We start from the raw sequence: 57,671 nt of genomic DNA, 5'->3' as shown, positions 1-57,671 counted from the left end.
TTTATACCGGCCATGACATTCTGGATGACCACGCGGTGGTTATCGCTGACGGCCTGATTGAGCGCGTTTGTCCGCGCGCCGAACTCCCGGCCGGGATCGAAACCCGCGATATGGGCGGTGCGATCATCGCCCCCGGTTTTATTGATGTGCAGCTAAACGGCTGCGGCGGCGTGCAGTTTAACGACACCGTCGACGCCGTCACGGTTGAAACGCTGGAGATTATGCAGCAAGCCAACGAGCGTTCCGGCTGCACCAGCTATCTGCCAACGCTTATCACCGCCAGCGACGAACTGATGATGCAGGGCGTTAAAGTGATGCGTGAGTACCTGGCTAAATACAGCAACCAGGCGCTCGGTCTTCACCTGGAAGGCCCGTGGCTGAACATGGTGAAAAAAGGCACGCACAACCCGAGCTTTGTCCGTAAACCGGATGCCGGCCTGGTTGATTTCCTCTGCGAGAACGCGGACGTCATCACCAAAGTCACCCTGGCGCCGGAAATGGTGGAGCCGGAAGTTATCAAAAAACTGGTCGCCGCGGGCATTATCGTTTCCGCAGGGCCACTCCAACGCGACGGCGAAAGAAGCCAGAGTAGGTTTCCGCGCGGGCATCACCTTCGCAACGCATCTCTTCAACGCCATGCCTTATATTACGGGCCGCGAACCGGGCCTTGCGGGCGCAATCTTTGATGAGCCGGATATTTATTGCGGCATCATTGCCGATGGCCTGCACGTGGACTATGCGAATATTCGCACCGCGAAGCGGCTGAAAGGCGATAAACTCTGTCTGGTCACCGACGCGACCGCACCGGCGGGCGCTAATATTGAACAGTTCATTTTTGCTGGTAAAACAATATACTACCGCGACGGTTTATGTGTAGATGAGAACGGTACGCTGAGCGGTTCCGCCCTGACGATGATCGAAGGGGTGCGTAATCTGGTCGAGCACGCCGGCATTGCGCTGGATGAAGTCCTGCGTATGGCCACTCTCTACCCTGCCCGAGCGATGGGTGTGGAAAAGCAGTTGGGCACCATTGAGGCTGGCAAAGTCGCCAACCTGACTGCCTTTACCCGCGATTACAAAATCATCAAGACTCTCGTTAATGGTAATGAGGTCGTAACTGAGTAAAAAAGGCATGACGACTGGCGGACAGGCTCAAATAGGTAATGTCGATCTGGTAAAACAGCTCAACGGCGCGGCGGTATACCGCCTGATTGACCAGCTTGGCCCAATCTCAAGGATTCAGATTGCCGAACACAGCCAGCTTGCGCCCGCCAGCGTCACCAAAATTACTCGCCAGCTTATCGAGCGCGGCCTGATTAAAGAAGTCGATCAGCAGGCCTCCACCGGGGGCCGCCGCGCTATCTCCATCGTGACCGAAACCCGCAATTTTCACGCGATAGGCGTGCGCCTCGGGCGCCATGACGCCACCATTACGCTATTCGATCTCAGCGCCAGACCGCTGGCGGAAGAGCACTATCCCCTGCCGGAGCGCACTCAGGAAACCCTTGAGCACGCGCTGCTCCATGCCATCGCCCGGTTTATCGAACAGACGCAGCGTAAAATCCGCGAGCTTATCGCTATCTCCGTCATTCTGCCGGGCCTGGTCGATCCGGAAAGCGGCGTGATTCGCTATATGCCGCACATCCCGGTGGATAACTGGGCGCTGGTGGAGAGTTTGGAAAAACGCTTCAAAGTAACCTGCTTTGTCGGACACGATATTCGCAGCCTCGCGCTGGCAGAGCACTATTTCGGTGCAACCCACGACTGCGAAGACTCCATTCTGGTGCGCGTTCACCGCGGTACAGGCGCCGGTATTTTGTCTAACGGCAGAATTTTTATCGGCCGCAACGGTAACGTGGGCGAAATTGGCCATATCCAGGTCGACCCGTTAGGCGAGCGCTGCCACTGCGGTAACTTTGGCTGTCTGGAAACCATCGCGGCGAACGCCGCTATTGAAGGCCGGGTACGCCATCTGCTTGAGCAAGGCTACAACAGCCGCTTAACGCCTGACGACTGTGACATTGTCGCGATTTGCAAAGCGGCCAATAAGGGCGATGCGCTGGCGTGCGAGGTCATCGAGTACGTCGGTCGCCATCTGGGTAAAGCCATCGCCATCGCTATAAACCTGTTCAACCCGCAAAAAGTGGTGATCGCAGGCGAAATCATCGAAGCGGAAAAAGTGCTGCTGCCGGCCATCGAAGGCTGCATTAACACCCAGGTCTTAAAAGCGTTCCGCAAAAACCTGCCCGTTGTGCGTTCGCGCCTTGACGACCGCTCGGCGATCGGCGCTTTTGCGCTGGTAAAACGCTCTATGCTAAACGGCCTGCTGCTGCAGCGGCTGCTGGAAAGTTAACGCAGCCGGCTGCCGATTTACGCTATAGTTACGCCTTCTGAGAATATGAGCCTGAGTAGTCAATGACCATCCAGAATGTAATTTGTGATATTGACGGCGTGCTGATGCATGACAACGTCGCCGTGCCGGGCGCCAACGAGTTCCTGGCCCGCATCCTTGAAAAAGGTTTACCGCTGGTTCTGCTGACTAACTACCCTTCGCAAACCGGCCAGGATCTGGCGAACCGCTTTGCGTCAGCCGGCATCAATGTGCCGGACAGCGTGTTTTATACCTCGGCGATGGCAACCGCAGATTTCCTGCGGCGGCAGGAAGGCAAAAAAGCCTATGTGGTGGGCGAAGGCGCGTTGATCCATGAGTTATATAAAGCGGGATTCACCATCACCGATATCAACCCGGATTTTGTCATCGTTGGCGAAACGCGCTCCTATAACTGGGAAATGATGCACAAGGCGGCCTATTTCGTGGCAAACGGCGCGCGTTTTATCGCCACTAACCCGGATACCCACGGGCGCGGCTATTATCCCGCCTGCGGCGCGCTCTGCGCGGGTATTGAGAAAATCTCCGGCCGCAAGCCGTTTTACGTCGGCAAGCCCAGCCCGTGGATCATCCGCGCGGCGCTGAACACCATGCAGGCCCACTCTGAACAGACGGTGATTGTGGGCGACAACCTGCGCACCGACATCCTGGCGGGCTTCCAGGCCGGCCTGGAAACCATTCTGGTGCTCTCCGGCGTTTCCACGCTCAACGACATTGACGCGATGCCTTTTCGCCCTTCATTTATCTACCCTTCGGTGGCCGAAATCGACATCATCTGAAAGATGTCAGTTTTGCCTGCAATGCGCCTGGCCTACGCCGGGCGTTTTTTATGAATCACATACTTTTCTTTTTTTTCTCCCGACGCCAAGCAGTAAAAACGGCAAATAATTGTCGATCCGCTAATTATTCGGCGCTTTCCCTCATCATTTTTCAACAATCGGCAATGACTATTGCGGTATTTACCTCCTGATTGCTAAAGCGCTTGCATTCGCGCTGCTGATTGCGCAAATTCAGATGCATGCAATGCAGCAACGCCGCTAAAACAGCAATAAACGGCCGCGCGGCACCACGATTAAACCGCTCAGGTAAGCGTTACGGAGAAAGTTCTATGTGTTCTATTTTTGGTGTTCTGGATATTAAAACCGACGCGGTTGAACTGCGTAAAAAAGCGCTGGAGCTGTCGCGCCTGATGCGTCACCGCGGCCCGGACTGGTCCGGTGTTTACGCCAGCGACAAAGCAATTCTGGCCCACGAACGCCTCTCCATCGTTGACGTTAACGCCGGCGCGCAGCCGCTGTATAACAAGCAGCAAACCCACGCGCTGGCGGTCAACGGCGAAATTTACAACCACCAGGCGCTGCGCGCTGAATACGGCGATCGCTACGAATTCCAGACCGGTTCCGACTGCGAGGTTATTCTTGCCCTGTATCAGGAAAAAGGCCCGGAATTCCTGGACGACCTGCAGGGAATGTTCGCCTTCGTCCTTTATGACAGTGAAAAAGATGCCTGGCTTATCGGCCGCGATCATATCGGCATCATCCCGCTGTATATGGGCCATGATGAACACGGCAACCTGTACGTCGCCTCTGAAATGAAAGCGCTGGTGCCCGTTTGCCGCACCATTAAAGAGTTTCCGGCTGGCAGCTATATGTGGAGCCAGGACGGCGAAATTCGCAGCTACTACCAGCGCGACTGGTTTGACTACGAGGCGGTAAAAGACAAGGTTACCGACAAAAACGAGCTGCGCCAGGCGCTGGAAGACGCCGTGAAGAGCCATCTGATGTCCGACGTGCCGTACGGCGTGCTGCTTTCCGGCGGTCTGGATTCATCCATTATCTCTGCGATCACCAAAAAATTCGCCGCCCGCCGCGTGGAAGATGAAGAGCGCAGCGAGGCATGGTGGCCACAGCTGCACTCGTTCGCGGTCGGCCTGCCGGGCTCACCGGATCTGAAAGCCGCGCAGGAAGTGGCAAACCATCTGGGCACCGTACACCATGAAATTCATTTCACCGTGCAGGAAGGCCTGGATGCTATCCGCGACGTTATCTACCACATTGAAACCTATGATGTGACCACGATTCGCGCCTCGACGCCTATGTATCTTATGTCCCGTAAAATCAAAGCGATGGGCATCAAGATGGTGCTGTCAGGGGAAGGTTCCGATGAGGTGTTCGGCGGCTATCTTTACTTCCACAAAGCGCCGAACGACAAAGAGCTGCACGAAGAAACCGTTCGTAAACTCCAGGCTTTGCATATGTTCGACTGCGCGCGCGCCAACAAAGCGATGTCGGCCTGGGGCGTTGAGGCCCGCGTGCCGTTCCTCGATAAAAAATTCCTCGACGTGGCGATGCGCATCAACCCGAAAGACAAGATGTGCGGCAACGGCAAAATGGAAAAGCATATCCTGCGTGAATGTTTCGAATCCTATCTGCCGGCAAGCGTGGCGTGGCGCCAGAAAGAGCAGTTCTCAGACGGCGTAGGCTACAGCTGGATCGACACCTTAAAAGAAGTCGCGGCGGGTCAGGTAACGGATCGGCAGATGGAGACCGCAAGCTTCCGCTTCCCTTACAACACGCCGGGTTCGAAAGAGGCCTACCTGTACCGTGAGATCTTCGAAGAACTCTTCCCGCTGCCGAGCGCCGCAGAATGTGTTCCGGGCGGCCCTTCCGTCGCCTGTTCTTCGGCTAAAGCGATTGAATGGGATGAAGCCTTCAAAACCATGAACGATCCGTCGGGCCGTGCGGTTGGCGTCCACCAGTCTGCCTATAAATAAGCGATCTTTGCCAGGCAACGGGCCTGCGGGCCCGTTGCTGTTTGCGCACAAAACTTCCCTTTTTGCCCCCGCTTTCCCGCCGGGAAAAGCCCGAAATAACCGATTGTTGCCCATATTTCCACCAAGCTGTTCGCAAGCTGGTCAAACAGACAATTTCAGCTACTTTTCGGGAAAAAATTTGTTGACGCTGTTCGGCCAACTACGCATAATGCGCCCCGCAACGCCGATAAGGTATCGCAAAAAAAGAAGGCTACTTAGCTCAGCTGGTTAGAGCACATCACTCATAATGATGGGGTCACAGGTTCAAATCCCGTAGTAGCCACCATTCTTTTTAAGCGCGGGAGTGGCGAAATTGGTAGACGCACCAGATTTAGGTTCTGGCGCCGCAAGGTGTGCGAGTTCAAGTCTCGCCTCCCGCACCATTTTAACGCGTTGCACGGATGGGGTATCGCCAAGCGGTAAGGCACCGGTTTTTGATACCGGCATTCCCTGGTTCGAATCCAGGTACCCCAGCCAATTTTTTCGATATGCAGGCGCTTTGCGCTCGGGTTTTGGGGTATCGCCAAGCGGTAAGGCACCGGTTTTTGATACCGGCATTCCCTGGTTCGAATCCAGGTACCCCAGCCATCGAAAAAGGTTGTATCGGCTACGTAGCTCAGCTGGTTAGAGCACATCACTCATAATGATGGGGTCACAGGTTCGAATCCCGTCGTAGCCACCATATTATTGGGGTATCGCCAAGCGGTAAGGCTCTGGTTTCTGATACCAGCATTCCGAGGTTCGAATCCTCGTACCCCAGCCATAAAAAAGACGTTTGCAGTTGCGAACGCACCCCGTTGGGGTATCGCCAAGCGGTAAGGCTCTGGTTTCTGATACCAGCATTCCGAGGTTCGAATCCTCGTACCCCAGCCACTCTAAAAAAAGCTCGCTTCGGCGAGCTTTTTACTTTTCAGCGTTCAGACAGAAAAAAGGCGGTTTCCCGCCTGTTTATTGAATTCCGTCAGCTCATAACCCCAACGCATACTTCAGCGCCCGGCGTTTCAGCGCGCCGCCGCGTTCGGCGGCCATCAGCCCCAGGTTACGCATTACGCGCAGGGGCGCAAGGTCGTTGCTAAAGCCGGCGTAAAACAGATCCATACCGCTTTGCATAAGAAAGTTATCCGCCTGACGGCGCGTCTGATAGCGTTTCAGCACGCGGGCATCAGCCCAGTTCTCACCGTAGCTGCGCGCGTTAATCATCACCTCAAGCAACGCTTCGACGTCGCGATAGCCAAGGTTTACACCCTGTCCCGCCAGCGGATGGATAGTGTGTGCCGCATCGCCGATCAGCGCCAGGCCTTGCTGCGTATACCGCAGCGCATGCCGACGGGTTAGCGCAAAAGCGCCGCTGGCGACCGGCGTCACCGCGCCCAGCCTTGCCGGAAAAGTTGCGGCGATAGCTTTCGCCAGCTGCGGCATCGTCATGGCCTTTAACTGCCGGATGCGCGCCGGCGTGTCGTACCACACCAGCGAAGCCCAGTTATCGAACAGCGGTAAAAAGGCGTGCGGCCCGGCCGGCGTAAAGTGCTGCCAGGTGCTGTCGCCGGGCGCATTTTCGCACTCAACGGTTATCAGCATACAAGCCTGACGATAATCCCAGGCGTGGATGCCGATACCGGCCCACTGGCGGACCTTTGAATTCGCGCCGTCTGCGCCAATCACCATCGGCACCGTTAGTTCCTCGCCGTTTGCAAAACTCAGCGTCCAGCGCCCTGCCCTGGTTTGCATGTGCGCCAGCTGCGCCGGACACATCAGCGTGACGTTTGAATGCGCTGCCAGCGCCTTCCAGAGCGCAAGCTGTAAAACATGATTTTCTACCATGAAGCCCAGCTCGGGCAGGCCAAGCTCGTGCGCATTAAAAGAAACGTGCGCGCTTTCCCACTCCCAGGTTTCCAGCCGGCGATAAGCATGGCTGCGCATAGCAATAATCGCTTCCCACACGCCTAATGATTTAAGCAGCGCCACCGAAGCGCTGCTGATGGCGGAAATGCGCACGTCGGGCCGGCTATCGCTGTCAAACTCTGTCGGCGCCTGGCGTTCGATAACCGCTACCTGAAAACCATTTTGTGCCAGCCCGAGCGCTGCGGGCCGCTCCGACCATGCCTGCGCCGACGACCGCAACGTCGATTGGTTGATTTGCCATGATTATTTTGTCCTTAATTTGTCTAAGCTAATTCTACCGGATTTTTCCCGGGGTTACGCAGGCTGGTCACATCCACGTCAAAGCATTACAATACGCGCCCAAGATTTCGGGCCTAACTGAGCAATGGCAAAGTCGATGACAAAAAAACTCCATATTAAAACCTGGGGCTGTCAGATGAACGAATACGATTCATCGAAGATGGCCGATCTGCTGAACAGCACGCATGGCTATGTCCTTACGGATGAACCAAAAGAAGCGGACGTATTGCTGCTGAACACCTGCTCTATCCGTGAAAAAGCCCAGGAAAAAGTCTTCCACCTGTTAGGCCGCTGGAAGCTCTTAAAACGAAAAAATCCCGACCTGATTATCGGCGTCGGCGGCTGCGTTGCCTCCCAGGAAGGCAAGCTTATTCGTAGCCGCGCTCATTATGTCGATATCGTTTTCGGGCCGCAGACGCTGCACCGCCTGCCGGAGATGATCAATCAGGTTCGCGGCACCCGCAGCCCGATCGTTGACGTCAGCTTTCCGGAAATTGAAAAATTTGACCGCCTTCCGGAGCCGCGCGCGGAGGGCCCGACGGCCTATGTTTCTATTATGGAAGGCTGCAACAAATACTGCACTTATTGCGTGGTGCCCTATACCCGCGGTGAAGAAGTCAGCCGCCCAAGCGATGATATCCTGTTTGAAATCGCCCAGCTCGCGGCGCAGGGCGTGCGCGAAATCCATCTGCTGGGCCAGAACGTCAACGCTTACCGCGGCGCGGCCTACGACGGCGGCATCTGTACTTTTGCCGAGCTCCTGCGCCTGGTCGCGGCTATCGACGGCGTCGACCGCATTCGTTTCACCACCAGCCATCCGATCGAGTTCACGGACGATATCATCGACGTTTATCGCGATACGCCGGAGCTGGTGAGCTTCCTGCACCTGCCAATTCAAAGCGGCGCGGACCGGGTGCTGAACCTGATGGGCCGCACCCACACGGCGCTGGAATACAAAGCGATTATCCGCAAGCTGCGCGCTGCGCGTCCCGATATTCAAATTAGCTCCGACTTTATCGTAGGCTTCCCTGGCGAAACCCAGCAGGACTTTGAGCAGACGATGAAGGTTATAGCCGAGGTGAATTTTGACGTCAGCTACAGCTTTATCTTCTCTGCCCGCCCGGGTACGCCTGCGGCGGATATGGTCGATGACGTGCCGGAAGAAGAGAAAAAGCAGCGTCTGTATATTCTGCAGGATCGCATTAACCAGCAGGCAATGGAGTGGAGCCGTAAGATGGTCGGCACCACGCAACGCGTTCTGGTGGAAGGAACGTCGCGCAGAAGCATTATGGAGCTGACCGGGCGTTCTGAAAACAATCGCGGGGTAAACTTTGAAGGCACTCCGGATATGATCGGTAAATTCGTTGATGTAGAGATTACCGAAGTCGCTACCAACAACTCCCTGCGCGGCAGGGTAGTGCGCACCGAAGATGAAATGGGCCTGCGCGTCATTGAAGCGCCGGAGTCGGTGATCGCGCGTACCCGCAAAGAGAACGACATCGGCGTCGGTCTTTATCAGCCATAGTTCCGCCCCGCTTTGCCCTTCGGCTCGCTAACGCCGTGAACCGAAGGGCATTTTCAGCCTTTGCACTTGCATTGTGAATCCGCCACCCAAATATCAAAGCCAGCGCTTGCGCCATCATCACTCGCCGTAAATAATCTCTTTATGGCCTGACAAGCAGGCATGACTACGACCACTGACAACCGGCCCCGAGCGACCCCAAGGATAAGTTTGAATATCGAAACACGTGAAATTACGCTGGAACCTGCAGACAACGCCCGTTTACTCAGCCTGTGCGGTCCTTTTGATGACAATATTAAACAGCTCGAACGTCGGCTGGGTATCGAAATCAACCGTCGTGACAATCACTTCAAGCTCACTGGCCGCGCGTTGCTGGTGAACGCCGCCGCTGATATCCTGCGCAACCTTTATGTCGATACCGCACCGATGCGCGGCGAAACCCAGGACATCGACCCGGAACAAATCCACCTGGCGATTAAAGAAATTCGCGTGCTGGAACAATCGGCGGAGCACGTGCCGGACTACGGCAAAGCGGTCAATATCAAGACCAAGCGTGGGGTGATCAAACCCCGCACGCCGAACCAGGCGCAGTACATCGCCAACGTGCTCGACCACGACATCACCTTTGGTATCGGCCCGGCGGGTACGGGTAAAACCTACCTTGCGGTCGCCGCGGCTGTGGATGCGCTGGAACGCCAGGACGTGCGCCGCATTCTGCTGACCCGCCCGGCGGTTGAAGCCGGTGAAAAGCTCGGCTTCCTGCCGGGCGATTTAAGCCAGAAAGTGGATCCGTATCTGCGCCCGCTTTACGACGCCCTGTTCGAAATGCTCGGCTTTGAGCGCGTTGAAAAGCTGATGGAGCGCAACGTTATCGAAGTAGCGCCGCTGGCCTATATGCGCGGACGCACCCTGAACGATGCCTTTATCATCCTTGATGAAAGCCAGAACACCACTATCGAACAGATGAAGATGTTCCTGACGCGTATCGGCTTTAACTCCAAAGCGGTCATTACCGGCGACGTCACGCAGATTGACCTGCCCCGCAATATGAAATCAGGCCTGCGCCACGCCATCGACGTGCTGGCGGAAGTCGATGAAATCAGCTTCAACTTTCTTAACAGCGAAGACGTGGTGCGTCACCCGGTGGTCGCCCGCATCGTCAACGCTTATGAAGCATGGGAAAACGCCGAGCAAATCCGTAAAGACGAGCTGGCCCGCGGAACGCAAACGCGAAGCTATGGCGCAAAATGCCGCCGCGCAGGAGAGCAAATGAGTCAGGTTATTCTGGATTTACAGCTCGCCTGTGAAGATACTGCCGGCCTGCCCAGCGAAGCGCAGTTCCAGACATGGCTTGATGCGGTCATTCCTCAGTTTCAGGAAGAAGCAGAGGTAACCGTTCGCCTGGTCGACGACGCGGAAAGCCATGAGCTGAATCTGACCTACCGCGGCAAGGACAAATCGACCAACGTGCTCTCTTTCCCGTTCGAAGCCCCGCCGGGCATCGAGCTGCCGCTGCTTGGCGATCTGATTATCTGCCGTCAGGTGGTCGAAAAAGAGGCGCAGGAGCAGGATAAGCCGCTGGAAGCCCACTGGGCGCACATGGTGATTCACGGCAGCCTGCACCTGCTTGGGTACGATCATATTGAAGATGAAGAAGCCGAAGAGATGGAATCCCTGGAAACAGAGATAATGCTTGCTCTTGGGTATGTCGATCCGTACATTGCCGAGAAAGACCAGTCTGCGTAAGAATTAGCGCTACGCAGCAAATAAACGCGGGCGGCGCATCATCAGACCGCCTGTTAAGTATCCATAACCGAGGGGCCACAAACCTAACGCCATGAGCGACGACAACTCACAAAACAGTGACACGCCTGCCAGTAAAAAGGGATTCTTTTCCCTGATTCTCAATCAGCTATTTCACGGTGAACCAAAAAACCGTGACGATCTGCTAGAGCTTATCCGTGATTCCGAGCAAAACGATCTTATCGATCAGGACACCCGCGACATGCTCGAAGGGGTAATGGATATCGCCGACCAGCGCGTCCGCGACATTATGATCCCTCGCTCGCAAATGGTGACGCTCAAACACAACCAGACGCTGGACGAATGCCTCGATGTCATCATCGAATCGGCCCACTCCCGCTTCCCGGTGATTAGCGAAGACAAAGATCATATCGAAGGGATTTTGATGGCCAAAGATCTGCTGCCGTTTATGCGCAGCGATACCGAGCCGTTTAGCATGGAAAAAGTGTTACGCCAGTGCGTAGTTGTGCCTGAAAGTAAGCGTGTTGACCGCATGCTGAAAGAGTTTCGTCAGCAACGCTATCACATGGCGATTGTGATTGATGAGTTTGGCGGCGTCTCCGGCCTCGTCACTATTGAAGATATTCTCGAACTGATAGTCGGGGAAATCGAAGATGAGTATGACGATGAAGAAGACAGCGATTTCCGTCAGCTCAGCCGCCACACATGGACGGTGCGCGCGCTGGCCTCTATCGAAGATTTTAACGACACCTTTGACACCCATTTCAACGACGATGAAGTAGATACCATTGGCGGCCTGGTGATGCAGGCGTTTGGGCATCTGCCCGCACGCGGCGAAACCATTGAAATAGATGGTTACCAGTTCAAGGTCGCCATGGCCGACAGCCGCCGTATCATTCAGGTTCACGTCAGAATTCCGGACGATTCGCCGCAACCGAAACTGGAAGATTAATTCAAAAATGGCTATTGCCTTATTATTACAACGCCAGCGCGTGCGTCTGCTGCTGGCGCTGCTTTTTGGCGCCTGCGGGACGCTGGCCTTTTCTCCCTATGATTTCTGGCCTGCCGCCATTGTTTCTCTGGCGGGCCTGCAGGGGCTGACGCTCAACCGGCGCGCGATTCAAAGCGCCTGGATCGGCTTTTTCTGGGGGCTGGGCCTGTTTGGCAGCGGCGTTAACTGGGTCTATGTCAGCATCGCGCAGTTTGGCGGCATGCCGGGGCCGGTTAATATCTTCCTTGTGGTGCTGCTCGCCGCTTACCTGTCGCTTTATACCGGCCTGTTCGCGGGGTTGCTAAGCAGGCTGTGGCCGAAAACAACCTGGTGGCGCGTGGCGATTGCCGCCCCGATGCTGTGGCAGGTCACTGAATTCCTGCGCGGCTGGGTGCTGACGGGCTTTCCCTGGCTGCAGTTCGGCTACAGCCAGATTGACGGTCCGCTCAAGGGCATAGCGCCGGTTCTCGGCGTCGAAGCCGTCACCTTCCTGCTGATGATCGTCAGCGGCCTGCTTGCCTTCGCGCTGCATGAACGCCGCCTGCGCCCTGCCGTTATTGCCGCAGCCTTGCTCTTGCTGTCATGGCCGCTGCGCTCCGTGCAGTGGTTTCAGCCGCAGAAAGCACGCGCCGTTAGCGTTGCCATGGTGCAGGGAGATATTCCTCAGTCCCTGAAATGGGATCAGGACCAGCTCGTTAACACGCTGAAAATCTACCTGGATAAAACCCAGCCGCAGATGGGCAAGGCGCAGCTGATTATCTGGCCTGAATCAGCGATCCCCGACCTTGAGATCAACCAGCAGTCGTTCCTGACCATGATGGACGATCTGCTGCGCTCGAAACACAGCGCGATGATCACCGGCATCGTGGACGCCCGGCTTAATGAGCAAAACCGTTACGACACCTACAACACCATTATCACCCTTGGTGAAGGTAATCCTTACCAGTACAACGGCGCGGATCGCTACAACAAGAACCATCTGGTGCCGTTTGGCGAGTTTGTTCCGCTGGAGTCCATTTTACGTCCGCTGGCGCCGTTCTTTGATTTGCCGATGTCTTCCTTCAGCCGCGGGCCCTATCTACAGCCGCAGCTGCAGGCTAACGGCATCAGGCTGACGCCCGCCATCTGCTATGAAATCATTCTCGGCGAACAGGTGCGGGATAATTTCCGCCCGGATACGGACTTCCTGCTGACCATCTCCAACGATGCGTGGTTTGGTAAATCAATCGGCCCATGGCAGCACTTCCAGATGGCGCGTATGCGCTCGCTGGAGCTGGGCCGCCCGCTGCTGCGCAGCACCAATAACGGCGTAACCGCCGTGATTAACGCCAGCGGCGACGTAGAAGCCATGATTCCCCAGTTCACGCGAGAAGTGCTTGAAGCTAAAGTTATTCCCACCACGGGCCTTACGCCTTACGCCCGCTTTGGAAACTGGCCGCTGTGGGTAATCACCCTGATCTGCGGCTTCAGCGCCGTGCTGATGAGCCTGCGCAACCGCAACAAGTCATAGCCTCTTCTTTTCCTTTAAAAGCCGGCAAGCGCGCCGGCTTTTTCATTTCTGGCACACCAATTGCTTTGTTATTACTGAAAAAAACGCAAAACGGCGAAGTGATAACAACGTATCCAGCAGCTCTGCACCAAACTATGACAACTTAAGCACCATTAGGGTGCAATGGCAGATTATTGCCTTTAAACGGTGCGGTGCACTTCGCAAAAATAAACATCTGCATAGCAATATCTTTACATTCAGCTAGGTTAAATGTTAACAAAAGGCGAAGATTCGCCCGTTTTTATCACCACACAACAACAAACACAACGCTCACATCGGGTATCAGTGCCGCCAGTGGCACGATGATTAAGGAGTTGGAAATGCAATTGAGAAAACTTGCCGCAGCAATGTTGATTATGGGAATGAGCGCCGGCATCGCGCATGCGGAAGACGCTAAACCTGCCGCAGCGCCGGCGGCCGGCGCGCAACAAAGCACGCTGGATAAAATTAAAGCTAACGGCGTAATTGTTGTCGGCCACCGTGAATCTTCCGTCCCGTTCTCCTACTACGATAATCAGCAAAAAGTCGTCGGTTATTCCCAGGATTACTCCAATGCGATCGTTGAAGCGGTGAAAAAACAGCTCAACAAGCCGGATCTGCAGGTCAAGCTGATCCCAATCACCTCGCAAAACCGTATTCCGCTGCTACAAAACGGCACCTTCGATTTTGAATGCGGCTCCACCACCAACAACCTGGAACGTCAGAAACAGGCCGCCTTCTCCGATACCATCTTCGTGGTGGGCACCCGCCTGCTGGTGAAAAAAGGCGGTCCGATTAAGGACTTCCCGGATCTGAAAGGCAAAGCGGTGGTCGTCACTTCCGGGACCACTTCCGAAGTTCTGCTCAACAAGCTCAATGAAGAGAAGAAAATGGATATGCGCATCATCAGCGCGAAAGATCACGGAGACTCCTTCCGTACGCTGGAAAGCGGCCGCGCGGTTGCTTTTATGATGGATGACGCCCTGCTTGCTGGCGAACGCGCTAAAGCGAAAAAACAGGATAACTGGGATATCGTCGGCACCCCGCAATCCCGCGAGGCCTACGGCTGCATGCTGCGCAAAGACGACCCGGCATTCAAAAAGCTGATGGATGACACCATTGCGAAGGTACAAACCTCCGGCGAAGCGGCCAAATGGTTTGATAAATGGTTTATGAACCCTATCCCGCCAAAAAATATCAATATGAATTTCGCGCTGTCTGACGACATGAAGACGCTGTTCAAAGAGCCTAACGATAAAGCATTAAACTAATTAGAACTAAGGGGCCGGGGTGACCCGCCCTGCCGATTGACAACCGAAGCCAGGACAGACTATGCGTGGGATGGTCGTTCCCCATCCGGCGTGAATGTACCTGATAAACCCAGGCAAAGACCTGAACAAGGTACAGGCTTCGCATCAATCTTCGAGGGTAGCGCTGCCGCCCTCAACTTACTGACAGCCGCCTGAAAAAGTCGTTTTCAGGCGGCTGGGGTAAACCAGATGACAGCATTCTTTACTTTAATCGTTCTGATAGCGGAGCCTTTAAAAAGAAGATCTTTGTCAATGGTCTTAGGGTAGCGTTGCTACCCTCATTTTTTCTCGGAGTACGTTATGTCTATAGACTGGAACTGGGGAATCTTTCTACAGCCCGCCCCGTTCGGCAACACCACCTATCTGGGCTGGATCTGGAATGGCTTCCAGGTCACCGTCGCCCTTTCAATCGCCGCGTGGATCATTGCATTTCTCGTGGGTTCTCTTTTTGGCATTCTGCGTACCGTTCCTAACCGCTGGCTTTCAGGTATCGGCACGCTCTATGTTGAACTGTTCCGTAACGTGCCGCTTATCGTGCAGTTTTTTACCTGGTATTTAGTGGTGCCGGAGCTGCTGCCGGAAAATCTCGGCATGTGGTTTAAATCAGAGCTGGATCCGAACGTACAGTTCTTCCTCTCGTCGATGATTTGTCTCGGCCTGTTCACCGCCGCGCGCGTTTGTGAGCAGGTCCGCGCCGCCATTCAGTCGCTGCCTCGCGGGCAGAAAAACGCCGCGCTGGCGATGGGGCCTGACGCTGCCCCAGGCGTATCGCTACGTTCTGTTACCGAACGCGTACCGCGTGATTGTGCCGCCGATGACCTCTGAAATGATGAACCTGGTGAAAAACTCGGCCATCGCGTCCACCATCGGCCTGGTGGATATGGCGGCCCAGGCGGGAAAATTGCTGGACTACTCGGCGCACGCTTATGAATCATTTACGGCAATTACGCTGGCCTACGTGCTGATTAACGCCGTGATTATGCTGGTGATGCACGTGGTAGAACGTAAAGTACGCCTGCCAGGCAATATGGGAGGCAAATAATGTACGATTTTGACTGGACTTCAATCCTTCCGGCCATGCCTTACCTGATGCAGGGACTGATTATCACCCTGAAAATCACCGTAACCGCGGTGATCTTTGGCATCGTGTGGGGCACGCTGCTTGCCGTCATGCGCCTGTCGCCGATTAAACCCGTATCCTGGTTTGCCAGCGCCTACGTTAACGTTTTCCGCTCCGTGCCGCTGGTTATGGTGCTGCTGTGGTTTTATCTGGTAGTGCCCGGCTTCCTGCAAAAGGTTCTGGGGCTTTCTCCCCAGACCGATATTCGTCTGATCTCGGCGATGGTCGCCTTCTCCATGTTTGAAGCGGCTTACTACTCAGAAATTATCCGCGCCGGTATCCAGAGCGTGTCCCGCGGCCAGTCCAACGCCGCGCTGGCGCTGGGCATGACGCACTGGCAGTCGATGAAATTAATCATCCTGCCGCAGGCGTTCCGCGCCATGGTGCCGCTGCTGTTAACCCAGGGCATAGTGCTGTTCCAGGATACCTCGCTGGTGTATGTCTTAAGCCTTGCCGACTTCTTCCGCACCGCCTCCACTATTGGTGAGCGCGACGGAACCCAGGTGGAAATGATCCTCTTTGCCGGCCTGGTCTATTTTGTTATCAGCCTTAGCGCTTCGCTGTTGGTCAGCTACTTGAAGAAAAGGACAGTGTCATGATTTCCCTGAAAAACGTTTCTAAATGGTATGGCCACTTTCAGGTGCTAACCGACTGCTCAACGATGGTTAAAAAAGGCGAAGTGGTGGTGGTGTGCGGGCCTTCCGGTTCGGGTAAATCCACGCTGATTAAAACCGTTAATGGCCTGGAGCCGGTGCAAAAAGGCGAGATTGAGGTTAACGGCATCCGGGTAAACGACAAGAAAACCAACCTCGCGGAGCTGCGCTCGCACGTCGGCATGGTGTTTCAGCACTTCGAGCTGTTTCCGCACCTGTCGATCATTGAAAACCTGACGCTCGCGCAGGTCAAAGTCCTTAAGCGCAACAAAGAAGAGTCGCGTAAAAAAGGCCTTAAGCTGCTTGAGCGCGTCGGCCTGACGGCGCATGCGGATAAATATCCGGCTCAGCTCTCGGGCGGCCAGCAGCAGCGTGTGGCTATCGCGCGCGCGCTGTGCATGGATCCCGTCGCCATGCTGTTCGACGAACCGACCTCGGCGCTCGATCCAGAAATGATCAACGAAGTGCTGGACGTGATGGTCGAGCTGGCGCAGGAGGGCATGACGATGATGGTGGTGACCCACGAAATGGGCTTTGCCCGCAAGGTGGCAAACCGCGTGATCTTTATGGATGAAGGAAAGATTGTGGAAGATTCCAATAAAGAGGACTTCTTTAACAATCCGCAGTCCGAGCGCGCCAAAGATTTCCTCGCGAAAATCCTGCACTAAAACAAAAGAGCCTTCTGCAAAGAAGGCTCTTTCTCTTAAGGCTCAAACGGCCGGCGATGGAACTGATTGTGCCCGCATTTAGGGCAAACGGGCAGAACGTCCGGCGTATAAACAGCCAGGTGGAAATGACAGTTTTCACAGACCAGATTGCCTAAGCCTACGACTTCACCGCTGTGATAAACGCCGTGATGGTTAAGATCCTGGAAAACCTCCCGCCACTCCAGCTGCGTTTTATCGGTAATGTCCGCCAGCTCCTGCCAGAGGCTCTCTTTAATCACGCGCATAAAGACGCTGTCGGTGAATTCATCCTGGCTTTCATTGTAGCTGCGGGCAAACTCTTCCAGGTCGCGGCGAACCGCGCGCGTGACTTCGTCAACTTCCGTACGGGTCAGCTCGCCGGTATCGTTCATGCGTTTGCGCGCGCTGGCGACCAGTTCATCAATATCGCGCTCACCGTTGCGTAGCCGCTCGGTGAGCGAGGCCACCAGTTCACGGTAAAATTGAGCAACCTTGTTCATCGTCTGTCTGCCTCCTTGAAGAGAATTCCAGCATTCATGGTCATGTAACCTGCTCTAATAGTAGACCTTAATCGGGCATCGCTTTGTCAGATAGCCCGCAGGGCCGGGTAAAAAACTGCAAACGAGAAATGGGCAGGTGGGGCGTCGAAAGGCTGTTTTGCCGCTGTCTTATCAGCTATGCTATGCGGATCTGAAACCTAATACGTTACAGGCTACGACTTGTAGCTGTCTTTCATTACAGGACCACTGGCTACCATGCAAGAGCAATACCGCCCGGAAGAGATAGAATCCAACGTACAGCTTCACTGGCAAGAGAAGCGTACTTTTGAAGTTACTGAAGATGAAGGCAAAGAGAAGTATTACTGCCTGTCAATGCTCCCCTATCCTTCTGGCCGACTACATATGGGCCACGTCCGCAACTACACCATCGGCGACGTTATCGCACGCTACCAGCGCATGCTGGGTAAAAACGTCCTGCAGCCCATCGGCTGGGATGCGTTCGGTCTGCCTGCAGAAGGTGCCGCGGTAAAAAACCATACCGCGCCTGCGCCGTGGACCTACGACAACATCAATTACATGAAGAACCAGCTTAAAACGCTGGGCTTCGGCTACGACTGGAGCCGCGAGCTTGCGACCTGCACCCCGGAATATTACCGTTGGGAACAGCAGTTCTTCACCCAGCTCTATAACAAGGGCCTGGTCTATAAGAAAACCTCCGCCGTTAACTGGTGCCCGAACGATCAGACCGTTCTGGCGAACGAACAGGTTATCGACGGCTGCTGCTGGCGCTGCGATACCAAAGTCGAGCGTAAAGAAATCCCGCAGTGGTTTATTAAAATCACCGCCTACGCCGACGAGCTGCTTAACGACCTGGATACCCTGGACCATTGGCCGGATCAGGTTAAAACCATGCAGCGCAACTGGATTGGCCGCTCTGAAGGCGTGGAAATCACTTTCGACGTGCAAAACAGCGCGGAGAAGCTGACCGTTTACACCACCCGTCCGGACACCTTTATGGGTGCGACCTATCTGGCGGTAGCCGCCGGCCACCCGCTGGCCCAGCAGGCCGCCGCGAACAATCCGGCGCTGGCTGAATTTATCGAAGAGTGCCGTAACACCAAGGTTGCTGAAGCAGAAATGGCAACCATGGAGAAAAAAGGCGTCGCCACCGGTTTTAACGCCGTCCATCCGCTGACCGGCGAAAGCATTCCTGTCTGGGTAGCTAACTTCGTTCTGATGGAGTACGGCACCGGCGCGGTCATGGCCGTTCCGGGGCACGATCAGCGCGACTGGGAATTCGCCACCAAATACAAGCTGCAGATCAAACCGGTTATCCTGAATGCAGACGGCAGCGAGCCGGATCTGTCCGCCAGCGCGATGACGGAGAAAGGCACGCTGTTCAATTCCGGCGAGTTCGACGGGCTGGACTTCCAGGCCGGCTTCAACGCCATTGCCGATAAGCTGGCCGCCAAAGGCATCGGCGAGCGTAAAGTCAACTACCGCCTGCGCGACTGGGGTGTTTCACGTCAGCGTTACTGGGGCGCGCCGATCCCCATGGTCACCCTGGAAGACGGCACCGTTATGCCGACGCCTGAAGATCAGCTGCCGGTTATCCTGCCCGAAGACGTCGTGATGGACGGCATTACCAGCCCAATCAAGGCCGATCCTGAGTGGGCGAAAACCACCGTTGACGGCAAGCCTGCGCTACGGGAAACCGATACCTTCGACACCTTTATGGAATCCTCCTGGTACTACGCGCGCTACACCTGCCCGCAGTACGACAAAGGCATGCTCGATTCTAAAGCGGCTAACTACTGGCTGCCGGTAGATATCTATATTGGCGGCATCGAACACGCCATCATGCACCTGCTCTATTTCCGCTTCTTCCACAAGCTGATGCGCGACGCGGGCATGGTGACCTCAAGCGAGCCGGCTAAACAGCTGCTGTGCCAGGGTATGGTGCTGGCGGATGCCTTCTATTACACCGGCGTAAACGGCGAGCGTAACTGGGTTTCCCCGGTAGACGCTATCGTTGAGCGTGATGAGAAGGGCCGCATTGTCAAAGCCTCTGACGCGCAGGGCCACGAACTGGTCTATGCTGGCATGAGCAAAATGTCGAAGTCGAAAAACAACGGCATCGATCCGCAGGTTATGGTTGAGCGCTACGGCGCGGACACCGTTCGCCTGTTTATGATGTTTGCCTCACCGGCGGATATGACGCTTGAGTGGCAGGAATCCGGCGTCGAAGGGGCCAACCGCTTCCTGAAACGCGTCTGGAGACTGGCGTATGAGCATACCAGCCGCGGCGCGGCGCCGGAGCTGGACGTTGCCGCTCTGAGCGAAGATCAAAAAGCCCTGCGTCGCGATGTTCACAAAACTATCGCGAAAGTGACCGATGATATTGGTCGTCGTCAGACCTTCAATACCGCGATTGCCGCGATTATGGAGCTGATGAACAAGCTGGCGAAGGCCCCGCAGGATGAAGCTCAGGATCGTGCGTTAATGAATGAAGCGCTGCTGGCCGTTGTGCGCATGCTTTATCCGTTCACGCCGCACGTCTGCTTCGACATGTGGCAGTCGCTGGGCGGCGAAGGCGATATCGATAACGCGCCGTGGCCGCAGGCTGACGAAAAAGCGATGGTGGAAGACTCTTTGCTGGTGGTCGTACAGGTTAACGGCAAAGTGCGCGGCAAAATCACCGTTCCGGCTGATGCCACACAGGAGCAGGTCCGTGAACGTGCGGGCCAGGAGCACCTGGTGGCGAAATATCTCGAAGGCGTAACCGTGCGTAAAGTGATTTACGTACCGGGTAAACTGCTGAACCTGGTTGTGGGCTAAGCGCAGGAGGAACCGTGCGACATCCCTTTATCACCCTGTTAGTCTCTTTGGCGGTGCTGGTCACCGCCGGATGTGGTTTTCACCTGCGTGGCAACACGCAGGTACCCGATCAGCTAAAAACCCTGATCCTTAACTCCGGCGATCCTAACGGGCCGTTAACGCGTGAAATTCGCTCGCAGCTGCGGCTAAACGGCGTGACTATCGTTGAGGATACGAAAACCGGCGTTCGCAAAGATATTCCTTCGCTGCGCGTGCTGGGAAGTACGTTGGGCAAAGATACGGCGTCCATCTTCCAGAATGGCCGTACCGCCGAATATCAAATGGTGATGACGGTAAATGCTCAGGTCTTAATTCCAGGCCATGACATCTATCCGATCAGTACAAAAGTGTATAAGTCGTTCTTTGATAACCCGCTGACCGCGCTGGCGAAAGATGCCGAGCAGGATCTGATCATCAAAGAGATGTACACCACCGCGGCGCAGCAGCTGATCCGTAAGCTTCTTTCCGTTCACGCAGCAGACGTTGCGGAAACAAAAGACGCCCAGGATAACGTGGCCGACGGCGCTTCGGCAAATACCGACACGACCTCCGGTCGCGTATCCACTACGCTTCCGGCCGCCTCCGGTAGCCAATGATTCGGTTGTACCCTGAACAACTCCGCGCGCAGCTTGATGAAGGGCTGCGCGCGGCGTATTTGCTGCTGGGCAACGATCCTTTATTGCTGCAGGAAAGCCAGGACGCGGTACGCCAGGCGACCGTCGCTCACGGCTTTGAAGAGCACCACCGGGTACAAATCGATGCCGCCACGGACTGGCAGGCCCTGTTCGCAATTTGTCAGGCGCTGAGCCTTTTCGCCAGCCGTCAGACCCTTCTTCTTCAGCTTCCCGATAACGGTCCGAACGCGGCTATCAACAGCCAGCTGGAAACGCTTATCGGCCTGCTGCACGACGATATTCTGCTGCTGGTGCGCGGCAATAAGCTTACCAAAGCCCAGGAGAACGCCGCCTGGTATAGCCAGCTTGCCGATCGTAGCGTCGTGGTAACCTGCCAGACGCCGGAACAGGCGCAGCTTCCGCGCTGGGTCGCCCAGCGTGCGAAACAGATGAACCTGCTGCTGGACGATGCGGCAAACCAGCTTCTTTGCTACTGCTATGAAGGCAATCTGCTGGCGCTCTCCCAGGCGCTGGAACGGCTTTCGCTTATCTGGCCGGATGGCAAATTAACGCTGCCGCGCGTCGAGCAGGCGGTAAGCGATGCGGCGCATTTCACGCCTTTTCACTGGGTGGATGCCATTCTTGGCGGAAAAAATAAGCGTGCCCTGCACATTTTGCAGCAGCTAAGGCTTGAAGCAAGCGAGCCGGTTATCCTGCTGCGCACCCTTCAGCGAGAGCTGATGCAGCTGGTGAACCTTAAACGCCAGTCCGCGCATACGCCTTTACGCACGCTGTTTGACCAGCAGCGCGTCTGGCAAAACCGTCGGGCGCTGATGACCGAAGCCCTTAACCGCCTCTCCCCCGAGCAGCTCTACCAGGCGGTGCGCCTGCTAAGCCAGATTGAACTGACGCTTAAGCAGGATTACGGGCAGTCAGTATGGGCGGAGCTGGAAGGTCTTTCTTTACTGCTCTGCCATAAAACCCTGCCGGAAATTTTTATTGATGCCCGCAGCTAGCTTCCCCCTTCCGCTCTGCGCAATTTATGGCGGAACCTTCGACCCTATTCATTACGGGCATCTGAAGTCCGTTGAGGCGCTGGCCAAACAGGTGGCGCTTTATCAGGTTACCATCATGCCCAATAACGTTCCGCCGCATCGCCCGCAGCCGGAGGCTGACAGCCATCAGCGTAAGGCGATGGTGGAACTCGCGATTGCCGGCCATCCCCTTTTCAGGCTGGATGCGCGCGAGCTGGAAAGATCCACCCCTTCATATACCGTCGAAACGCTCGAACAAGTACGCGGCGAACGGGGCATGCAGCAGCCGCTGGCCTTTATTATTGGCCAGGATTCGCTGCTCAGCCTGCAGCGCTGGCATCGTTGGCAAAGCCTGCTTGATCTGTGTCATCTGCTGGTCTGCCAGCGCCCCGGCTACCCGGTTTCAATGGACACGGCCGAACAACAGCGCTGGCTTGACAGCCGAACAACAGCTTCAGTTGACGAATTACACGCCGCGCCTGCCGGCAAGATTTACCTGGCGCAAACGCCGATGTACGACATTTCCGCCACCGCCATTCGCCGGCGGCTGGAGCAAAACCTGCCTTGCGACGAGCTTGTTCCTGCTCCCGTTCTGCAGTTTATTCGCCAGCACGGCCTCTATCGTTAAGCACCTTGCGCAGCGCAGCGACCAGCCTGTCATTATCAGCCGCGCTTTTAACGGCCACACGGTAGTAGCGTTCATCCAGCCCGGGGTAGTTTTTGCAATGGCGGATCAGAATGAATTGGCCAAGCAGCGCCTGCTGCAGATCCAGGCCCTCAATATCGCAGCGTATAAATATATAATTAGCGCCCGGCCGCCAGGCGGTCAGGCCCGGTAAAGAAGCCAGCAGGCTAAACAGCCGCGGCTGCTCACGGCTTAGCCACTCGCGGGTGGCTTTTATATAAGCCCGATCCTCAAGAATGATTTCCCCGGCCAGCGCGGCAAAAGCATTTATCGTCCAGGGCTCGCGAGCCTGGCGAATCTTCTTAACCATCGCCGTGTCTGCGCTCACCAGATAACCCAGGCGTAGGCCAGGAATGGCGAAAAACTTGGTCAGCGATCTCAGCACATAAAGCTGCGGGTAATGGCTGAGCTGCGGGATAAAACCCGGCTCGTCGGACATAAAATCCAGAAAGGCTTCATCCACCACGAGCGCGATGTTTTGCTCGCGGCAGCGTTTTGCCACTTTTATCAGCAGCTTTTTTTCGGGCAGCAGGCCGGTTGGATTATTTGGCGTGCACAGGAACAGGCAATCCATCTGCGGCGTCAACGCAGATAGAAGCTTCTCATCCGGCTGCCAGCCTTCTGACTCCCGCAAAGGAAAATCGATTATCTCGCAGCCCGCCCGCGTCAGCGCCCGCCGATATTCGGCAAAGCCCGGCGTTAACAGCAGCGCTTTTGCCGGGGCGAGAAACTGGACGAGGTTAAAGATAAGCTCGGTTTCGCCATTGCCGGCAAGCACCCATTCCGGCGGGACGTTGTGGTGCTTTGCTAACGCCGCATGCAGCGCCCGGTACTCAACGTCGGGATAGCGCTCCGCAAGCGTAAGCTGCTCGACGATAGCGCGCCTCAGGGAAGCAGGCATGCCCAGCGGATTGATATTAGCGCTGAAATCGGTCAACAAAGCGGGATCCACGCCCAGCGCCTGCGCGGCCTCCAGAGTATTTCCACCGTGCTCGCTAATAAATGCCATACGCCCGTCCCAAATATTGAAAGTCCGTAAAGGCGCAATGATACACTCGTTACGCTGCCAGCCAACGCGTGGGGAAGAGATGAGAATATGGTTAGTGCGTCACGGGCAAACCAGGGCGAACCTTGAGGGCCTGTACAGCGGCATTTCGGAGACGGAACTGACGGAGCTGGGGATAAGCCAGGCGCTGGCCGTTGGGCAAATGCTGCAGGGCGTCCCTTTTGATAAGGTGTTCTGTAGCGAACTGGGCCGCGCCCGGCATACGGCAAGGCTAATCCTGCAGCGCCGCGATCTGGCTGTGATTAGCGAGCCGCGCCTGAACGAGATGAATTTTGGCGACTGGGAAATGCGTCATCATCGCGATCTGCAGCGTGAAGACGCGGAAAACTACGCGGCCTGGTGCAGCGACTGGCAAAATGTCATTCCAAACAACGGCGAGGGCTTTCAGCGCTTCGCCCAAAGGGTTAACGACTTTAGCGACGCCCTAAAAGCGCTGCAGCATAACGGCGGCAATATTCTGCTTGTCAGCCATCAGGGCGTGCTGAGCCTGCTGCTGGGCCACCCTGCTAAATATGCCGCCCGCCTCCCTGTGGCACTTCGTTATCGAACAAGGAACATGGAGCGAGGTAGAGATCCGCGACGGCTTCGTCACCCTGAAAACCCTCAATAGCCGCGCAGAATGCCAGGCGCTGTCAAAACCCCCGGAGCGTTAACGTTGCCAGCCATTGACACCGCACCTCAGGCTGTTATGCTCCGCTGCCATAATTTCCTGCCCGTAAGCATGACTTTTCGGAAAGAGTTTTACAAAAATGGCGATGCAAACCAGGCCGTCCGGTGGGATGATAGCCCACTTTGAGCGCCTCGCCGCCAATTTCCAGAAAGCTTAGCCAGCTATCAGGTATAATGGCTTTTGATACGGGTCACATCGCACACTTTTATTCTCCCAGGGGGAACACTTGCAGGGTAAAGCACTCCAGGATTTCATCGTCGATAAAATCGACGACCTCAAAGGCCAGGACATCATCGCTATCGATGTGCAGGGCAAATCAAGCATCACCGACTGCATGGTTATCTGCACCGGCACATCCAATCGCCACGTTATGTCTATCGCCGAACACGTCGTTGAGTCCGTGCGCAAAGAAGGGCTGGACGCGCTGGGCGTGAAAGGCATCAACGCAACCGACTGGATAGTGGTCGATCTGGGCGAAGTTATCGTCCACGTTATGCAGGAAGAAAGCCGTCAGCTGTACGAACTGGAAAAACTCTGGAGTTAATGAGTGAAGCTGCAACTGGTGGCGGTCGGAACCAAAATGCCTGACTGGGTACAAACCGGATTTACCGAGTACCTGCGCCGTTTTCCCAAAGACATGCCGTTTGAACTCGTGGAGATCCCGGCAGGAAAACGCAGCAAAAACGCCGATATCAAGCGTATCCTCGATAAAGAGGGCGAAATGATGTTGGCGGCAGCCGGCAAAGGCAACCGCATCGTCACGCTGGATATCCCCGGCCAGCCGTGGGATACCCCGCATCTTGCCACCCAGCTTGAGCGCTGGAAGCAGGACGGTCGTGATGTCAGCTTGTTGATTGGCGGCCCGGAAGGGCTTGCTCCGGCCTGTAAGGCCGCCGCGGAACAGAGCTGGTCGCTTTCCACGCTGACCCTGCCCCATCCGCTGGTGCGGGTTCTGGTGGCGGAAAGCCTGTACCGCGCGTGGAGCATAACGACCAATCATCCCTATCACCGTGAGTAAACATCGAGCCTGGTAAAACAAACCTACGGATGAAATTACAGAACTCTTTTCGCGACTATTCGGCTGAGTCTGCGCTCTTTGTGCGCCGGGCGCTGGTCGCTTTTATTGGTATTTTGCTGCTGTCTGGCGTGCTTGTTGCCAACCTTTATAATCTGCAAATTGTCCGTTTTACCGACTACCAGACCCGCTCGAACGAAAACCGCATCAAGCTGGTGCCGATTCCGCCAAGCCGCGGCATTATTTATGACCGCAACGGCACGCCGCTTGCGCTGAACCGCACCATCTACCAGGTAGAAATGATGCCCGAGAAGGTGGATGACGTGCAGGCTACGCTTGAAGCGCTGCGGTCGGTCGTCGATCTTACCGACGACGACATCGCCAACTTCAAGAAAGAGCGCGCCCGTTCGCACCGCTTCACCTCCATTCCGGTAAAAACGAACCTGACCGAAGTGCAGGTCGCCCGCTTCGCCGTGAACCAGTACCGCTTCCCGGGCGTTGAGGTAAAGGGCTATAAACGCCGCTTCTATCCTTATGGCTCAGCGCTGACCCACGTTATCGGCTACGTATCAAAGATTAACGATAAAGACGTCGAGCGCCTGGATAAAGAGGGCAAGCTTGCCAACTACGCCGCCACCCACGACATCGGCAAGCTGGGCATCGAGCGCTATTACGAAGAGGTGCTGCACGGCCAGACCGGCTATGAAGAGGTTGAGGTCAACAACCGCGGCCGCGTTATCCGTCAGCTTAAAGAGGTGCCGCCCCAGGCCGGACACGATATCTACCTGACCATCGACCTGAAGCTACAGAATTATATTGAAACCTTGCTTGCGGGCAGCCGTGCGGCCGTGGTGGTAACGGACCCGCGCACCGGCGGCATTATGGCGCTGGTTTCTATGCCGAGCTATAACCCGAACCTGTTTGTCGACGGCATCTCGACAAAAGACTATTCCGGGCTGCTTAACGATCCGAACACGCCGTTAATCAACCGTGCGACCCAGGGCGTTTATCCGCCGGCGTCGACGGTTAAACCGTACATGGCCGTGTCGGCCCTGAGCGCAGGCGTGATCAACCGCAATACCTCGCTGTTTGACCCGGGATGGTGGCAGCTTCCGGGTTCGGAGAAACGCTACCGCGACTGGAAAAAATGGGGCCATGGCCGCCTGAACGTCACCAAATCTCTTGAAGAGTCAGCGGATACCTTCTTCTATCAGGTTGCCTACGATATGGGCATCGACCGCATCGGCGAGTGGATGAGCAAGTTTGGCTACGGGCACTTTACCGGCATCGACCTTTCTGAAGAACGCGCGGGCAATATGCCTACGCGCGAGTGGAAGCAAAAGCGCTTTAAGAAGCCGTGGTATCAGGGCGACACCATTCCGGTCGGCATCGGCCAGGGTTACTGGACGGCCACGCCGATTCAGATGAGCAAGGCGATGATGATCCTGATTAACGATGGCATCGTACGCGTTCCTCACCTGTTGATGAGCACCGTTGAAAACGGCAAACAGGTGCCGTGGACGCAGCCGGTGCAGCCGCCCGTCGGCGACATCCATTCCGGATTCTGGGAAATAGCCAAAGACGGCATGTACGGCGTAGCCAACCGGCCGAACGGTACGGCGCACAAATATTTCGCCAATGCCCCTTATAAAGCCGCCGCAAAATCCGGTACCGCGCAGGTGTTCGGCCTGAAGGCCAACGAAACCTATAACGCGCATAAAATTGCCGAGCGCTTACGCGATCATAAATTAATGACCGCCTTCGCCCCGTACGATCGCCCGCAGTACGCCGTCACCATCATTCTGGAAAACGGCGGCGTCGGCCCGGCGGTAGGCACCATTATGCGTCAAATCCTCGACCACCTGATGTTAGGGGATAACAACACGGATTTGCCGGCTGAGGCGCCAGCCGCTCCCGGCTCTGAGGATCAATAACCATGACTGATAATCCGAATAAAAAGTCAATCTGGGATAAAATCCATATCGACCCGCTTTTCCTGGTCACTATCCTTGCGCTGCTGGTCTTTAGCGCAATGGTCGTCTGGAGCGCCAGCGGCCAGGACACCGGAATGATGGAGCGCAAAGTCGGCCAGATCCTGATGGGGCTGATGGCGATGATTGTCATGGCGCAGATCCCGCCTCGTGTTTATGAAGGCTGGGCGCCCTACCTGTATATCTTCTGTATTATTCTGCTGGTCGCGGTTGACGCCTTTGGCGCCATTTCTAAAGGCGCGCAGCGCTGGCTGGATCTGGGCATCGTGCGCTTCCAGCCGTCGGAGATCGCAAAAATCGCCGTCCCGCTGATGGTCGCGCGCTTTATTAACCGCGACGTCTGTCCGCCGACGCTGAAAAACACCGGTATCGCGCTGATTCTGATCTTTATGCCGACGCTGCTGGTCGCGGCCCAGCCTGACCTTGGAACCTCCATCCTGATTGCGGCCTCCGGCCTGTTCGTCCTGTTCCTTTCGGGCATGAGCTGGCGCCTGATCGGCGTAGCGGTACTTTTAATCGCGGCCTTTATCCCGATTCTGTGGTTCTTCCTGATGCACGACTACCAGCGTGCGCGCGTGATGATGCTGCTCGATCCGGAAACCGATCCGCTCGGGGCGGGCTATCATATTATTCAGTCCAAGATCGCTATCGGCTCCGGCGGCCTGCGTGGCAAGGGCTGGCTGCACGGCACGCAGTCGCAGCTTGAGTTTCTTCCCGAGCGCCATACGGACTTTATCTTCGCCGTTCTCGCTGAAGAGCTGGGGCTCGTGGGGGTGCTGGTGCTGCTGGCCTTGTACCTGCTGCTCATCATGCGCGGGTTAATTATTGCCGCCCGGGCGCAAACCACCTTCGGCCGCGTTATAGCGGGCGGGTTTATGCTTATATTATTCGTATATGTGTTTGTTAATATTGGCATGGTTAGTGGTATCTTACCGGTGGTCGGCGTGCCGCTGCCGCTAGTGAGTTACGGGGGCTCGGCCCTGATAGTGCTGATGGCCGGGTTTGGTATCGTGATGTCGATCCATACCCACAGGAAGATGTTGTCGAAAAGCGTGTAACGAGGTGCGCAATGGTTAAGCATTGGCCAGGGATTTTTGTAGCAGCCGCCATTCTGGCTGGCTGTTCGTCCAACGATGGCGAACAACCGCAGGTAAACCAGCAGCCGCAACCGGCCGTCTGTAATGGTCCGGTAGTAGAAATTAGCGGCGCTGAGCCGCGCTATGAACCGTTGAATCCTTCGGTAAATCAGGATTACGAAAATAACGGTAAAAGCTACAAAATAGTCCAGAACCCGGCCAACTTCAGCCAGGCGGGCCTTGCGGCTATTTATGACGCCGAACCGGGCAGCAACCTGACGGCTTCCGGAGAACCCTTTGATGCCATGGCGTTGGCAGCCGCGCATCCCACGCTGCCTGTTCCAAGCTATGCGCGCATCACCAACCTCGCGAACGGCCGCATGATTGTGGTGCGTATTAACGATCGTGGCCCGTACGGCAACGACCGCGTCATTTCGCTAACCCGTGCGGCGGCGGATCGTCTTAACACCTCGAACAATACGAAGGTGCGCATCGACCCTATTCTGGTGGCGCAGGACGGCACCATGTCAGGTCCCGGCACGGCTTGTACGACTATCGCCAGGCAGACTTATGCCCTGCCCGCTCGCCCTGATTTAAATACCGGCATGGGAAGCGCCTCGTCCGCGCCCGTGGATACGGCGCAGGGAGACGTTCGCCCTGTCAGTAACGCATCGCTGCAAAGCGAAGATCCTATGGGCGCGCCGGTAAACAGCAGCGGTTTCCTCGGCGCCGCCACGCCGCTTGCGCCAGGCGTAATTGAAAGCAGCGAGCCGGCGCCTCAGGCACCAGCGCCAGCTCAGCAAACTGAAGCGCCGGTTCAGCAAACTGCGGCGCCTGTTGCTGCTTCGGGTACGCCTGCAGCGCCAGTTACCGCTCCAGGCTCCGTACAGGGCAGCGTGCAGACCGCAGCGCCAGCCGCGGCTTCAGGCCGCTATGTGGTGCAGGTCGGTGCGGTCAGCGACCAGGCGCGCGCGGCGCAGTGGCAGCAGAAGCTCAGCCAGCAGTTTAATGTGCCGGGAGCCGTATCGAACAACGGCGCCGTTTACCGCGTGCAGCTCGGGCCTTTCAGCAGCCGTAGCGAAGCCGCGGCTCTGCAACAGCGCCTGATGAGCGAAGCCCAGCAGCAGTCATTTATTACCAACGCACCTGCTATGTAAATGAAACCTACCGGCATCCGCCGCATGTAAATTTGTGTAAGCTCCATTAACAAATCATGCGCAAAGTCGGATGCCAGTAAAAATCGCTTTTGCTATAGTAAGGCACTTTTTTTAATTCCATCACGGATGTCGTTGTTCTTATCATGAATACAGCCCTTCCTGTACGTTTTGTTAAGCGCCTGGCGCTCTCTACGGCCCTCACCCTTAGTGCTTTGGCTTGCGCTCAAGCTGACGACCTGAATATTAAAACAATGATTCCGGGCGTCCCGCAGATCGATGCGGAAGCGTACATCCTGATCGATTACAACTCAGGGAAGGTGCTGGCCGAGTCCAACGCTGACGCCCGCCGCGATCCGGCGAGCCTCACTAAAATGATGACCAGCTACGTGATTGGTCAGGCGATGAAAGCCGGTAAGTTCGATGAGAACGCGGTAGTGACCGTGGGCAACGATGCCTGGGCGACCGGCAACCCGGTCTTTAAAGGCTCGTCGCTGATGTTCCTCAAGCCCGGAATGCAGGTGCCGGTAGCGCAGCTGATTCGCGGCATTAACCTGCAGTCTGGCAACGATGCCTGCGTAGCGATGGCGGATTTTGTCGCCGGTAGCCAGGACGCCTTCGTTGGCCTGATGAACAGCTACGTTTCCGCACTCGGCCTGAAAAACACCCATTTCCAGACGGTGCATGGCCTGGACGCCGACGGGCAGTTCAGCTCCGCGCGCGATATGGCGCTGATAGGCCAGGCGCTGATCCGCGACGTGCCGAATGAATACAGCATCTATAAAGAAAAAGAGTTTACCTTCAACAACATCCGCCAGATGAACCGTAACGGTCTGCTGTGGGATAAGAGCCTGAACGTCGACGGCATCAAAACCGGCCACACCGACGCCGCAGGGTATAACCTCGTCGCCTCGGCAACCGAAGGGCAGATGCGTTTGATTTCCGCAGTCATGGGCGGACACACCTATAAAGGCCGCGAAACCGAAAGCAAAAAGCTGCTGACCTGGGGCTTCCGCTTCTTTGAAACCGTTTCTCCGCTGAAGGCCGGAAAAGAGTTCTCCTCCGAGCCGGCCTGGTTTGGCGATAACGACCGCGCCTCCCTCGGCGTGGATAAAGACGTCTATCTGACCATCCCGCGCGGCCGCATGAAGGATCTGAAAGCCAGCTACGTGCTGAACACGCCTGAGCTGCACGCTCCGCTGCAGAAAAACCAGGTCGTCGGCACCATCAACTTCCAGCTGGATGGGAAAACCATCGAGCAACGCCCGCTCGTGGTGCTGCAGGAGATGCCGGAAGGGAATTTCTTTAGTCGAATCATCGACTACATCAAACTGATGTTCCATCACTGGTTCGGTTAATAATTGAACGCTTGAAAGTGTGAATTACGACCCCATATACTGTTCATCATTGCAAAGTCTGCATTATGCAACTCCCGCCCTCACCGGCGGGAGTTATTATTTTATCGCCGTAACGCTGGAGCTACCATGAAAACCAATCTTAAAGAACTGCTCGAATTCCCTACGCCATTTACTTACAAAGTAATGGGTCTGGCGAAGCCGGAGCTGGTTGATCTGGTCGTTGAGGTGGTGCAGCGCCACGCCCCTGGCGACTACACGCCGCAGGTCAAGCCAAGCAGCAAGGGTAACTATCACTCGGTTTCCATCACCATTACCGCCACCCATATCGAACAGGTAGAAACCCTGTACGAAGAGCTGGGCAATATCGAAATCGTTCGTATGGTGCTGTAATTCCCCGCCCGGCCCCGGCCGGGCGTTTTCATCGCGCTGTGATATAATCCGCCCACCTTTTTATTACCTGCCGGGGACAGTATTTTGTCTCAAGAAACCCTTCTGATTCGCCAGCTCGGCCAGCAGCCTTATGAACCCGTTTCCCGGGCGATGCATGATTTTACCGACGCACGCGATGAAACGACTCCCGATGAAATCTGGCTGGTAGAACACCCAGGCGTATTTACCCAGGGTCAGGCCGGGAAAGCGGAACACCTGCTGGTGCCGGGCGATATTCCGGTAATCCAGAGCGACCGCGGCGGCCAGGTAACCTATCACGGACCGGGGCAGCAGGTGATGTACGTCCTGCTCAACCTGCGGCGCAGAAAGCTCGGCGTGCGTGAACTGGTCACCATCCTTGAACAAACCGTGGTCAATACCCTCGCGGATATCGGCATTGAAGCCTACCCGCGTGCCGATGCGCCGGGCGTTTACGTAGCAGGCCGCAAAATCTGCTCGCTGGGCTTGCGCATCCGTAAAGGTTGCTCCTTCCATGGCCTGGCGCTGAACATTGATATGGATCTTTCGCCGTTTTTGCGCATTAACCCCTGTGGCTACGCGGGCCTTGAGATGACGCAGGTAAAAGACCTGAAGCCGGGGATGACGGTGGCGGATGTGCAGCCGCGCCTTATCAGCAAGCTCCTTGAGCTGCTGGATAATCCTGCGTTTGAATACGTATCCTCCTGATTAATTGCCGCTTTAAGCCCGGCAGACGGCCTGTGTGAAATCATTCACACAGGCCAACCACTTACCTTCGCCCTTAACGCCGCCGTTGCTGTCTTCTCTTGTTCAGCACCGCTTCAGCGCCTGCCGCGGCCGTCAACTCCCGCATCATCGTCTATGATTATTCTCGTATGCTACCTGATGCTGGGACAATCGGACATCGTTTCAACATCACCACTCTTCTGGCGCGCCTGCTTTACCGGCGGCCGGAAGAGCTCCGACCCGTTACGGCATCCGGACCACACGGCAAGATTAAGCTACGAAAGCTCGCATAAACGGATCAGGCGTCGCGCGAGTCGTCCACTGCTCACAGCTGGGTTAAACGAGGCAATCGAATGGAGTCCAAATCATTTCCTAAAAGTTGGGGGGCTGAATACGTAGCCGCCAACGTAGTTCGCTTTCGTCTCTGGGCGCCCGGCCAGGAAAAGATAACGCTGAGGATTTCCGGCGCAGAAAAAGAGATGAACCGCAGCGGCAACGGCTGGTTCGAACTGCAGGTAGCCGGCGTTTCACCGGGTGCGGAATATAACTTTGTGCTTGTCGACGGTACGGTCGTGCCGGATCCGGCCTCCCGCGCCCAAAAGGCAGATGTTAACGGCCCTTCCCTCGTCGTCGACCCGACCCGCTATCGCTGGCAGAACGATAAATGGCGCGGCCGTCCGTGGATCGAGATGGTGGTCTACGAGATGCATATCGGCACCTTCACGCCGGAAGGCACGTTTCGCGCCGCGATCGACAAGCTGCCTTATCTGGCCGAACTCGGCGTCACCATGCTTGAGGTGCTGCCCGTCTCGCAGTTCGGCGGCAGCCGCGGCTGGGGCTACGACGGCGTGCTGCTCTACGCGCCGCATTCCGCCTATGGCGCACCGGAGGATTTCAAAGCCTTTATTGATGCCGCGCATGGCTATGGCCTTTCGGTCGTGCTTGATATCGTGCTCAACCATTTCGGCCCGGAAGGCAACTACCTGCCGCGGCTGGCGCCCGCTTTCTTTCATCAGGAACGCTCGACGCCCTGGGGCGCCGGCATCGCCTACGACGTTGAGGCGGCCCGCCGCTATATCGTCGAGGCGCCGCTCTACTGGCTGGAGGAGTACAACCTCGACGGCCTTCGCTTCGACGCCATCGATCAGATCGAGGACAGCTCCGATAAACACGTGCTGATCGAGATCGCCGAACGTATCCGCGCCGACATCACCGACCGGCCTATTCACCTGACCACCGAAGACAACCGTAACGTCATCTTTCTGCACCCGCGCGGGGAAGCAGGTTCAGTTCCGCTCTTCACCGGCGAATGGAATGATGACTTCCACAATAGCGTCCACGTCTTCGCCACCGGAGAAACGCACGCTTACTACCAGGATTTCGCCCACGAGCCGGAAAAGCTCGTTGCGCGGACGCTGACGGAAGGCTTCGCCTGGCAGGGGGAGATCTCGCCGCAGACCGGCAAGAAACGCGGCGTGAAAAGCGCCTCGCAGCCGCCGGTCGCCTTCGTCGACTTTATCCAGAACCATGACCAGGTGGGCAATCGCGCCCGGGGCGAAAGGTTGATCTCACTGGCCGGCGCCGGGCGCACTAAGGTTCTGCTCGCCGCCCTGCTCTTCTCGCCGCATATCCCGCTGCTTTTTATGGGCGAAGAATATGGCGAGACCAGGCCGTTTTTGTTCTTCACCGATTTCCACGGCGAGCTGGCAAAAATGGTGCGCGAGGGGCGCGCGAAGGAGTTCGCGGGTCATGCCGGCCATGAAGATGAAAGCGTGCCCGACCCGAATGCCGAAAAAACCTTTGAACTGTCAAAACTTGACTGGAAGAAACCGGAAAGCAAGGACGGTAAAGCCTGGCTGGCCTTCACCCGCAAGCTGCTGACGCTGCGCCAGAAATATATCGTGCCGCTGCTTGCCACGGCCGGTGGCGATGCCGGCCGGGTAGTGAAAACGGCGGAAGGTTTTCTCGCCGTCAGCTGGGCCTTCCCGCAGGGCGTGCTGTCGATTGCGCTTAATATTGGCGAAAAAGTCCGGCCGCTTCCCGATTTGCCCGGCGAGACGATCTTCGCCTGGCCGCAGGCGGCGAATGAGCTGCCGCAGCACTCTATCCTTGTCCGACTTGCCCAGGGAGACGTTAAGTGAATATCCCCACCGCGACTTACCGCATTCAGTTCCGCAACGGTATGACCTTCGACCGCGCCGCCGGCCTTGTGCCTTATCTGAAGCGGCTTGGTATCAGCCATCTTTACGCCTCGCCGATCTTTACCGCTACATCCGGCTCCACCCACGGCTATGACGTGACCGACGCCAATGAGATAGACCCTGCCATCGGCGGCCGCGAAGGCTTCGATCGCATGGTAAAGGCGCTGAAGGAGGCCGGCCTCGGTCTGATCCTCGATATCGTACCGAACCATATGGCCGCCTCGCTGGAAAATGCATGGTGGCGCGACGTTATTGAGAACGGCGCAAACAGCCGTTACGCCCGGCATTTCGACATCGACTGGTCGCGCCGCCTGACCCTGCCCTTCCTTGGCGACACCTTCGAAAAGGCGCTGGAAAATGGCGAAATCGAAGTCAGGCCCGCCCCGCAGACCGGCCGGCCCGCTTTGGCCTATTTTGAGAGCTTTTACCCGCTGGCTCCCGAAAGCTGGCAAGGCCGCGAGGCCGAAATTTTGCAGCTTACCGACAGGGCGGAAATCGCCGCTCTGCACGAGCGCCAGCCGTGGCGGTTAATCTCCTGGCGGGATGCGCCGCGCGATCTCTCCTACCGTCGCTTTTTCGAGATCACCGGCCTTGTCGGCGTGCGCGTTGAGGAAAAGAGCGTCTTCGACGATACGCACCGGCTGATCCTCGAACTGGTCCGCTCCGGCGCCGTCGACGGGCTGCGGATAGATCATGTGGACGGGCTCGCCGATCCGCTGGCCTACCTTGAACAACTCCGCCAGCAGGCCGGGCCGCAGTGCTATATCACGGTGGAAAAAATCCTTGGTCGGGACGAGCAGCTTCCGACGACGTGGCCGGTTTCCGGCACCACCGGCTACGAATTTATCGAATCGCTCTCCGATGTGCTGGTGGACGGCGACAGGATCCGCGACCTGCGCGCGGCCTGGAATGACGTGATGGGCAAGCCGGTAAATATGGCGGCCGAACTGCGGGCGGCCAAGCTGCTGATGGTGAACAGGAACTTCGAAGGCGAGTTCACCAGGCTGCTGGGGCTTGCGGCAGCTATCGCCGGAACCGAAAAAATAAGCCTGCAGGAGGAGGCCATCCTGCCGGCCCTGCGCGAACTGCTGATCGCCTTTCCGGTCTACCGTACCTACGGCACGGCGGAAGGCATGCCGCAGGAAAGCTATGACATGCTGCAGAGGGTCGCCGAAAGGGTAAGGACCAGCGCGGACGCGCCTGCCCCGGAGGCGCTCGACTTTATTACCCGTCTTCTGGCGGGCGAGGTTTCCGCAGAGGCTGCCGGCGAGGCCGCCAGTTTCCGTATCCGCTTCCAGCAGCTAACGGGCCCGCTGATGGCGAAATCGGTGGAGGATACGCTCTTCTTCCGCCAGAACATGGGGCTTGCCCTGAACGAAGTGGGAGCCGAACCGATACCGCGCGCCTTCTCGCTCGACCGCTTCCACACAGAGATGAAAACACGGCTCGAACGGCAGCCGGACGCGCTTTCCACTACCTCGACCCACGATACAAAACGCGGAGAAGACGCCCGCGCGCGTCTCTATACGCTCACCGAAGCGCCGGAGCTTTGGGTCGCATGCGTCGACCGCTGGCGTCAGATGAACCGGGACAAAGTTATAAGGCTCGACGACGGTACGGCGCCGAAACCGTCCGTCGAATGGATGCTCTATCAGGCGCTGGCCGGCGTCTGGCCGCCGGAACTGCGCCCGCAGGACGCGGCGGGGCTGCGGGCGCTTGAAGAACGTTTTCTTGAATTTGTGGAAAAAGCGCTGCGGGAGGCGAAGCTGCGTACCGACTGGGGCGACAGCAACGAAGCCTATGAAAAAGCCGTGCTCGACTATGCCCGCCATCTGCTTTCGCCGGCCAACCAGGCCTTTTTGCAGGATTTTGCTGACGCCCTGCGGCCCTTTATCCGCGCCGGCCTGGTCAACGGCCTTACCCAGACGGTTATCAAGCTGGCGGCGCCGGGCGTGCCGGATATCTATCAGGGAAGCGAGGCGCTTAATTTCAGCCTGGTCGACCCGGATAACCGGCGCGAGCCCGATTTTACCGCCCTCGAACGGATGCTGGCGGAGGATAAAAAGCTGGCTTTAAACAGCGAAGAGGACCGGAGCGGCCGGCTTAAACAGCATGTTATCGCCGGCATCCTGCATTTGCGCCAGCAGAAGCCGACGCTGTTCCGCAAAGGGGATTATCTGCCGCTCGCCGCCACGGGCAAACAGGCTGACAACCTCATCGCTTTTGCGCGGGTGCAGAGCGACGATGCGCTGATCGTCATCGCGCCGCGTCTCGTCTTCGGCGCGCTGCAGGAAAACGCGCAGCTGTCGTCCGCAGATGCGGAAATCGCCCTGCCCGAACGGCTTGCGCACCGCCGCTACCGCAATATTCTCAGCGGAGAAGAGCTCCGCCTGGGCGATCTTATCGACGCAGGCATGGTCGACAGCTTTATGGCTACCGTATTCGTAAGCATATGATTTTAAATATATAAAAATCAACAGGTCGCTGTTATGCATGGAAAATTCAACGGAGAGAAATAAATGACAAACGGTAAAGCTTTTGAAATCACGGCGGGAACGAGCCATCAGCTCGGCGCCAATTTCGACGGCGAGGGCGTCAATTTCGCTATCTTCTCAGCGCATGCGGAGCGCGTTGAGCTTTGTTTGTACGATGCGAGCGGCAAGGTCGAAATCGCCAAAATGGACCTGCCGGAGTATACCCACGAGATCTGGCATGGCTACGTGCCGGGTCTGAAACCCGGCGCGCTCTATGGCTTTCGCGTCCACGGCCCTTACGATCCGCTGAACGGCCACCGCTTTAACCCCAACAAGCTCCTTATCGATCCCTACGCGCGCGAGCTGGCTGGCGATATCGAGTGGAATGAAGCGCATTTCGCCTACGATATGCAGCACAAGGATAAGGACCTGACCTTCGATACGCGCGACAGCGCGCCATTTACGCCGAAGTGCCGGGTTATCGATCCTGATGAATTTAACTGGCAGGACAATAACCGCCCGCAGATCCCGTGGTCAAAAACGGTCCTCTACGAAACCCATGTCAAAGGATTTACGCAGCTCAATTCCGCCATCCCCGAGCCGCTGCGCGGCACCTTCGAAGGCATGGGCCACAAAGCTTCCGTCGACTATATCAAAAGTCTGGGCGTCACCTCGGTCGAGCTGCTGCCGGTCCACTGGTTTCCGGACGACCAGCACCTGCTCGACCGGGGGCTGAAGAATTTCTGGGGCTACAACTCGCTCGGCTTCTTCGCTCCGGCCTCGCGCTATTACGGGCCGAAGGGCATCCAGGGCTTTCGCGACATGGTGCGCGCCTTTCACGATGCCGGTATCGAGGTGATCCTGGACGTGGTTTACAACCACACGGCGGAAGGCAACGAGCTTGGCCCGACGCTGTCGTTAAAGGGCATCGACAACTTTTCCTATTACCGCACCCTGACCGACAGGCATCGCTACTACATCAACGACACCGGCACGGGCAACACCGTAAACACTTCGCATCCGCGGGTGCTGCAGATGATAATGGATTCGCTGCGTTACTGGGCGGAATCGATGCATATCGACGGTTTCCGCTTCGATCTCGGGACTATCCTTGGCCGCGAGCCCGGCGGCTTTAACGAGCGCGGCGGTTTTTTCGACGCCATTATTCAGGACCCGGTGCTCTCCAGGCTGAAGCTGATTGGCGAACCCTGGGACATCGGCCCCGGCGGCTATCAGGTCGGCGGCTTCCCGCCGGGCTGGGCCGAGTGGAACGATAAATATCGCGACACGGTGCGTGAGTACTGGCGGGGCGATAATGTGCCGACCGATTTTGCCGCCCGCCTGCTCGGCTCCGGCGATCTCTACGATCAGCGCGGACGTCGCCCCTGGGCGAGCGTCAACTTCGTCACCGCCCATGACGGCTTTACGCTCAACGACCTGGTTTCGTACAACGAAAAGCACAACGAGGCGAACGGCGAGCATAACCAGGACGGCCACAACGACAACCGTTCTTACAACTACGGCGCCGAGGGGCCGACCGAAGATGAAGGCATCAACAGGGTGCGCGAACGCCAGAAGCGCAATTTCCTCGCCACGATGATCTTCTCCCACGGCACGCCGATGCTGTTGGCCGGCGACGAGTTCGGCCGCAGCCAGATGGGCAACAATAACGGCTACTGCCAGGACAGCGAGATCTCCTGGGTCCACTGGGACAATCTGCCGGAAAGCAGCGAGGCGCTGCGCGAGTTCACCCGCCAGCTGCTTAAGCTGCGGGCCAGTCAGCCCCTGCTGCGCCGCGAAAACTGGCGCGACGGCATGGCAATCGAGTGGTTCAACGCCGGCGGCGGTCCGCAGCAGCCCGAACACTGGGACGAGGGTTCAACGCTCGGCGTCTATATCGGCCGCCCGGACCTGCAGACGAAGGAGGGTATCTGGCACGACGTGCTGATGCTGTTTAATCCCTTCGAAGGCAACGTGCCGTTTCGTATTCCGCAGTTCGGCGAAGGCGGCTGGGTGCTTGAAATTACCACCTCCGATACCGCAAAGCGCGGCCTTGTCATCACCAGGGAAAAGGATTTCGAGCTGGAAGGCCGCAGCATGGCGCTGTTCAGGCGGCCATAAGCAGACAGCGGCGGAACGGCCGGGCAGCCGACCGGCCGTTGTTGTTTGGCAAGGCTTTCGGGGCGCGTCCGGCGGCGCCTTTTCGCCAGCCGTTAACCTCGCGAGCACACAAAACAACAACTCATTTACAATTCTTTCCCCATTTACTGCGCGTCCCGGCTGATTTATCCACGGCAGTGATGGTATACTCCGGGGCGCAATTCAAAAATAGTTGATAAATAAAACACTAACTTGAATTCAAACAGACTGACTTCGTTATCCGCAACTGGAACACGCACCATATGAGTAAACCCATTGTAATGGAACGCGGCGTCAAGTACCGCGACGCCGATAAAATGGCTCTGATCCCGGTTAAAAACGTGGTGACAGAGCGCCAGGAGCTGTTAAGAAAGCCAGAATGGATGAAGATCAAACTTCCATCTGACTCTACCCGCATTCAGGGTATCAAAGCGGCGATGCGTAAAAACGGCCTGCATTCCGTGTGCGAAGAAGCCTCCTGCCCGAACCTGGCGGAGTGCTTTAACCACGGCACCGCGACCTTTATGATCCTTGGCGCCATTTGTACTCGCCGTTGCCCATTCTGTGACGTTGCCCACGGTCGCCCCGTTGCGCCAGACGCCAACGAGCCGGTCAAACTGGCGCAGACCATTGCCGATATGGCGCTGCGCTATGTCGTTATCACATCCGTGGACCGTGATGATTTACGCGACGGCGGCGCACAGCACTTCGCCGACTGTATTTCCGCCATCCGCGAGAAAAACCCGACGATTAAAATCGAAACGCTGGTTCCAGACTTCCGCGGCCGTATGGATCGCGCATTAGAGATCCTTACCGCAACGCCGCCGGACGTGTTTAACCATAACCTGGAGAACGTGCCGCGTATTTATCGCAAGGTACGTCCGGGCGCGGACTATAGCTGGTCGCTGAAACTGCTTGAACGCTTTAAAGAAGCGCATCCGCATATCCCGACAAAATCGGGTCTGATGGTTGGCCTGGGGGAAACTAACCAGGAAATCATTGAGGTAATGCGCGATTTACGCCGCCATGGCGTAACCATGCTGACGCTGGGACAATATCTGCAGCCGAGCCGCCATCACCTGCCGGTGCAGCGCTATGTAAGTCCTGACGAGTTCGAAGAGATGAAAGCCGAAGCGCTGGCGATGGGCTTTACCCATGCGGCGTGCGGTCCGTTTGTCCGCTCTTCTTACCATGCGGACCTGCAGGCCCAAAGGCATGGAAGTGAAGTAGTAGCGTTACAAAAAGTTACAATTGGCGCGCAGCGCAATAAAAAACCGGCCTTCAGAAGCCGGTTTTTTTATTTCAGCACGATAAATAACGCGACAATCAGTCTTTGTGCGAAATGCGTTCCGCCGGAGTTTCGACGCCGGAGGCTGGCTTAGCGCTGCTTTCGTCATCGTTCATGGCCTTTTTAAAGCCCTTAATCGCCGCGCCGAGATCGCCGCCTAACGTGCGCAACTTTTTGGTACCAAATAACAATACAATCAGTGCGCCGATTACCAGCAGCTTGGTGATGCTAATCTCTCCCATACCTACCTTCTTTTGTCAAACCTGCCGTAGAGACGGCGAAAATAAACTGAGCTAATTAACGAACATTTGCCCGTGCGACACAATAGCAATCTGTAACAAAGTGAATCAAGCCCTGTTTAAAAAAACGTCAGGACAGACGAGGCGCGGCGAAACGGCGATTTTTCAGCACCGGCAGCATTGCCCTGACGGCCGACACGCGTTCGCCGTCAAGATCCGCATAAATCAAAGCGGGAGCTTCCGCCGCGCTGGCAATGGTGACGCCAAGCGGGTCAATAATCTTGCTCTGGCCAATGTTTTTGTTGCCGCATTCGCCGGATGCTACCACATAACAGGTGGTATCAAGCGCACGCGCGCTCAATAATGTCGACCAGTGCAGCTCTTTATGCGGGCCGCGCAGCCAGGCCGCGGGCAACACCAGCACCTCGGCGCCGGCCAGCGCCAGGCTCAGCGCCATTTCCGGGAAGCGCAAATCGTAGCAGGTAAGCAGCCCCACCTTCATGCCTCCCACGTCAACCAGCGGCGCAAGCCGATCGCCGGCATCCACTAATCGCGACTCCTGCATGCTGAACGCGTCATAAAGATGGATTTTCTGGTAGCGGCAAATAACCTCTCCGGCGCGCAACACCAGCAAGGTATTGGCGGCTCTGCCCGCCGTGGTACGGATATGGAGAGTAAGGACGGTGGTTAGCTCGTTTTTACGGCTTTCCGCGAGGAGAATATCGAGATACCCGCCGTTTGCTTCCTGCGCGGACTTCACCGACATATCAGGATCAAGATCGTCCCGCGCTAAAACGGCTTCCGGCAGGACCAGGAGCCGGGCGCCGCTGGCGGCCGCCTGCGCCATTAGCTTTACGCAGGTTCGCGCGTTATCCTGCCAGACTTTGCCCACCGCGAACTGCCCCACCGCAACTTTCATTTTACTACCTCTGCAGTCATGATTAATTTCAGTATATCGGGTGTAAATCAGATTGCGCGAGCGCTACACTCCTGTCTTCAAATCTTAATAGCGGGAAAACGTGGTGTTACAGATTCTGTTAGCGGTATTCCTTGGCGGCGGCACAGGCAGCGTATTACGCTGGTTTTTAAGCCTGAAGCTCAACCCCGTTCACGGCGCGATACCCGTTGGCACCCTGACGGCAAACCTCGTCGGCGCCTTTATTATCGGTATGGGACTGGCGCTGTTTAGCCGCCTGACCCATCTTGATCCCTTCTGGAAATTGCTTATCACCACCGGTTTTTGCGGCGGTTTAACGACCTTTTCCACCTTCTCAGCCGAAGTGGTCTTTTTACTGCAGGATGGACGGCTTGCCTGGGCTGGCCTTAACGTGCTGCTTAACCTGCTTGGCTCATTTATGATGACCGCCCTCGCATTCTGGTTAGTTTCGCTGGCGGCCAGCCACTAAAGTCCGAGGCGTTAAGGTTGGCTTAATGATCGTCTGCCACTATCCCTGCAGATAAAAAAGGGGGAGAGTGATGATGATAAAAGAGCTTACAAGCTGGGGAGCGGCGCTGCTGAGCGCGCTGGTTGTGGCGTGCTTTCTGCAAGCCTACCTGTTCGCCTGATCGACAGGCGAAAAAAAACCCGCCTTGGCGGGTTTTTAAATTCTGCCGGTAGCGACTTAGATAGCCATTACGTTTGCAGCAGAAGGGCCCTTTGGCACCGTTAGTGATTTCAAACTCAACGCGCTGGCCTTCAGCCAGGGTTTTGAAACCATTGCTCTGGATTGCAGAGAAGTGTACGAACACGTCTTTGCTGCCATCTTCCGGAGTAATGAAACCAAAGCCTTTGGACTCATTAAACCACTTAACGTTACCTTTAATCTTAGACATCAAAATTACCTTTACATGAAAAATAGACACAAATGCTGTGTCGCGCATCAGTACAACAATTGTGGTGCATTTTGTCCAGTACCCAAATGAGAAAAAGTGACAAAAGTCGCTAAAATTTTTATCACTTGTGGATTAACCCTTGTTTTTAAAAGGATATGAAAAACGGCCGTTTTCAGGCGCCTTCGCGCCCGTTTCAGAACTGAAAACGCATCCACGCAAAGTAGACGTTGCCGTTGTTATAGGTGCCGGGAATGTAGGTCATCTGGAAGGTTGCCGGGCCATAACCTACTGAAGCTAAAGGCAACAGCACCGGCACCGGAATATACTTCCAGTTATCGCGCGCGGTGGCGCCGACGGTATAGCCTAAGCCGAGGTGAAAATTTTCATCCGCTAACGGACGCCAGGTTTTCTCCCAGCCGTAGCCGCCGATGGGCTCCCATTTGTTGTACGAATCTTTAAAAGCCATCAGGTAAATGCCGTTCCAGTTACCTTTCTCATCCCAGCGGGACTGGCCGAAACCCGCGCCCCAGGGACGTTCGTTATAGCGATTGGTTTTGACCTTATCGTAGGCAAAACGCGCATGCCAGGTAATGGCCGGGACATACAGATCGTAATGGTCAGGCTCATGCCAGGTTTGTGAGACGCCGGAAGAGAAGCTGTCCCAGGCGCTGCTGAAAAACTTCTGTTCCGCCGCAAAGCCGTCGGGGGCGATGGCCAAAAAAGTAATAGCGAAAATAAAAGCCGATAATTTATTGTTCAGATTCACAGTTGATACCACATTAAGATTTAACGCACAGCCTAACAAAGTCTAAATTAATCGCATCTCAATGGCGGCGGGGTTATTCTTAAAGTTACTTTAGATTTGTAAATCTGTTTAAGCTTCTCCTTAACCGATTAGCAAATACAGGCGGTGAAAGTCAACCCTCGGCAACGTTTAACCTGTTGCGGAGGGTTGAGAAATATCCTACTTATCCTTTTTCAGCAGCACATAAAGCGCCGGGATCACCAGCATCGAGAGCAAAGGCGCGGTGACCATGCCGCCGATCATCGGCGCCGCAATACGCCGCATCACCTCCGAACCTGTGCCGTCGCCCCACATAATCGGCAGCAGGGCCGGCCATAATGGTCGCCACCGTCATGACTTTAGGCCGCACACGCAGCACCGCCCCTTCGTGAATCGCGCGCATCAGCATGGCGTTGCCGCCGTCGGGGTCGGTAACTTTATGTTTAGCAAGGGCATGGTTTAAATAAAGCACCATAATAACGCCAAATTCAGCGGCCACGCCGGCTAAAGCAATAAACCCGACGGCGCCGGCGACGGATAAATTATACCCTAATAAATAGAGCAGCCAGACGCCGCCTATTAATGAGAAGGGCAAGGTCCCCATAATTAATAATGCGTCGCTGACGCGAGAGAATGTCACGTACAGCAGCACAAAAATAATTATCAGCGTAAAGGGTAAAACAATTTTTAATTTCTCGGTCGCCCGCTGCAGATATTCAAATTGTCCCGACCAGGATAAGGATACGCCTTCCGGTAATATCACCTGTTCGGAGACCACCTTTTGCATCTCGTCAACGGCCGATTTCAGATCGCGCCCGCGCAGGTCCACATAAATCCAGTTGGACAGGCGCGCGTTCTCGCTTTTCAGCATCGGCGGGCCGTCGGTAATGGCGATATCGGCCAGCTCAGAGAGCGCGATCTGGCTGCCGTTTTCCGTCACAACCGGCATATCGCGCAGCTTCTGCACGCTGTCGCGTATTTCACGCGGGTAGCGCATATTGATGGGGTAGCGCTCTCGCCCCTGCGTTGTTTCACCGATGTTCTGCCCGCCAATCACCGTCGCCACCAGCGACTGCAGCTCCTTAACGGAGACGCCAAACCTTGCCGCCTTGCGCCGGTCGATATTAATGTCGATATAGCGTCCGCCGGCCAGCCGCTCAGCAAGAGCCGACGTTACGCCAGGCACCTGTTTGACCACCCGTTCGATTTGCCCGGCAACCTGCTCAAGCGCCGCAATATTATTGCCGTTCACTTTAATGCCCACCGGGCTTTTAATCCCCGTCGCCAGCATATCCAGGCGGTTACGAATAGGCGGCACCCACACGTTTGCAATGCCCGGCACTTTCACCACGCCGTCGAGCTCGCTCACCAGCTTGTCCATCGTCATGCCCGCCCGCCACTGGTCACGCGGCTTGAAGCGGATGGTGGTTTCAATCATCGTCAGCGGCGCCGGGTCCGTTGCCGTTTCCGCCCTTCCTGCTTTACCAAAGACGGTCGCCACCTCCGGCACGGTTTTAATCAGCCTGTCGGTTTGCTGCAGCAGCCGCCCCGCCTCGCGGGCGGAAATACCCGGCAGCGTTGAAGGCATATAAAGAAGATCGCCCTCGTCCAGCGGCGGCATAAACTCGCCGCCCAGGCGACTTAGCGGCCACAAAGTTGCGAGCAGCAGCGCGCCGGCCAGCGCCAGCGTCGTTTTAGGATGCGCCAGCACCTTATCGAGCAGCGGCTCATAGGCTGCAATTAGCCAGCGGTTAATGGGGTTAGCCTTTTCATCCGGTATTTTCCCGCGGATAAAATAGCCCATCAGCACCGGCACCAGCGTAATCCCAAGCCCGGCGGCAACCGCCATGGCGTAGGTTTTGGTAAACGCCAGCGGCGAGAACATGCGCCCTTCCTGCGCTTCAAGGGAAAACACCGGAATAAACGACAGGGTGATAATCAGCAAGCTGCAAAACAGCGCCGGGCCCACCTCCACCGCCGCCTGCTCCGAAATCCGCCAGTAGTCCGCGCTGCCCGGCTGCTTATCGGGATTATCGTGCCGCCACTGTTCCAGCACCTTATGCATATTTTCTATCATCACAATCGCCGCATCCACCATCGCGCCGATAGCGATAGCGATCCCGCCGAGCGACATGATATTGGCGTTCACGCCCTGATAATGCATGACGATAAAGGCGCCGAGAATGCCAAGCGGCAGGGTAACGATAGCCACCAGCGCCGAGCGGAAGTGGAACAAAAACAGCGTGCAGATGAGGGCGACGACGATGAACTCTTCAAGCAGCTTATGGGACAGGGTTTCAATCGCGTTTTCAATAAGATGCGAGCGATCGTACACCGGTACAATCTCCACCCCGGCCGGCAGGTTTTTTTGCAGCTGCGCGAGCTTTTCCTTCACCGCGTTGATAGTCTGCAGCGCATTTTTGCCGTAGCGCATTACGATGATGCCGCCTGCGACCTCCCCTTCGCCGTTAAGCTCCGCCACTCCGCGACGCATTTCCGGCCCCAGCCGCAGCGTCGCCACATCGGAGAGCAGCACCGGCACGCCTTCACGGGTGGTAATCACTATCTGTTTAAAATCATCCAGACTCTTCAGATAGCCCGCCGTACGCACCATGTATTCGGCCTCGCCCATCTCGATAACCGAGCCGCCGCCTTCCTGGTTGGCGCTTTGCACGGCGCTGATAACCCGATCGTGGGTGATATTTAAGGCGCGCATGCGCTGCGGGTCGAGCACAATCTGATACTGGCGGACCATGCCGCCCACGCTCGCCACCTCGGAAACGTTAGCCACGCTTTTCAGCTCGAACTTCAGCGTCCAGTCCTGTAACGCACGTAAATCCGCGAGGCTGTGTTTGCCGGTTCTGTCCACCAGCGCATATTCATAAACCCAGCCGACGCCCGTCGCATCCGGCCCGAGCGTTGCTTTCGCCTCGGCGGGAAGCTGCGACTGTACCTGGCTCAGGTATTCCAGCACGCGCGACCGCGCCCAGTAAGGATCGGTGCCGTCGTCAAACAGGATGTAGACGTAGGAGTCGCCGAACATTGAAAAACCGCGCACCGTTTTCGCCCCCGGCACGGAAAGCATGGTGGTGGTTAGCGGATAAGTCACCTGATCCTCCACCACCTGCGGCGCTTTGCCGGGGTAGCTGACGCGGACGATAACCTGCACATCAGAGAGATCGGGCAGCGCGTCGAGCGGCGTGCGCTGCAAAGACCAGATGCCCCACGCCGCCATGCCGAACGCGGGCCAGCAGGACCAACAGGCGATTTTTAAGCGACCAGCGGATAACTGAGGCGATCATTGCATCGCCCCCGCCATCGGCATCAGGTGGGTGATAACCGCGCCCTCTTCTTCATCCATGGTGAAGCTGAACATCACGGTATCGCCCACCTTGACGCCCCTTGCGTCAGCGGGAGATTTCAGCGCGAAATCCATCGTCATCGCTCCCCAACGCAGCGCCGGAATGGGCCTGTGGGAAAGCGTTACCGCGTCATTGCCAATATCCTTCACAACGCCTTCACCCTGATATTCCACTTTCTGCGGCGCGGCGGCAGGTTTTTCCTGCGGCAGCGCGCTGCGCAGGCTGGCCTCGGAGTCAAGCAGGAACTGGCCGGAAGTCACCACCCTGTCGCCCTCCTTCAGCCCCTGTTTAATCTCGACCCAGCCGTTTTCTGCGGACCCTGCCACCACGTTTACCGGTTTAAAGTAGCCCTCCCCCGTCGCCACCAGCACCCGGCTTGCGCTGCCGGTTTCGATCAGCGATTCCTCTGGAACGGCCAGCACCGCCGCACCCGGCCGCAGGTTAGCCAGCGTCACGTTGAGGTACATGCCCGGTTTTAGCTTCGCCTGCGGATTCTCCAGCACGATACGCGCTTTAAGCGTGCGCGTCGTGGTTTCCATATTCGGCAGCAATTCGCTGACCCGGCCGCGGAAAGTCTCTCCCGGCCAGCTATCGGAGCGGGCGATAATTTCACTGCCAACCTCAAGCGCCTGAGCCTGCGACTGCGGATAATCAATAACGATCCACACCGTCTCAAGGCTTGCTATCTCGAACAGCGGCGCGGTGGCGGCGACCTGAGCGCCTTCGCGCGTATCAAGCTTGTTGATGAATCCCGCCTGCCTGGCCCGCACGGTAATGCGCGTTTGCGGTTTGCCGCTGCGCTCAACCTGGTGGATCACTTCCGCAGGCATAAACTGCAGCTGCAGACGCTCGCGCGCGGCATCGTTTAGCGCGCCGTCGCCCAGCTTGCGCACCGCCAGATACTCCTGCTGGGCGGCCGTCCACTCGGGGATCCAAAGCTGCGCCAGCGCCTCGCCTTTTTTCACAAACTGCTGCGGAGCTTTGACAAAGAGCTTTTCGACCACGCCGTTCGCGCTGGCGGGGATAACCTGCACGCTGCGCTCATCCGTGGTCACCGTGGCGAAAGCGTCAAACTGATAGCGCAAAGTTTTGCGCTCAACAATCGCGGTTCTGATACCCAGATTCTGCTGCTGGCGAGCGCTGACGCTGACCCCGCCATCCTGCGGGGTTTCATCGGCATAGCGCGGCACCAGGTCCATATCCATAAAAGGCGATTTACCCGGCTTATCAAAGCGTTGTCCGGGGGTCATAGGGTCGTACCAGTACAGCACCTTGCGTTCCGGCTGCACCGCGGTATCTGCGGGCGTATGGTTTTTTCCGGCGTAATAGCCGGCGCCCGCCGCAACGATAATCGCCGCCGCCAGCAGGGAGAATTGAAGGGAAGTTTTCATAGCGCGTTTTCCTGCGGCGTCAGATAGCGGATGGCGGCCCAGGCGCGGGCCACGGCTTTCTCAGCGCTGCTGGCGGTCAGGCCGGAGTCCAGCAGCGCACGGCGTGCATCAAGAAGTTCGGCAAGGGAGGATTGCCCGGAACGATACTGCGCCTCAAGCAGCGAAAGACGCTGGCGCTGCAGCGGCAGAATGTCATCCCGCTGCCGCAGCCAGAGCGTTTGCGCGGCCTGGTATTCCGCCACCAGGCTGCGCACCAGCGCCACATGCTCGCGCTGCGCCAGCGCCAGACGATCGTTGGCTTCCATCGCGCGGGAAACGTCGGCCGAATAATCTTTATCCTGACGGTGGGACTTGAACATCGGCAGATCGACGGTGAACATCACGCCCGCCATATCGTCATAGCCCTCGGCGCGGCGGGCATAAAAAACTTCCACGCCGACGTCCGGTTTTGCCGCAACGGCAGACTGGGCGGAACGCGCTTTCGCAACGTCCGCTTCGCGGGCCACCTCGATCACCTCCGGATGTTCCATCACCCCCTGCTCAAGTAACGCCGGGTCGGCCGGCAAACGCTGATAGCGAGGCAGGCTTCCGCTTACGGCGTCAATCTGCTCGCCGGTCAGCTGCAGCAGGCGGTTTTTTGCAAGCGTGACGTCACGCTCGGCAAGCGTCACTTTGTCCTTCATTTCCAGCAGCGCCAGGCGGATATCCACTACCCCTGAAGCGGGAGAACTGCCGCTTGCCACCGTTGCTTTCTGCACGCCGGTCTGGCGTTCGGTTTCGGCTACCAGCCGGCGGGCGGACGCCAGCGCCTTTGTAGAGAGCGCTAAATCCAGCCACGCCTGCGCGGCCTCGCGCTGAAGCGCGGCGCGAATCACTTCGGCTTTAGCTTTGCTGCTCGCGGACTGGGCGAGGATCGTCGCGGCTTTGCGGTCGCGCTTCTCGCCGCTTACGTAATCCTGCATGATGCCGATGCGCTGCATGGTCATCCCCTCGCGGGTAAAACGGTTCCGATTGCTGCCCTGCACCGGCACATTTTCAATGCCGAATTTCAGCTTCGGATCGGGTAATTCGCGGGCGGAATCCGCCATCGCATTAAGCGCGTTGCTCTGATTACGGTTGGCCGAAAGCTCGGCTGAGTAATGCTCGGCTGCGGTCAGGGTCTGTTGCAGGCTGTATTCTGCCGCGGCTGCGGCAGAACAGGAGGCGGCGAACAGTACCCCGCTAAGCCACAGGCTCAGGGAATATTGCTTCATGATGTCCTCGATTACTTAGTCGGCGTAACCGAGGTGAGCCGATAGCCCTCACCCTGCTGGCTAAAGGTGAAGTCCACCGTATCGCCAGCTTTCAGGTGCGGCGGCATGCCTTCGGCCGGCAGGCTGAAAGTCATCGTCATGGCGGGCCAGTTCAGCGCGGGAATGGGCTTATGGGCGATAGAAAGGGCGTCGGCAGCCACTTTTTTAACCACGCCATGGCTTTGATAAACCCCGGCGGCGGGCGTTTGGTGGTGCGCGGATAAATCATGGGCGGCGGCGCTCGCTACAGAGGCGGACAGCGCCAGAACCGCGAAGATGCGGACAAGAATCGTAAACATAAAAAGTCTCCAGAACACAGGTCAAAGGGATGGGCTCAGGGGCCCGAAAACCGTGACGGTGCTGGAGCTATTCTCGGAAACGACAAAATCGAATGGTGGCCGGAGGGCCGGTTGCGGGGGGCGTAAGCGCGGCGATGGGCACCAAAGCCGGGGTGCAGTCAGGCGCCCGCAGCGCAAGGGTAGCGGTCACCGGCAGCGCTATGACGTCGCTGTGGCCGTTATCCTTTTGCATCACATCCGGAACGCAGTGCTTATCGCAAAGCGGGCCGCTGTTTTTCGCCATCGTCTGGCGATCGCCCGTCATCAGCATATGCTCGCTGTGCTGGACGGCTGCCGCTTCGGCGCTGATATTCAGCGGACAATCGTGCGAGGCTACCGCTAGCTGGGCGTTGACAAAAAGCCAGCCAAACGCCAACAGCAGCATCAAAAGATGCTTTCTGAAAAAGCGTAAACGGCTTGTCGACCAGAAAGTGGATTGCAGCATACAAACCCCGAAACGAATGAGGCGAAAGTATATGCACGAGTCCCTTATATATTAAAGGATTTTTAGCATGCTTTACGTTCGGCGCCGCAATTAACAAACGGGTAATATAAATTTAATTATATGGCTACCAAACGCGCTATTAATGCGCTATTTCCGGCAAATAAACATAACGATAAGCAATAAGTAAATGTCATAATTGCAAAGTTGCCAGCAAAAGTGTTACGCCCAATGAGCGGAGTGGATGAAAGTTGACCCTTATCAGAAAACCGCGTTAATCACTCAGGCACATTCTTAGCGCTTTGCAGAACGCTGCAAAGGTCACTATTGTTTATTTTTCAGGCATTCGGTTGCGTACAGGCCCGGCAAAACCTGGCTGACGCAGCGGGGGACACTATGCTTACTTTTCTTGAATTACTTATTGGGGTTGTGGTGATTGTTGGTGTAGCCCGCTACATCATCAAAGGCTACTCCGCCACCGGCGTATTATTCGTCGGTGGCTTATTATTACTGATTGTCAGCGCCCTAATGGGCCATCAGGTATTACCTTCCGGCGCTGAAAGCACCGGCTATACCGCCACCGATATTGTCGAATACGTAAAAATCCTGCTGATGAGCCGCGGCGGCGATCTCGGTATGATGATCATGATGCTGTGCGGTTTCGCTGCTTACATGACGCATATCGGCGCAAACGACATGGTGGTAAAACTCGCCTCAAAGCCGCTGAAGTTTATTAATTCGCCGTACATTCTGATGATTGCCGCCTATTTCGTGGCGTGCCTGATGTCGCTGGCCGTTTCTTCCGCAACCGGCCTCGGCGTGCTGTTAATGGCCACGCTGTTCCCGGTGATGGTTAACGTCGGCATCAGCCGCGGCGCGGCGGCGGCGATCTGCGCCTCTCCGGCAGCGATTATTCTTTCCCCGACCTCAGGCGACGTGGTGCTGGCCGCCAAAGCGGCTGAAATGTCGCTGGTGGATTTCGCCTTTAAAACGACCGTGCCTATTTCCGTCGCCGCTATTATCGCCATGGCGATTGCCCACTTCTTCTGGCAGCGCTATCTGGATAAAAAAGAGCACGTCAGCCACGAGATGCTCGACGTCAGCGAAATCCAGACCACCGCGCCGTCGTTCTACGCCATCCTGCCCTTCACGCCCATCATCGGCGTGCTGATTTTCGACGGCAAATGGGGCCCGCAGCTGCATATTATCACCATCCTGGTTATCTGCATTCTGCTGGCGGCGCTCATTGAATTCTTCCGCAGCTTTAATACGCAAAGCGTCTTCTCGGGGCTTGAAGTCTGCTATCGCGGCATGGCGGACGCCTTTGCCAACGTGGTGATGCTGCTGGTGGCCGCAGGCGTCTTCGCGCAGGGGCTTAGCACCATCGGCTTTATCCAGAGCCTGATCTCCATTGCCACGTCGTTTGGCTCCGCAAGCATTATCCTGATGCTGGTGCTGGTTATCCTGACCATGCTGGCGGCAATGACGACCGGCTCCGGCAACGCGCCGTTTTATGCCTTCGTCGAGATGATTCCAAAGCTTGCGCACTCCTCCGGCATCAACCCGGCCTATCTGGCGATCCCGATGCTGCAGGCGTCTAACCTCGGCCGCACTATCTCCCCGGTGTCGGGCGTGGTTGTGGCGGTCGCCGGGATGGCGAAAATCTCCCCGTTCGAAGTGGTTAAACGCACCTCCGTGCCGATTGCCGTGGGTCTGCTGGTGGTGATTATCGCCACGGAGATTCTGGTGCCGTCCGCCGCCCTGGCGCCGTAACGTGCCGATAGTCAAAACAAAGCGTCTCTGTGAGGCGCTTTTTTTATGTTTTAATAAGCTCCTTTCTGGAAATTATCACCCGACGGAATCTCATCATGTGGCGAAACGCGCTTGTCCTGACCACCACGCTTGCAACCAGCCTGTTTGCCCAGGCCGATGCCCTGCAGCCCAAAAGCTACGGCGATTTCGCAACCTACGTGCTGGCGCTTTCCTGGCAAACGGGCTTTTGCCAGAACATGCACGAGCGCAACCGCGAAGAGCCGGGCGAATGCAAACTTCAGCACCAACAGCCGGACAAGCGGGCTTTTCTCACGGTGCACGGCCTGTGGCCGGGCCTGCCAAAATCCGTATCTTCACGCGGCGTGGATAACAAACGCTGGATGCGCTACGGCTGCGCCACCCGTCCCGTGCCGAACATGGCACAAGCGCGCAGCTCGCAAAAATGCGCTTCGCCCGCGCCGGGCCTGTCCGCGGATATCGCCGCTAAGCTCTCCGGAGTGATGCCGGGCGCGGGCGGCCAGTCGTGCCTTGAGCGCTATGAGTTTGCAAAACACGGCGCCTGTTTCGGCTTTGACCCGAACGCCTATTTCGGCGCCATGGTGCGTCTTAACAACGAATTTAAACAAAGCCCTTTCGGCGCCTTTCTGGCGGAAAACTACGGCCGGGTCGTCACGCGAAAAGCCTTTAATAAAGCGCTGGAGAAAAGCTGGGGAAGCGATGCGGTAAAAGCGGTAAAACTGACCTGCAACGGCAATCCGGCATACCTGACGGAAATGCAGGTTACGCTCGCGGCGGCAAAAATTAACGGCCCGCTGAGCCAGGCCTCCTTCGTCGGACAAAAAAATCCAGGCAGCTGCGCAAAACGGTTCCGCCTGGATGCCGTGGGTTACTGATTATCCGGCGATTCCGGCCTCGCCTGCGACTGGCTTGCGGTTATTTTCCGCGGTCAGATCGCAGTTTTTCGGCAGCGTTAAGCTAATCAAAGCGGCAATCACCAGCGAACCTGCCAGCGCGCAGACCGCTACGTTTTGGCCGTAGAGATAAATCATCATCCCCACCAGCCACGGCCCGCAAAAACCGCCCAGATTTCCCAGGCCATTAATGACGCCGCGCGCCCCGCCGGCTACTTCCGCAGAAGCGATACGCCCCGGAATAGACCAGAAGGGGCTGGTCGCCGCCTTCAGGAAGAATCCGCACACCACCAGCGCGATATAGGCAGCCACGATATTGTGGCGCAGCACGACCGAGGCCAGCAGCGCGGCCGCAAAACACAGCAGTGAAATCATCACCCACCGACGGCGTTTGCCGGTTTTATCGCTGAGCATTGAAATGACGTAGATGCCGATAATCGTCGCCACAAACGGCAAAATCGCCAGCAGCCCGACGCCGGCCATGTTCGCGCCGGTCAGATTCTTCAGGATGGTCGGCAGCCACAGCGTGTAGCCATAATCGCCCGTCTGGTAGAAAAAGTTCAGCGCGACCAGCTTCATCAAGCCGCCGTTGCGGAACACATCGCGTAAAGGCGCTTTGCTTACCGGCTGCTTCAGGCTGCGCGCCTGACGGTCGCTTTCCAGCTCGGCCAGCAGATACTCGCGTTCCGCAGCCGGCAGCCAGCGCGCCTGTTGGGGACGGTCGCTTATCAGCAGCCACCAGACCGCCAGCACCACAATCGACAGCAGCCCTTCAATGATAAACAGCCAGCGCCAGTCCAGCCCCTGAATAATCGCCCCGGAGATCGGCGCCGTCACCATGCCGCCGATGGGCGCAAACATCATGACAAAGGCGTTGGCGCGGCCGATTTCACGCTCCGGGAACCAGTTGCTGATCATCGTCAGCACCACCGGCAGCATGCCGCCTTCGGCGACGCCGAGCACAAAACGCAGCGCCAGCACCTGATAATGGTTAGTGACAAAGCCCGTGGCGATGGACACCACCGCCCAGGCCACCAGCGACCAGGCAATAAACTTTTTGCCGCTGCCGTTAACGGCGACCCGCCCACCGGGGATCTGCAAAAACAGATAGCCGATAAAAAATATTCCGCTGGTGAGGCCGGCCATCTGACTGGTAATGGCTAAATCGGCCTCCATGCCGCCGGGCAGCGCAAAACTAATATTCACCCTGTCCATAAAGGAAATAATGCAGGCGATTAAAATAGGCGCGACCACGCGCCACCAACGAGTGCCGGGAATTTTCTTTTCCATGGTATTTTTCCATGACGATAAATGTCATTACCCTTTTTAATAAAGGGCGCCGGTAAATTAATTAATTCGGTGCGGCAAGGGATGATGGTTGAAATAAGCTGCAACGTTTTCGAAAACGATATTGCTCATCCGCCGGCGGGTTTCGTGCGTGGCGCTGGCAACGTGCGGTTGTAATACCACGTTATCCATCGCGATTAACTCCACGGGAACCTCTGGCTCCCGGGCAAAAACGTCAAGCCCGGCGCCGGCAATATCACCGTTTTGCAAAGCGGTAATTAAATCCTGCTCGTTGATAATGCTGCCGCGAGCGATATTAATCACCAGCGCGTGATTGGGCAGAGCCTGGAAAACCTGGCGGTTCACTATTCCCTGGCTGTCCTTGCCGCCGGAAACGGCGACGATGAAAAAGTCGCTGTTTTTCGCGAGGCTGTATACATCTTCACACCACCGGTACGGCAGCAAAGCGTCCGGCTGGCGATCCGTGTAATAGATTTCCATCTCAAAACCGTTGGCGCGGCGGGCAATAGCGCGGCCGATATTGCCCATGCCAAAAATACCGATGCGTTTACGGCTGACCTGTGTTGCCAGCGGCAGGCTTTCCCGCAACCAGCGCCCTTCGCGTACGAAGCGGTCGCCCTCGCAAAGCTTACGGGCGCCGCTGAGTAAAAGTCCGAAGGCCAAATCGGCGACGTCGTCGGTCAGCGCGCCTGCGGTGACGGTGACGGCGATGTCGCGGCGGCGAGCGTAATCCAGATCCACCGCGTCGGTGCCTACGCCAAAAATAGCGATGACCCCAACCTGCGGCAGGTTTTCCAGCACGGCGGAGGTCACGCCGACGTCGCCCCGCGTCACCACGGCGCCAATCTGCGCGCCGTTTTCCGCAAGCCAGGCGGCGGCATCCTGCTGCTGATAGAGGCGATGGACGGTGTAATGCGCGTCAAGGCGTTGCTGAAGCGCATCCATGACGGGTGCAATAAGTAATACGTGTTGGGTATGCGACATGATTCCCCCAGGTTAAGACGTTAAGTGAAAATTTCTGCTTAACATCAAAACCGTTTTAAGCGCGGGGTTTTGCGACGCAGGTCACGTGAAATCATGTTAGAAAACCGTGTTACCGTTAGCGTGATCGCTTCAGCACTTTAACACTACAGCGTGCCGCCGAGGGAGAGGCGGTAGTGCAAATCAACCTGTTCGATGGTCGGCTGCCCGTTGATTTTCTTGAGCAAAATTTCGGTAGCCACCTTGCCCATCTCAAAGCGCGGCGTGACGACGCTTGCCAGCTTCGGCACCGTAACCTGGCCGATTTCCAGGCCGTGAAAACCGGCGATGCCGAGCTGTTCCGGCACGCGGATATTTTCCGTCAGGCACTCCTGCAAAACGCCGGCGGCAAGATCGTCGTTGGTGCAAAGGATGCCGTCCATATCCGGGTACATCTGGCGCGCCATCGCCATCATGCCGGTGCCCACGCTGATGGATGAAACCTTGTTCGGCATCAGCCTTCCATCCGCCAGCCCCGCGTCCGCCATGGCTTTGCGGTAGCCTTCATAACGTTTGATATCCCGCACGTCGGCCATCGAGCCAAAATAGATGATGCGTTTTTTGCCGCTGGCGATCAGCATATTGGTCATATCAAAACCGGCGCGGAAATTATCAAAACCCACGTTAACGCGCCCGTTGTCCGCCACCAGATCCATAACTTCCGCCACCGGAATACCGGCGGCGGTTAAATACTTTTCGGCACGCAGGGTATGTACGGTCTCGGTCAGAATTAATCCCGCTACGTTAAAGCCCAGCACCGTGGCTATCTGCTCTTCTTCACGCTCGCGGTCGTAATCATAGTTAACCACCAGCGTCTGATAGCCCGCACGCGTTGTTACGGATTCGATGCCCGCCAGTAAATCGGCAAAAATCTGGTTATTAAAGGAGGGAATAATCACCCCGATACGCGGCTGCATATTGCTTGCCAGCGCCCGGTTTTCCGGATCCGGCAGGTAATTAACCTCCTTCATCACCCCGGCGATACGGGCGGCGGTTTCCGGGGCAACCTTATCCGGCGTACGCAAATAGCGGCTAACGGTCATTTTTGTGACCCCGGCCAGGGCGGCGATATCCTGCAGGGTAATGCGCTGGTACTTCATCTGGCTTTCCTGATAACCACGCGGAAAAAGGATTATGCCCCGCAACGCCGGGAAAAGAAAAGCCGCCGCGCTTCACACTCCGGGTATCATGCGGGCGTAACACGATTCACAGTGATCTGCTTCACAGTTTTGCACCCCGTGAACCGCTTTGATAGAAGGCATGGGTTACCACGCAATAATTACTGGAAACAATCATGAATAATTTATTTACGCTCGACAATAAGCGCGTGTTAATTACCGGCTCGGCGCAGGGCATCGGCTTTTTATTAGCCCAGGGGCTGGCCGAACAGGGCGCGGAAATTATTATCAACGATATTACCCCCGAGCGCGCCGAACATGCGGCGATGAAACTACGCGATTGTGGCTATACCGCATGGATCTCAGCGTTTAACGTGACCGACCCGCAGGCCGTAGAGGCAGCGGTTGAAAATATTGAACGGGAAATTGGCCCGATAGACGTGCTGATAAATAACGCCGGTATTCAACGTCGCCATCCGTTTACCGAATTCCCGGTTAATGAATGGAACGATATTATCGCCGTGAACCAGACCGCCGTATTTTTAGTTTCGCAGTCCGTTGCGCGCCGGATGGTGAAACGCGAAGCCGGCAAAATCATCAATATTTGCTCGATGCAAAGCGAGCTCGGCCGCGACACCATCACGCCGTACGCCGCTGCAAAAGGGGCGGTAAAAATGCTTACCCGCGGCATGTGCGTGGAGCTTGCCCGTTACAATATCCAGGTCAACGGTATCGCCCCGGGCTATTTCAAAACCGAGATGACAAAATCTCTGGTCGAAGATGAGGCCTTCACCCAGTGGTTATGCAAACGCACCCCCGCCGCGCGCTGGGGCGACCCGCAGGAGCTGATCGGCGCCGCCGTGTTCCTTGCAAGCGGGGCGTCGAACTTCGTCAACGGCCATCTGCTGTTTGTGGATGGCGGCATGCTGGTTGCGGTCTGAGGAGCAGCGAATGATTATCGATAAATTAGACAACGCGCTGCATAACCCGGTTTATCCGCAGGTTATCCGCCACGCGCTGCAGGCCATTGCAGCCAACAAGCCGCAGCAGCTTGCCAACGGCAAATACCCTATCGAAGGCGATTTAATCTATTTTTCAGTCTTTGATGGCAAAACCAAACCGCTGGCGCAGCAGCGCCCGGAGCTGCACGCCCGCTATATCGACGTGCATATCCTGCTTGCAGGCGAAGAGCTGATTGGCGCCGCTCCGGTTGAGCAGCAGCAGCGGCCGGACGGCGAATTCGACGAGCAGAACGATATCGGCTTTTTCAAAGGCATGGGCTGCGAAACGCTAATCAATCTGCGGCCTGGCGAGCTGGTAATCCTTTTCCCCGGCGAACTTCACCGCCCGATGGCAACCCTCGGCAAGCCCGCGGCGCTGAGAAAGATTGTGGCGAAGATTGATGCGGGTTTAATAAAAGGATAAAGGTTTGGCGGGTGGCGCTGACGCTTACCCGCCCTACCCGAAACGGCGTTGCCGGGTGGATAAGCTAAATGTTATCCACCCTAAAACGATTAAGAATGTCCCGCTTTCCACTGTTCAATCATCTCATCGGTCACTTCTTTTTTATAACAGATGGGCGAATATCCCCCTTCTTTACTCCATGCGCTGCGACCGCCGCACTGGCG

43 protein-coding genes, 7 tRNA genes and 8 pseudogenes (2 of these 58 cut by a window edge) are annotated in these 57,671 nt (G+C 56.7%); 42 read left to right on the top strand and 16 right to left on the bottom strand.

The genetic code is table 11. The features are described 5' to 3' along the window. The 11 genes and pseudogenes from nagA to WLO32_RS06025 form a co-directional block, all read left to right on the top strand. Window positions 1-1,125, top strand: a pseudogene (nagA, locus tag WLO32_RS06075) (N-acetylglucosamine-6-phosphate deacetylase); it begins 25 nt to the left of the window's first position. A gap of 7 nt (window positions 1,126-1,132) precedes the next feature. After that, window positions 1,133-2,353, top strand: coding sequence for a DNA-binding transcriptional regulator NagC (nagC, locus tag WLO32_RS06070; RefSeq protein ID WP_435947582.1), 1,221 nt, complete (start codon window positions 1,133-1,135; stop codon window positions 2,351-2,353). A 62-nt stretch (window positions 2,354-2,415) separates the two neighbouring features. Beyond that, window positions 2,416-3,168 (top strand): HAD-IIA family hydrolase, encoded by a 753-nt coding sequence (locus WLO32_RS06065; protein WP_435947581.1) that lies wholly within the window; start codon window positions 2,416-2,418, stop codon window positions 3,166-3,168. A 329-nt stretch (window positions 3,169-3,497) separates the two neighbouring features. Further along, window positions 3,498-5,162, top strand: coding sequence for an asparagine synthase B (asnB, locus tag WLO32_RS06060; protein WP_435947580.1), 1,665 nt, complete (start codon window positions 3,498-3,500; stop codon window positions 5,160-5,162). 248 nt (window positions 5,163-5,410) lie between these two features. Further along, window positions 5,411-5,487 (top strand) — tRNA-Met (locus WLO32_RS06055). 12 nt (window positions 5,488-5,499) lie between these two features. Continuing rightward, window positions 5,500-5,584 (top strand) — tRNA-Leu (locus tag WLO32_RS06050). Window positions 5,585-5,603: 19 nt separating this feature from the next. After that, window positions 5,604-5,678 (top strand) — tRNA-Gln (locus tag WLO32_RS06045). A gap of 36 nt (window positions 5,679-5,714) precedes the next feature. Continuing rightward, window positions 5,715-5,789 (top strand) — tRNA-Gln (locus WLO32_RS06040). 17 nt (window positions 5,790-5,806) lie between these two features. Beyond that, a tRNA-Met gene (locus WLO32_RS06035) sits at window positions 5,807-5,883 on the top strand. A gap of 6 nt (window positions 5,884-5,889) precedes the next feature. Next, window positions 5,890-5,964, top strand: a tRNA-Gln gene (locus WLO32_RS06030). A gap of 35 nt (window positions 5,965-5,999) precedes the next feature. Continuing rightward, window positions 6,000-6,074 (top strand) — tRNA-Gln (locus WLO32_RS06025). A 93-nt stretch (window positions 6,075-6,167) separates the two neighbouring features. Here WLO32_RS06025 and ubiF read toward each other — a convergent pair. Next, window positions 6,168-7,344, bottom strand: a pseudogene (gene ubiF, locus WLO32_RS06020) (3-demethoxyubiquinol 3-hydroxylase). Between the two features lie 135 nt (window positions 7,345-7,479). On the opposite strand from ubiF, the gene miaB reads away from it, so the two are divergent. The 9 genes and pseudogenes from miaB (at window position 7,480) to WLO32_RS05975 (ending at window position 16,938) form a co-directional block, all read left to right on the top strand. Then, window positions 7,480-8,907: a tRNA (N6-isopentenyl adenosine(37)-C2)-methylthiotransferase MiaB gene (gene miaB, locus WLO32_RS06015; protein ID WP_435947579.1), complete on the top strand. Its 1,428-nt coding sequence runs from the start codon at window positions 7,480-7,482 to the stop codon at window positions 8,905-8,907. A 207-nt stretch (window positions 8,908-9,114) separates the two neighbouring features. Next, window positions 9,115-10,177 (top strand): annotated as a pseudogene (locus WLO32_RS06010) (PhoH family protein). Continuing rightward, window positions 10,174-10,650, top strand: a complete 477-nt coding sequence (gene ybeY / locus WLO32_RS06005; protein ID WP_435947578.1) for an rRNA maturation RNase YbeY — start codon at window positions 10,174-10,176, stop codon at window positions 10,648-10,650. Before WLO32_RS06010 ends, ybeY begins: the two are co-directional and overlap by 4 nt. A 91-nt stretch (window positions 10,651-10,741) precedes the next feature. Further along, a complete protein-coding gene (gene corC, locus WLO32_RS06000) occupies window positions 10,742-11,620 on the top strand; it encodes a CNNM family magnesium/cobalt transport protein CorC (protein ID WP_121267136.1) in 879 nt (292 codons plus the stop codon). 7 nt (window positions 11,621-11,627) lie between these two features. Beyond that, window positions 11,628-13,169: an apolipoprotein N-acyltransferase gene (gene lnt, locus WLO32_RS05995; protein WP_435947577.1), complete on the top strand. Its 1,542-nt coding sequence runs from the start codon at window positions 11,628-11,630 to the stop codon at window positions 13,167-13,169. A gap of 359 nt (window positions 13,170-13,528) precedes the next feature. Continuing rightward, complete coding sequence (locus WLO32_RS05990; RefSeq protein WP_435947576.1) at window positions 13,529-14,458, top strand: amino acid ABC transporter substrate-binding protein; 930 nt, start codon at window positions 13,529-13,531, stop codon at window positions 14,456-14,458. Window positions 14,459-14,797: 339 nt separating this feature from the next. Continuing rightward, window positions 14,798-15,539: pseudogene (locus tag WLO32_RS05985) on the top strand (amino acid ABC transporter permease). Continuing rightward, window positions 15,539-16,216 carry a glutamate/aspartate ABC transporter permease GltK gene (gene gltK / locus WLO32_RS05980; RefSeq protein ID WP_435947575.1) on the top strand — a complete coding sequence of 226 codons (678 nt, stop codon included), beginning with the start codon at window positions 15,539-15,541 and terminating at the stop codon, window positions 16,214-16,216. Before WLO32_RS05985 ends, gltK begins: the two are co-directional and overlap by 1 nt. Next, window positions 16,213-16,938: an amino acid ABC transporter ATP-binding protein gene (locus WLO32_RS05975; protein ID WP_121267140.1), complete on the top strand. Its 726-nt coding sequence runs from the start codon at window positions 16,213-16,215 to the stop codon at window positions 16,936-16,938. The genes gltK and WLO32_RS05975 overlap by 4 nt, the downstream gene beginning before the upstream one ends. 35 nt (window positions 16,939-16,973) lie before the next feature. Here the strand turns inward: WLO32_RS05975 and WLO32_RS05970 are convergent, their stop codons facing one another. Continuing rightward, window positions 16,974-17,456, bottom strand: a complete 483-nt coding sequence (locus WLO32_RS05970; protein WP_435947574.1) for a zinc ribbon-containing protein — start codon at window positions 17,454-17,456, stop codon at window positions 16,974-16,976. Between the two features lie 255 nt (window positions 17,457-17,711). Between WLO32_RS05970 and leuS the strand changes: the two genes are divergently transcribed. Genes leuS through nadD form a run of 4 tightly spaced genes read left to right on the top strand, consistent with a single transcriptional unit; the run spans window position 17,712 to window position 22,609 of the window. Beyond that, window positions 17,712-20,294: a leucine--tRNA ligase gene (gene leuS / locus WLO32_RS05965; RefSeq protein WP_435947573.1), complete on the top strand. Its 2,583-nt coding sequence runs from the start codon at window positions 17,712-17,714 to the stop codon at window positions 20,292-20,294. A 14-nt stretch (window positions 20,295-20,308) separates the two neighbouring features. Continuing rightward, window positions 20,309-20,929 (top strand): LPS assembly lipoprotein LptE, encoded by a 621-nt coding sequence (gene lptE / locus WLO32_RS05960; protein WP_435947572.1) that lies wholly within the window; start codon window positions 20,309-20,311, stop codon window positions 20,927-20,929. Beyond that, a complete protein-coding gene (gene holA / locus WLO32_RS05955; RefSeq protein WP_435947571.1) occupies window positions 20,926-21,963 on the top strand; it encodes a DNA polymerase III subunit delta in 1,038 nt (345 codons plus the stop codon). The genes lptE and holA overlap by 4 nt, the downstream gene beginning before the upstream one ends. Further along, the gene (gene nadD, locus WLO32_RS05950) at window positions 21,950-22,609 is read left to right on the top strand and encodes a nicotinate-nucleotide adenylyltransferase (RefSeq protein ID WP_435948255.1); all 660 of its coding nucleotides are present in this window, start codon (window positions 21,950-21,952) and stop codon (window positions 22,607-22,609) included. The genes holA and nadD overlap by 14 nt, the downstream gene beginning before the upstream one ends. Here the strand turns inward: nadD and cobD are convergent. Next, window positions 22,581-23,675, bottom strand: a complete 1,095-nt coding sequence (gene cobD / locus WLO32_RS05945; RefSeq protein WP_435947570.1) for a threonine-phosphate decarboxylase CobD — start codon at window positions 23,673-23,675, stop codon at window positions 22,581-22,583. The two genes, nadD and cobD, sit on opposite strands and share 29 nt — an antisense overlap. Window positions 23,676-23,754: 79 nt before the next feature. Between cobD and WLO32_RS05940 the strand changes: the two are divergent. The 13 genes and pseudogenes from WLO32_RS05940 (at window position 23,755) to lipA (ending at window position 40,174) form a co-directional block, all read left to right on the top strand. Beyond that, window positions 23,755-24,385, top strand: a pseudogene (locus tag WLO32_RS05940) (adenosylcobalamin/alpha-ribazole phosphatase). A gap of 243 nt (window positions 24,386-24,628) precedes the next feature. Beyond that, complete coding sequence (gene rsfS / locus WLO32_RS05935) at window positions 24,629-24,946, top strand: ribosome silencing factor (protein WP_121267147.1); 318 nt, start codon at window positions 24,629-24,631, stop codon at window positions 24,944-24,946. 3 nt (window positions 24,947-24,949) lie between these two features. Then, a complete protein-coding gene (gene rlmH, locus WLO32_RS05930) occupies window positions 24,950-25,420 on the top strand; it encodes a 23S rRNA (pseudouridine(1915)-N(3))-methyltransferase RlmH (protein WP_121267148.1) in 471 nt (156 codons plus the stop codon). Window positions 25,421-25,449: 29 nt separating this feature from the next. After that, window positions 25,450-27,351, top strand: coding sequence for a peptidoglycan DD-transpeptidase MrdA (gene mrdA / locus WLO32_RS05925; RefSeq protein ID WP_435947569.1), 1,902 nt, complete (start codon window positions 25,450-25,452; stop codon window positions 27,349-27,351). Window positions 27,352-27,353: 2 nt separating this feature from the next. Then, the gene (gene mrdB, locus WLO32_RS05920; RefSeq protein ID WP_435947568.1) at window positions 27,354-28,466 is read left to right on the top strand and encodes a peptidoglycan glycosyltransferase MrdB; all 1,113 of its coding nucleotides are present in this window, start codon (window positions 27,354-27,356) and stop codon (window positions 28,464-28,466) included. Window positions 28,467-28,477: 11 nt separating this feature from the next. Continuing rightward, a complete protein-coding gene (gene rlpA, locus WLO32_RS05915; RefSeq protein ID WP_435947567.1) occupies window positions 28,478-29,641 on the top strand; it encodes an endolytic peptidoglycan transglycosylase RlpA in 1,164 nt (387 codons plus the stop codon). Window positions 29,642-29,784: 143 nt separating this feature from the next. After that, the gene (gene dacA, locus WLO32_RS05910; RefSeq protein ID WP_435947566.1) at window positions 29,785-30,996 is read left to right on the top strand and encodes a D-alanyl-D-alanine carboxypeptidase DacA; all 1,212 of its coding nucleotides are present in this window, start codon (window positions 29,785-29,787) and stop codon (window positions 30,994-30,996) included. A 126-nt stretch (window positions 30,997-31,122) separates the two neighbouring features. Further along, window positions 31,123-31,386 carry a DUF493 family protein YbeD gene (ybeD, locus tag WLO32_RS05905; RefSeq protein WP_121267153.1) on the top strand — a complete coding sequence of 88 codons (264 nt, stop codon included), beginning with the start codon at window positions 31,123-31,125 and terminating at the stop codon, window positions 31,384-31,386. An 84-nt stretch (window positions 31,387-31,470) separates the two neighbouring features. Then, window positions 31,471-32,112, top strand: coding sequence for a lipoyl(octanoyl) transferase LipB (gene lipB / locus WLO32_RS05900; RefSeq protein ID WP_435947565.1), 642 nt, complete (start codon window positions 31,471-31,473; stop codon window positions 32,110-32,112). A gap of 371 nt (window positions 32,113-32,483) precedes the next feature. Beyond that, a complete protein-coding gene (gene treZ / locus WLO32_RS05895) occupies window positions 32,484-34,271 on the top strand; it encodes a malto-oligosyltrehalose trehalohydrolase (RefSeq protein ID WP_435947564.1) in 1,788 nt (595 codons plus the stop codon). A gap of 41 nt (window positions 34,272-34,312) precedes the next feature. Further along, the gene (gene treY / locus WLO32_RS05890) at window positions 34,313-36,787 is read left to right on the top strand and encodes a malto-oligosyltrehalose synthase (protein ID WP_435948254.1); all 2,475 of its coding nucleotides are present in this window, start codon (window positions 34,313-34,315) and stop codon (window positions 36,785-36,787) included. Between the two features lie 63 nt (window positions 36,788-36,850). Further along, window positions 36,851-38,926 carry a glycogen debranching protein GlgX gene (glgX, locus tag WLO32_RS05885; protein WP_435947563.1) on the top strand — a complete coding sequence of 692 codons (2,076 nt, stop codon included), beginning with the start codon at window positions 36,851-36,853 and terminating at the stop codon, window positions 38,924-38,926. Between the two features lie 281 nt (window positions 38,927-39,207). Further along, window positions 39,208-40,174, top strand: a pseudogene (gene lipA, locus WLO32_RS05880) (lipoyl synthase). 96 nt (window positions 40,175-40,270) lie between these two features. On the opposite strand, the gene tatE reads toward lipA, so the two are convergent. Beyond that, the gene (tatE, locus tag WLO32_RS05875; RefSeq protein WP_435947562.1) at window positions 40,271-40,474 is read right to left on the bottom strand and encodes a twin-arginine translocase subunit TatE; all 204 of its coding nucleotides are present in this window, start codon (window positions 40,472-40,474) and stop codon (window positions 40,271-40,273) included. A gap of 127 nt (window positions 40,475-40,601) precedes the next feature. Then, a complete protein-coding gene (locus WLO32_RS05870) occupies window positions 40,602-41,390 on the bottom strand; it encodes a deaminated glutathione amidase (protein WP_435947561.1) in 789 nt (262 codons plus the stop codon). 103 nt (window positions 41,391-41,493) lie between these two features. Between WLO32_RS05870 and crcB the strand changes: the two genes are divergently transcribed. Further along, window positions 41,494-41,877, top strand: coding sequence for a fluoride efflux transporter CrcB (gene crcB / locus WLO32_RS05865; RefSeq protein WP_121267161.1), 384 nt, complete (start codon window positions 41,494-41,496; stop codon window positions 41,875-41,877). A 216-nt stretch (window positions 41,878-42,093) separates the two neighbouring features. Here crcB and cspE read toward each other — a convergent pair. The 7 genes and pseudogenes from cspE to WLO32_RS05830 all read right to left on the bottom strand — a co-directional run bounded on the left by cspE (window position 42,094) and on the right by WLO32_RS05830 (window position 49,916). After that, window positions 42,094-42,304: pseudogene (gene cspE / locus WLO32_RS05860) on the bottom strand (transcription antiterminator/RNA stability regulator CspE). 193 nt (window positions 42,305-42,497) lie between these two features. After that, window positions 42,498-43,070 carry a lipid IV(A) palmitoyltransferase PagP gene (gene pagP / locus WLO32_RS05855; protein ID WP_435947560.1) on the bottom strand — a complete coding sequence of 191 codons (573 nt, stop codon included), beginning with the start codon at window positions 43,068-43,070 and terminating at the stop codon, window positions 42,498-42,500. A 198-nt stretch (window positions 43,071-43,268) separates the two neighbouring features. Then, a pseudogene (locus WLO32_RS05850) lies at window positions 43,269-46,390 on the bottom strand (efflux RND transporter permease subunit). After that, window positions 46,387-47,841 (bottom strand): efflux RND transporter periplasmic adaptor subunit, encoded by a 1,455-nt coding sequence (locus WLO32_RS05845; protein WP_435947559.1) that lies wholly within the window; start codon window positions 47,839-47,841, stop codon window positions 46,387-46,389. Before WLO32_RS05845 ends, WLO32_RS05850 begins: the two are co-directional and overlap by 4 nt. Next, window positions 47,838-49,094: a TolC family protein gene (locus WLO32_RS05840; protein ID WP_435947558.1), complete on the bottom strand. Its 1,257-nt coding sequence runs from the start codon at window positions 49,092-49,094 to the stop codon at window positions 47,838-47,840. Before WLO32_RS05840 ends, WLO32_RS05845 begins: the two co-directional genes overlap by 4 nt. Window positions 49,095-49,105: 11 nt before the next feature. Next, window positions 49,106-49,432, bottom strand: coding sequence for a copper-binding protein (locus WLO32_RS05835; protein WP_435947557.1), 327 nt, complete (start codon window positions 49,430-49,432; stop codon window positions 49,106-49,108). A 67-nt stretch (window positions 49,433-49,499) separates the two neighbouring features. Continuing rightward, complete coding sequence (locus WLO32_RS05830) at window positions 49,500-49,916, bottom strand: DUF2946 domain-containing protein (RefSeq protein ID WP_435947556.1); 417 nt, start codon at window positions 49,914-49,916, stop codon at window positions 49,500-49,502. Between the two features lie 393 nt (window positions 49,917-50,309). On the opposite strand from WLO32_RS05830, the gene dcuC reads away from it, so the two are divergent. Together dcuC and rna are read left to right on the top strand one after the other, a co-directional pair. Then, window positions 50,310-51,686: an anaerobic C4-dicarboxylate transporter DcuC gene (gene dcuC, locus WLO32_RS05825; RefSeq protein WP_435947555.1), complete on the top strand. Its 1,377-nt coding sequence runs from the start codon at window positions 50,310-50,312 to the stop codon at window positions 51,684-51,686. Between the two features lie 95 nt (window positions 51,687-51,781). Continuing rightward, window positions 51,782-52,579, top strand: coding sequence for a ribonuclease I (rna, locus tag WLO32_RS05820; RefSeq protein WP_435947554.1), 798 nt, complete (start codon window positions 51,782-51,784; stop codon window positions 52,577-52,579). On the opposite strand, the gene WLO32_RS05815 is transcribed toward rna, so the two are convergent. The 3 genes from WLO32_RS05815 to WLO32_RS05805 form a co-directional block, all read right to left on the bottom strand. Further along, a complete protein-coding gene (locus tag WLO32_RS05815) occupies window positions 52,580-53,887 on the bottom strand; it encodes an MFS transporter (protein WP_435947553.1) in 1,308 nt (435 codons plus the stop codon). A 57-nt stretch (window positions 53,888-53,944) separates the two neighbouring features. Continuing rightward, a complete protein-coding gene (locus tag WLO32_RS05810) occupies window positions 53,945-54,889 on the bottom strand; it encodes a 2-hydroxyacid dehydrogenase (RefSeq protein ID WP_435947552.1) in 945 nt (314 codons plus the stop codon). Window positions 54,890-55,032: 143 nt separating this feature from the next. After that, complete coding sequence (locus tag WLO32_RS05805; RefSeq protein WP_435947551.1) at window positions 55,033-56,025, bottom strand: LacI family DNA-binding transcriptional regulator; 993 nt, start codon at window positions 56,023-56,025, stop codon at window positions 55,033-55,035. A gap of 194 nt (window positions 56,026-56,219) precedes the next feature. Here WLO32_RS05805 and idnO point away from each other — a divergent pair, with 194 nt between their 5' ends. Both idnO and WLO32_RS05795 read left to right on the top strand, forming a co-directional pair. Beyond that, window positions 56,220-56,984, top strand: a complete 765-nt coding sequence (gene idnO / locus WLO32_RS05800) for a gluconate 5-dehydrogenase (RefSeq protein WP_435947550.1) — start codon at window positions 56,220-56,222, stop codon at window positions 56,982-56,984. Between the two features lie 10 nt (window positions 56,985-56,994). After that, window positions 56,995-57,468, top strand: coding sequence for a YhcH/YjgK/YiaL family protein (locus tag WLO32_RS05795; RefSeq protein WP_435947549.1), 474 nt, complete (start codon window positions 56,995-56,997; stop codon window positions 57,466-57,468). Between the two features lie 89 nt (window positions 57,469-57,557). Here the strand turns inward: WLO32_RS05795 and WLO32_RS05790 are convergent, their stop codons facing one another. Next, window positions 57,558-57,671, bottom strand: the 3' portion of a protein-coding gene (locus WLO32_RS05790; protein WP_435948253.1) for a hypothetical protein. It continues 141 nt past the right edge of the window; 114 of the gene's 255 nt are visible here — the last part of the coding sequence; its start codon lies off the right edge, out of view; the stop codon is at window positions 57,558-57,560.

Source organism: Dryocola mayonis (assembly GCF_051307045.1).
Lineage (GTDB): Bacteria > Pseudomonadota > Gammaproteobacteria > Enterobacterales > Enterobacteriaceae > Dryocola.
Note: the sequence above shows the minus strand (reverse complement) of the source record. Positions and strands in the feature narration are given on the sequence as shown.

Excerpts from the sequence above, each read along its gene's own strand:
- nagC (WP_435947582.1), top strand. The coding sequence starts at position 1,133 with ATGACGACTGGCGGACAGGCTCAAATAGGTAATGTCGATCTGGTAAAA.
- WLO32_RS06065 (WP_435947581.1), top strand. The coding sequence starts at position 2,416 with ATGACCATCCAGAATGTAATTTGTGATATTGACGGCGTGCTGATGCAT.
- asnB (WP_435947580.1), top strand. The coding sequence starts at position 3,498 with ATGTGTTCTATTTTTGGTGTTCTGGATATTAAAACCGACGCGGTTGAA.
- miaB (WP_435947579.1), top strand. The coding sequence starts at position 7,480 with ATGACAAAAAAACTCCATATTAAAACCTGGGGCTGTCAGATGAACGAA.
- ybeY (WP_435947578.1), top strand. The coding sequence starts at position 10,174 with ATGAGTCAGGTTATTCTGGATTTACAGCTCGCCTGTGAAGATACTGCC.
- corC (WP_121267136.1), top strand. The coding sequence starts at position 10,742 with ATGAGCGACGACAACTCACAAAACAGTGACACGCCTGCCAGTAAAAAG.
- lnt (WP_435947577.1), top strand. The coding sequence starts at position 11,628 with ATGGCTATTGCCTTATTATTACAACGCCAGCGCGTGCGTCTGCTGCTG.
- WLO32_RS05990 (WP_435947576.1), top strand. The coding sequence starts at position 13,529 with ATGCAATTGAGAAAACTTGCCGCAGCAATGTTGATTATGGGAATGAGC.
- gltK (WP_435947575.1), top strand. The coding sequence starts at position 15,539 with ATGTACGATTTTGACTGGACTTCAATCCTTCCGGCCATGCCTTACCTG.
- WLO32_RS05975 (WP_121267140.1), top strand. The coding sequence starts at position 16,213 with ATGATTTCCCTGAAAAACGTTTCTAAATGGTATGGCCACTTTCAGGTG.
- WLO32_RS05970 (WP_435947574.1), bottom strand. The coding sequence starts at position 17,456 with ATGAACAAGGTTGCTCAATTTTACCGTGAACTGGTGGCCTCGCTCACC.
- leuS (WP_435947573.1), top strand. The coding sequence starts at position 17,712 with ATGCAAGAGCAATACCGCCCGGAAGAGATAGAATCCAACGTACAGCTT.
- holA (WP_435947571.1), top strand. The coding sequence starts at position 20,926 with ATGATTCGGTTGTACCCTGAACAACTCCGCGCGCAGCTTGATGAAGGG.
- nadD (WP_435948255.1), top strand. The coding sequence starts at position 21,950 with ATGCCCGCAGCTAGCTTCCCCCTTCCGCTCTGCGCAATTTATGGCGGA.
- cobD (WP_435947570.1), bottom strand. The coding sequence starts at position 23,675 with ATGGCATTTATTAGCGAGCACGGTGGAAATACTCTGGAGGCCGCGCAG.
- mrdA (WP_435947569.1), top strand. The coding sequence starts at position 25,450 with ATGAAATTACAGAACTCTTTTCGCGACTATTCGGCTGAGTCTGCGCTC.
- mrdB (WP_435947568.1), top strand. The coding sequence starts at position 27,354 with ATGACTGATAATCCGAATAAAAAGTCAATCTGGGATAAAATCCATATC.
- rlpA (WP_435947567.1), top strand. The coding sequence starts at position 28,478 with ATGGTTAAGCATTGGCCAGGGATTTTTGTAGCAGCCGCCATTCTGGCT.
- dacA (WP_435947566.1), top strand. The coding sequence starts at position 29,785 with ATGAATACAGCCCTTCCTGTACGTTTTGTTAAGCGCCTGGCGCTCTCT.
- ybeD (WP_121267153.1), top strand. The coding sequence starts at position 31,123 with ATGAAAACCAATCTTAAAGAACTGCTCGAATTCCCTACGCCATTTACT.
- treZ (WP_435947564.1), top strand. The coding sequence starts at position 32,484 with ATGGAGTCCAAATCATTTCCTAAAAGTTGGGGGGCTGAATACGTAGCC.
- treY (WP_435948254.1), top strand. The coding sequence starts at position 34,313 with ATGACCTTCGACCGCGCCGCCGGCCTTGTGCCTTATCTGAAGCGGCTT.
- glgX (WP_435947563.1), top strand. The coding sequence starts at position 36,851 with ATGACAAACGGTAAAGCTTTTGAAATCACGGCGGGAACGAGCCATCAG.
- tatE (WP_435947562.1), bottom strand. The coding sequence starts at position 40,474 with ATGGGAGAGATTAGCATCACCAAGCTGCTGGTAATCGGCGCACTGATT.
- WLO32_RS05870 (WP_435947561.1), bottom strand. The coding sequence starts at position 41,390 with ATGAAAGTTGCGGTGGGGCAGTTCGCGGTGGGCAAAGTCTGGCAGGAT.
- WLO32_RS05845 (WP_435947559.1), bottom strand. The coding sequence starts at position 47,841 with ATGAAAACTTCCCTTCAATTCTCCCTGCTGGCGGCGGCGATTATCGTT.
- WLO32_RS05840 (WP_435947558.1), bottom strand. The coding sequence starts at position 49,094 with ATGAAGCAATATTCCCTGAGCCTGTGGCTTAGCGGGGTACTGTTCGCC.
- WLO32_RS05835 (WP_435947557.1), bottom strand. The coding sequence starts at position 49,432 with ATGTTTACGATTCTTGTCCGCATCTTCGCGGTTCTGGCGCTGTCCGCC.
- WLO32_RS05830 (WP_435947556.1), bottom strand. The coding sequence starts at position 49,916 with ATGCTGCAATCCACTTTCTGGTCGACAAGCCGTTTACGCTTTTTCAGA.
- dcuC (WP_435947555.1), top strand. The coding sequence starts at position 50,310 with ATGCTTACTTTTCTTGAATTACTTATTGGGGTTGTGGTGATTGTTGGT.
- rna (WP_435947554.1), top strand. The coding sequence starts at position 51,782 with ATGTGGCGAAACGCGCTTGTCCTGACCACCACGCTTGCAACCAGCCTG.
- WLO32_RS05815 (WP_435947553.1), bottom strand. The coding sequence starts at position 53,887 with ATGGAAAAGAAAATTCCCGGCACTCGTTGGTGGCGCGTGGTCGCGCCT.
- WLO32_RS05810 (WP_435947552.1), bottom strand. The coding sequence starts at position 54,889 with ATGTCGCATACCCAACACGTATTACTTATTGCACCCGTCATGGATGCG.
- WLO32_RS05805 (WP_435947551.1), bottom strand. The coding sequence starts at position 56,025 with ATGAAGTACCAGCGCATTACCCTGCAGGATATCGCCGCCCTGGCCGGG.
- idnO (WP_435947550.1), top strand. The coding sequence starts at position 56,220 with ATGAATAATTTATTTACGCTCGACAATAAGCGCGTGTTAATTACCGGC.
- WLO32_RS05795 (WP_435947549.1), top strand. The coding sequence starts at position 56,995 with ATGATTATCGATAAATTAGACAACGCGCTGCATAACCCGGTTTATCCG.